This is a genomic window from Massiliimicrobium timonense (genome assembly GCF_002160865.1).
Lineage (GTDB): Bacteria > Bacillota_I > Bacilli_A > Erysipelotrichales > Coprobacillaceae > Allocoprobacillus.
The window spans coordinates 1-57,671 of the sequence record NZ_NFLJ01000015.1; the positions used below are offsets into that span (position 1 = coordinate 1).

65 protein-coding genes and 1 other RNA gene (1 of these 66 running past the window's edge) are annotated in these 57,671 nt (G+C 32.0%); 56 read left to right on the forward strand and 10 right to left on the reverse strand.

What is annotated here, in order from left to right; translation table 11 throughout:
* Positions 1-92 precede the first annotated feature (92 nt).
* Positions 93-374 carry a hypothetical protein gene (locus B5E75_RS06120; protein ID WP_087357891.1) on the reverse strand — a complete coding sequence of 94 codons (282 nt, stop codon included), beginning with the start codon at positions 372-374 and terminating at the stop codon, positions 93-95.
* A gap of 160 nt (positions 375-534) precedes the next feature.
* Between B5E75_RS06120 and B5E75_RS06125 the strand changes: the two genes are divergently transcribed.
* Genes B5E75_RS06125 through mnmM form a run of 3 tightly spaced genes read left to right on the forward strand, consistent with a single transcriptional unit; the run spans position 535 to position 3,997 of the window.
* On the forward strand, positions 535-1,806 hold the full coding sequence (locus tag B5E75_RS06125; protein WP_087357892.1) for a M15 family metallopeptidase: 1,272 nt from the start codon (positions 535-537) through the stop codon (positions 1,804-1,806).
* A 38-nt stretch (positions 1,807-1,844) separates the two neighbouring features.
* Positions 1,845-3,479, forward strand: coding sequence for a B12-binding domain-containing radical SAM protein (locus tag B5E75_RS06130; protein WP_087357893.1), 1,635 nt, complete (start codon positions 1,845-1,847; stop codon positions 3,477-3,479).
* Complete coding sequence (gene mnmM / locus B5E75_RS06135) at positions 3,476-3,997, forward strand: tRNA 5-(aminomethyl)-2-thiouridylate-methyltransferase MnmM (protein ID WP_087357894.1); 522 nt, start codon at positions 3,476-3,478, stop codon at positions 3,995-3,997. The genes B5E75_RS06130 and mnmM overlap by 4 nt, the downstream gene beginning before the upstream one ends.
* 11 nt (positions 3,998-4,008) lie before the next feature.
* On the opposite strand, the gene brxF is transcribed toward mnmM, so the two are convergent.
* Both brxF and B5E75_RS06145 read right to left on the reverse strand, forming a co-directional pair.
* Positions 4,009-4,437 (reverse strand): BREX-3 system P-loop-containing protein BrxF, encoded by a 429-nt coding sequence (gene brxF / locus B5E75_RS06140; protein ID WP_087357895.1) that lies wholly within the window; start codon positions 4,435-4,437, stop codon positions 4,009-4,011.
* 97 nt (positions 4,438-4,534) lie between these two features.
* Entirely contained in the window at positions 4,535-5,947 is a 1,413-nt protein-coding gene (locus B5E75_RS06145; RefSeq protein WP_087357896.1) for an ROK family protein, read from the reverse strand.
* A gap of 211 nt (positions 5,948-6,158) precedes the next feature.
* Between B5E75_RS06145 and B5E75_RS06150 the strand changes: the two genes are divergently transcribed.
* The 7 genes from B5E75_RS06150 (at position 6,159) to B5E75_RS06180 (ending at position 11,224) form a co-directional block, all read left to right on the forward strand.
* The gene (locus tag B5E75_RS06150; protein WP_164483537.1) at positions 6,159-6,632 is read left to right on the forward strand and encodes a hypothetical protein; all 474 of its coding nucleotides are present in this window, start codon (positions 6,159-6,161) and stop codon (positions 6,630-6,632) included.
* 23 nt (positions 6,633-6,655) lie between these two features.
* A complete protein-coding gene (locus B5E75_RS06155) occupies positions 6,656-7,333 on the forward strand; it encodes a DNA alkylation repair protein (protein WP_087357898.1) in 678 nt (225 codons plus the stop codon).
* Positions 7,334-7,401: 68 nt separating this feature from the next.
* Positions 7,402-7,962, forward strand: a complete 561-nt coding sequence (locus B5E75_RS06160) for a Sir2 family NAD-dependent protein deacetylase (RefSeq protein WP_087357899.1) — start codon at positions 7,402-7,404, stop codon at positions 7,960-7,962.
* On the forward strand, positions 7,962-9,209 hold the full coding sequence (locus B5E75_RS06165) for an AAA family ATPase (protein ID WP_087357900.1): 1,248 nt from the start codon (positions 7,962-7,964) through the stop codon (positions 9,207-9,209). Before B5E75_RS06160 ends, B5E75_RS06165 begins: the two co-directional genes overlap by 1 nt.
* A complete protein-coding gene (locus B5E75_RS14750) occupies positions 9,206-9,850 on the forward strand; it encodes an HNH endonuclease family protein (protein WP_206413966.1) in 645 nt (214 codons plus the stop codon). Before B5E75_RS06165 ends, B5E75_RS14750 begins: the two co-directional genes overlap by 4 nt.
* A 194-nt stretch (positions 9,851-10,044) precedes the next feature.
* Positions 10,045-10,569, forward strand: coding sequence for a GNAT family N-acetyltransferase (locus B5E75_RS06175; RefSeq protein ID WP_087357901.1), 525 nt, complete (start codon positions 10,045-10,047; stop codon positions 10,567-10,569).
* A 160-nt stretch (positions 10,570-10,729) separates the two neighbouring features.
* Positions 10,730-11,224: a Sir2 family NAD-dependent protein deacetylase gene (locus B5E75_RS06180; protein ID WP_087357902.1), complete on the forward strand. Its 495-nt coding sequence runs from the start codon at positions 10,730-10,732 to the stop codon at positions 11,222-11,224.
* A gap of 5 nt (positions 11,225-11,229) precedes the next feature.
* Here the strand turns inward: B5E75_RS06180 and B5E75_RS06185 are convergent, their stop codons facing one another.
* Positions 11,230-11,562 (reverse strand): winged helix-turn-helix transcriptional regulator, encoded by a 333-nt coding sequence (locus B5E75_RS06185; RefSeq protein ID WP_087357903.1) that lies wholly within the window; start codon positions 11,560-11,562, stop codon positions 11,230-11,232.
* Between the two features lie 125 nt (positions 11,563-11,687).
* Between B5E75_RS06185 and B5E75_RS06190 the strand changes: the two genes are divergently transcribed.
* Positions 11,688-12,257, forward strand: a complete 570-nt coding sequence (locus tag B5E75_RS06190; protein WP_087357904.1) for a flavin reductase family protein — start codon at positions 11,688-11,690, stop codon at positions 12,255-12,257.
* A gap of 45 nt (positions 12,258-12,302) precedes the next feature.
* Here B5E75_RS06190 and B5E75_RS06195 read toward each other — a convergent pair whose 3' ends face one another.
* Complete coding sequence (locus tag B5E75_RS06195; RefSeq protein WP_087357905.1) at positions 12,303-12,674, reverse strand: hypothetical protein; 372 nt, start codon at positions 12,672-12,674, stop codon at positions 12,303-12,305.
* A gap of 107 nt (positions 12,675-12,781) precedes the next feature.
* On the opposite strand from B5E75_RS06195, the gene B5E75_RS06200 reads away from it, so the two are divergent.
* The 6 genes from B5E75_RS06200 to B5E75_RS06225 all read left to right on the forward strand — a co-directional run bounded on the left by B5E75_RS06200 (position 12,782) and on the right by B5E75_RS06225 (position 16,528).
* Positions 12,782-13,312: a DUF5662 family protein gene (locus B5E75_RS06200; RefSeq protein WP_087357906.1), complete on the forward strand. Its 531-nt coding sequence runs from the start codon at positions 12,782-12,784 to the stop codon at positions 13,310-13,312.
* A 37-nt stretch (positions 13,313-13,349) separates the two neighbouring features.
* Positions 13,350-14,360, forward strand: coding sequence for a D-alanyl-D-alanine carboxypeptidase family protein (locus B5E75_RS06205; protein ID WP_087357907.1), 1,011 nt, complete (start codon positions 13,350-13,352; stop codon positions 14,358-14,360).
* Positions 14,353-14,922: a hypothetical protein gene (locus tag B5E75_RS06210; RefSeq protein WP_087357908.1), complete on the forward strand. Its 570-nt coding sequence runs from the start codon at positions 14,353-14,355 to the stop codon at positions 14,920-14,922. Before B5E75_RS06205 ends, B5E75_RS06210 begins: the two co-directional genes overlap by 8 nt.
* A complete protein-coding gene (locus tag B5E75_RS06215) occupies positions 14,915-15,424 on the forward strand; it encodes a spore maturation protein B (RefSeq protein WP_087357909.1) in 510 nt (169 codons plus the stop codon). The genes B5E75_RS06210 and B5E75_RS06215 overlap by 8 nt, the downstream gene beginning before the upstream one ends.
* Positions 15,425-15,468: 44 nt before the next feature.
* Positions 15,469-16,206, forward strand: a complete 738-nt coding sequence (locus B5E75_RS06220; RefSeq protein ID WP_087357910.1) for a pseudouridine synthase — start codon at positions 15,469-15,471, stop codon at positions 16,204-16,206.
* 109 nt (positions 16,207-16,315) lie between these two features.
* Positions 16,316-16,528, forward strand: a complete 213-nt coding sequence (locus B5E75_RS06225; protein WP_087357911.1) for a hypothetical protein — start codon at positions 16,316-16,318, stop codon at positions 16,526-16,528.
* Between the two features lie 30 nt (positions 16,529-16,558).
* Here the strand turns inward: B5E75_RS06225 and B5E75_RS06230 are convergent, their stop codons facing one another.
* Positions 16,559-16,741 (reverse strand): ferredoxin, encoded by a 183-nt coding sequence (locus B5E75_RS06230; RefSeq protein ID WP_087357912.1) that lies wholly within the window; start codon positions 16,739-16,741, stop codon positions 16,559-16,561.
* A 106-nt stretch (positions 16,742-16,847) separates the two neighbouring features.
* Here B5E75_RS06230 and B5E75_RS06235 point away from each other — a divergent pair, with 106 nt between their 5' ends.
* From B5E75_RS06235 to B5E75_RS06270, 8 genes are all read left to right on the forward strand, one after another.
* Positions 16,848-17,519 carry a hypothetical protein gene (locus tag B5E75_RS06235; protein WP_087357913.1) on the forward strand — a complete coding sequence of 224 codons (672 nt, stop codon included), beginning with the start codon at positions 16,848-16,850 and terminating at the stop codon, positions 17,517-17,519.
* Between the two features lie 23 nt (positions 17,520-17,542).
* Positions 17,543-18,205 carry a (d)CMP kinase gene (cmk, locus tag B5E75_RS06240; RefSeq protein ID WP_087357914.1) on the forward strand — a complete coding sequence of 221 codons (663 nt, stop codon included), beginning with the start codon at positions 17,543-17,545 and terminating at the stop codon, positions 18,203-18,205.
* A 13-nt stretch (positions 18,206-18,218) separates the two neighbouring features.
* Positions 18,219-19,526 carry a ribosome biogenesis GTPase Der gene (gene der / locus B5E75_RS06245; RefSeq protein WP_087357915.1) on the forward strand — a complete coding sequence of 436 codons (1,308 nt, stop codon included), beginning with the start codon at positions 18,219-18,221 and terminating at the stop codon, positions 19,524-19,526.
* 1 nt (position 19,527) lies between these two features.
* Positions 19,528-20,532: an NAD(P)H-dependent glycerol-3-phosphate dehydrogenase gene (locus tag B5E75_RS06250; RefSeq protein WP_087357916.1), complete on the forward strand. Its 1,005-nt coding sequence runs from the start codon at positions 19,528-19,530 to the stop codon at positions 20,530-20,532.
* Between the two features lie 27 nt (positions 20,533-20,559).
* Complete coding sequence (locus B5E75_RS06255; RefSeq protein WP_241146636.1) at positions 20,560-20,811, forward strand: stage VI sporulation protein F; 252 nt, start codon at positions 20,560-20,562, stop codon at positions 20,809-20,811.
* A 204-nt stretch (positions 20,812-21,015) separates the two neighbouring features.
* On the forward strand, positions 21,016-22,482 hold the full coding sequence (gene abc-f / locus B5E75_RS06260) for a ribosomal protection-like ABC-F family protein (protein WP_087357917.1): 1,467 nt from the start codon (positions 21,016-21,018) through the stop codon (positions 22,480-22,482).
* A gap of 56 nt (positions 22,483-22,538) precedes the next feature.
* Positions 22,539-23,045 carry a hypothetical protein gene (locus B5E75_RS06265; RefSeq protein ID WP_087357918.1) on the forward strand — a complete coding sequence of 169 codons (507 nt, stop codon included), beginning with the start codon at positions 22,539-22,541 and terminating at the stop codon, positions 23,043-23,045.
* On the forward strand, positions 23,038-23,619 hold the full coding sequence (locus B5E75_RS06270) for a hypothetical protein (protein WP_087357919.1): 582 nt from the start codon (positions 23,038-23,040) through the stop codon (positions 23,617-23,619). Before B5E75_RS06265 ends, B5E75_RS06270 begins: the two co-directional genes overlap by 8 nt.
* 19 nt (positions 23,620-23,638) lie before the next feature.
* On the opposite strand, the gene B5E75_RS06275 is transcribed toward B5E75_RS06270, so the two are convergent.
* A complete protein-coding gene (locus B5E75_RS06275) occupies positions 23,639-24,103 on the reverse strand; it encodes a VOC family protein (RefSeq protein ID WP_087357920.1) in 465 nt (154 codons plus the stop codon).
* 135 nt (positions 24,104-24,238) lie between these two features.
* Here B5E75_RS06275 and spoIVA point away from each other — a divergent pair, with 135 nt between their 5' ends.
* From spoIVA to nth, 6 genes are all read left to right on the forward strand, one after another.
* Entirely contained in the window at positions 24,239-25,717 is a 1,479-nt protein-coding gene (gene spoIVA, locus B5E75_RS06280; RefSeq protein WP_087357921.1) for a stage IV sporulation protein A, read from the forward strand.
* Positions 25,718-25,786: 69 nt separating this feature from the next.
* On the forward strand, positions 25,787-26,059 hold the full coding sequence (locus tag B5E75_RS06285) for an HU family DNA-binding protein (protein ID WP_087244188.1): 273 nt from the start codon (positions 25,787-25,789) through the stop codon (positions 26,057-26,059).
* Between the two features lie 67 nt (positions 26,060-26,126).
* A complete protein-coding gene (locus B5E75_RS06290; RefSeq protein ID WP_087357922.1) occupies positions 26,127-26,843 on the forward strand; it encodes a zinc metallopeptidase in 717 nt (238 codons plus the stop codon).
* A gap of 78 nt (positions 26,844-26,921) precedes the next feature.
* Positions 26,922-27,395 carry a hypothetical protein gene (locus B5E75_RS06295; RefSeq protein WP_087357923.1) on the forward strand — a complete coding sequence of 158 codons (474 nt, stop codon included), beginning with the start codon at positions 26,922-26,924 and terminating at the stop codon, positions 27,393-27,395.
* Positions 27,396-27,399: 4 nt separating this feature from the next.
* The gene (locus tag B5E75_RS06300) at positions 27,400-27,996 is read left to right on the forward strand and encodes a DnaD domain protein (RefSeq protein WP_087357924.1); all 597 of its coding nucleotides are present in this window, start codon (positions 27,400-27,402) and stop codon (positions 27,994-27,996) included.
* Positions 27,989-28,645: an endonuclease III gene (gene nth, locus B5E75_RS06305; protein ID WP_087357925.1), complete on the forward strand. Its 657-nt coding sequence runs from the start codon at positions 27,989-27,991 to the stop codon at positions 28,643-28,645. Before B5E75_RS06300 ends, nth begins: the two co-directional genes overlap by 8 nt.
* Before the next feature lie 30 nt (positions 28,646-28,675).
* Here nth and B5E75_RS06310 read toward each other — a convergent pair whose 3' ends face one another.
* Positions 28,676-31,465 carry a transglycosylase domain-containing protein gene (locus B5E75_RS06310; RefSeq protein WP_241146635.1) on the reverse strand — a complete coding sequence of 930 codons (2,790 nt, stop codon included), beginning with the start codon at positions 31,463-31,465 and terminating at the stop codon, positions 28,676-28,678.
* Positions 31,465-32,058: a Holliday junction resolvase RecU gene (gene recU, locus B5E75_RS06315; RefSeq protein ID WP_087357927.1), complete on the reverse strand. Its 594-nt coding sequence runs from the start codon at positions 32,056-32,058 to the stop codon at positions 31,465-31,467. Before recU ends, B5E75_RS06310 begins: the two co-directional genes overlap by 1 nt.
* A 148-nt stretch (positions 32,059-32,206) precedes the next feature.
* Between recU and B5E75_RS06320 the strand changes: the two genes are divergently transcribed.
* From B5E75_RS06320 to miaA, 18 genes are all read left to right on the forward strand, one after another.
* Positions 32,207-32,539, forward strand: a complete 333-nt coding sequence (locus B5E75_RS06320; protein WP_087357954.1) for a DivIVA domain-containing protein — start codon at positions 32,207-32,209, stop codon at positions 32,537-32,539.
* A 40-nt stretch (positions 32,540-32,579) separates the two neighbouring features.
* Positions 32,580-32,895: RNase P RNA component class B (gene rnpB, locus B5E75_RS06325), an RNA gene on the forward strand.
* 206 nt (positions 32,896-33,101) lie between these two features.
* Complete coding sequence (locus tag B5E75_RS06330) at positions 33,102-34,034, forward strand: helix-turn-helix domain-containing protein (RefSeq protein WP_087357928.1); 933 nt, start codon at positions 33,102-33,104, stop codon at positions 34,032-34,034.
* Position 34,035: 1 nt separating this feature from the next.
* Entirely contained in the window at positions 34,036-34,629 is a 594-nt protein-coding gene (gene pgsA / locus B5E75_RS06335) for a CDP-diacylglycerol--glycerol-3-phosphate 3-phosphatidyltransferase (protein WP_087357929.1), read from the forward strand.
* A gap of 1 nt (position 34,630) precedes the next feature.
* Positions 34,631-35,086, forward strand: coding sequence for a CinA family protein (locus tag B5E75_RS06340; protein WP_087357930.1), 456 nt, complete (start codon positions 34,631-34,633; stop codon positions 35,084-35,086).
* Between the two features lie 44 nt (positions 35,087-35,130).
* Positions 35,131-36,171: a recombinase RecA gene (recA, locus tag B5E75_RS06345; protein ID WP_087357931.1), complete on the forward strand. Its 1,041-nt coding sequence runs from the start codon at positions 35,131-35,133 to the stop codon at positions 36,169-36,171.
* A gap of 146 nt (positions 36,172-36,317) precedes the next feature.
* Entirely contained in the window at positions 36,318-37,871 is a 1,554-nt protein-coding gene (gene rny, locus B5E75_RS06350) for a ribonuclease Y (protein WP_087357932.1), read from the forward strand.
* A 42-nt stretch (positions 37,872-37,913) separates the two neighbouring features.
* Positions 37,914-38,696, forward strand: coding sequence for a TIGR00282 family metallophosphoesterase (locus tag B5E75_RS06355; protein ID WP_087357933.1), 783 nt, complete (start codon positions 37,914-37,916; stop codon positions 38,694-38,696).
* 47 nt (positions 38,697-38,743) lie between these two features.
* Positions 38,744-39,004: a stage V sporulation protein S gene (locus tag B5E75_RS06360; RefSeq protein ID WP_087357934.1), complete on the forward strand. Its 261-nt coding sequence runs from the start codon at positions 38,744-38,746 to the stop codon at positions 39,002-39,004.
* A 62-nt stretch (positions 39,005-39,066) separates the two neighbouring features.
* On the forward strand, positions 39,067-39,312 hold the full coding sequence (locus B5E75_RS06365) for a hypothetical protein (RefSeq protein WP_087357935.1): 246 nt from the start codon (positions 39,067-39,069) through the stop codon (positions 39,310-39,312).
* Between the two features lie 77 nt (positions 39,313-39,389).
* Complete coding sequence (miaB, locus tag B5E75_RS06370) at positions 39,390-40,832, forward strand: tRNA (N6-isopentenyl adenosine(37)-C2)-methylthiotransferase MiaB (RefSeq protein WP_087357936.1); 1,443 nt, start codon at positions 39,390-39,392, stop codon at positions 40,830-40,832.
* On the forward strand, positions 40,816-41,160 hold the full coding sequence (locus B5E75_RS06375) for a YlbF family regulator (protein WP_087357937.1): 345 nt from the start codon (positions 40,816-40,818) through the stop codon (positions 41,158-41,160). The genes miaB and B5E75_RS06375 overlap by 17 nt, the downstream gene beginning before the upstream one ends.
* Before the next feature lie 66 nt (positions 41,161-41,226).
* Positions 41,227-42,735: an IMP dehydrogenase gene (locus tag B5E75_RS06380; protein ID WP_087357938.1), complete on the forward strand. Its 1,509-nt coding sequence runs from the start codon at positions 41,227-41,229 to the stop codon at positions 42,733-42,735.
* 94 nt (positions 42,736-42,829) lie between these two features.
* Entirely contained in the window at positions 42,830-43,336 is a 507-nt protein-coding gene (cotE, locus tag B5E75_RS06385; RefSeq protein WP_087357939.1) for an outer spore coat protein CotE, read from the forward strand.
* A gap of 94 nt (positions 43,337-43,430) precedes the next feature.
* The gene (gene mutS / locus B5E75_RS06390; RefSeq protein ID WP_087357940.1) at positions 43,431-45,920 is read left to right on the forward strand and encodes a DNA mismatch repair protein MutS; all 2,490 of its coding nucleotides are present in this window, start codon (positions 43,431-43,433) and stop codon (positions 45,918-45,920) included.
* Positions 45,921-45,934: 14 nt separating this feature from the next.
* Positions 45,935-47,734, forward strand: a complete 1,800-nt coding sequence (mutL, locus tag B5E75_RS06395; protein ID WP_087357941.1) for a DNA mismatch repair endonuclease MutL — start codon at positions 45,935-45,937, stop codon at positions 47,732-47,734.
* Positions 47,734-48,093: a phage holin family protein gene (locus B5E75_RS06400; protein WP_087357942.1), complete on the forward strand. Its 360-nt coding sequence runs from the start codon at positions 47,734-47,736 to the stop codon at positions 48,091-48,093. The genes mutL and B5E75_RS06400 overlap by 1 nt, the downstream gene beginning before the upstream one ends.
* Complete coding sequence (gene miaA, locus B5E75_RS06405; protein ID WP_087357943.1) at positions 48,086-49,006, forward strand: tRNA (adenosine(37)-N6)-dimethylallyltransferase MiaA; 921 nt, start codon at positions 48,086-48,088, stop codon at positions 49,004-49,006. The genes B5E75_RS06400 and miaA overlap by 8 nt, the downstream gene beginning before the upstream one ends.
* Before the next feature lie 9 nt (positions 49,007-49,015).
* Here the strand turns inward: miaA and B5E75_RS06410 are convergent, their stop codons facing one another.
* A complete protein-coding gene (locus B5E75_RS06410; protein ID WP_087357944.1) occupies positions 49,016-49,894 on the reverse strand; it encodes a helix-turn-helix transcriptional regulator in 879 nt (292 codons plus the stop codon).
* A gap of 148 nt (positions 49,895-50,042) precedes the next feature.
* On the opposite strand from B5E75_RS06410, the gene B5E75_RS06415 reads away from it, so the two are divergent.
* The 7 genes in view from B5E75_RS06415 to B5E75_RS06440 are tightly spaced (at most 60 nt apart) and all read left to right on the forward strand, a layout consistent with a single transcriptional unit that may run on beyond the window.
* Positions 50,043-51,443, forward strand: a complete 1,401-nt coding sequence (locus tag B5E75_RS06415; protein WP_087357945.1) for a carbohydrate ABC transporter substrate-binding protein — start codon at positions 50,043-50,045, stop codon at positions 51,441-51,443.
* Between the two features lie 60 nt (positions 51,444-51,503).
* Positions 51,504-52,400 (forward strand): carbohydrate ABC transporter permease, encoded by an 897-nt coding sequence (locus tag B5E75_RS06420; RefSeq protein ID WP_087357946.1) that lies wholly within the window; start codon positions 51,504-51,506, stop codon positions 52,398-52,400.
* A 10-nt stretch (positions 52,401-52,410) separates the two neighbouring features.
* Positions 52,411-53,283 (forward strand): carbohydrate ABC transporter permease, encoded by an 873-nt coding sequence (locus tag B5E75_RS06425; protein ID WP_087357947.1) that lies wholly within the window; start codon positions 52,411-52,413, stop codon positions 53,281-53,283.
* A 12-nt stretch (positions 53,284-53,295) separates the two neighbouring features.
* A complete protein-coding gene (locus tag B5E75_RS14720; RefSeq protein WP_164483538.1) occupies positions 53,296-53,463 on the forward strand; it encodes a DUF6903 family protein in 168 nt (55 codons plus the stop codon).
* Between the two features lie 10 nt (positions 53,464-53,473).
* Complete coding sequence (locus B5E75_RS06430; RefSeq protein ID WP_087357948.1) at positions 53,474-54,604, forward strand: ABC transporter ATP-binding protein; 1,131 nt, start codon at positions 53,474-53,476, stop codon at positions 54,602-54,604.
* A complete protein-coding gene (gnpA, locus tag B5E75_RS06435; protein WP_087357949.1) occupies positions 54,601-56,754 on the forward strand; it encodes a 1,3-beta-galactosyl-N-acetylhexosamine phosphorylase in 2,154 nt (717 codons plus the stop codon). The genes B5E75_RS06430 and gnpA overlap by 4 nt, the downstream gene beginning before the upstream one ends.
* Before the next feature lie 10 nt (positions 56,755-56,764).
* Positions 56,765-57,671, forward strand: the 5' portion of a protein-coding gene (locus B5E75_RS06440) for a sugar phosphate nucleotidyltransferase (RefSeq protein ID WP_087357950.1). The gene runs 20 nt beyond the window's last position; the window shows 907 of its 927 coding nt (coding positions 1-907); it begins with the start codon at positions 56,765-56,767; its stop codon lies beyond the right edge, outside the window.

Consider the following 57,671-nt stretch of genomic DNA (forward strand, 5'->3'; position numbering starts at 1 on the left):
TATTATAGGCATTTTTATAAGAATATAAGTGAAATCTATGTTAAATTTATCTAAAGATTATAAAAACAATCTCTATAAAATAAAGATTGTTTTTAAGCTTTTTTCGCTTTTCTTTTTCGAAGAATAAACACAACAATGATGACAATAATAAGCATAATACCAGCACAAATACCTGCTGTAGGTAAAAGCTGAGGCTTTGTAAAAGCGTTTGTCCACATTGCAATTTTTCTAATCAATATAGCTATTGCATAACCAGCTGTTGCACTTCCAAGTAAAGCAAGGATAGCTTTAAACCATTTTGGAAAGACTTCTGTAAAAAGTACAGCTGTAATTAGACAGATACATGCAATAAACATACAAATTACAAAATGCATAGAGAAACCTCCTTTATATACAACAATTAAAATAACATAATTATAACAAGAATGCAACAAGATTATGAAATGTCATTTTTTAATCATGTGAATTTTGCTGAAAATGTAGAATTATGATGATGAATATGATAAACTATAAGGCAGAGAAAAGAGGTGGATTATGAGATTTAATAGAGGTAAAAGATATACATATTATAATTCGTATTCTTCATCAAGACGTTCAAGAATACGTTGGGATAGAATTGCGATTATTGGTGCAGTTGTTTTATTGGTTATTGGTGTAGTTGTCTGGTTTAATTTTAGTCGTATTCAATTGGCTTTTAAAGGATATTCTTTTGCACAGCAAAATGAAATTTTAGCTTTAGATGGCGATGGTGTTGAGGAAATTTTATCTCATGATAAACTGGAACATATCACACAATGGTTAAAACAAAGTGAAAAAGTTCAATATTATGATGAATATGAAAAATATTTATCTTTGCATAAAGACATGGAAGTTGCTGAAGTGATTTCTACAGTTGATAATATTTTTGAAAATTATGTTCCTAAATTAACAACATTAAATTATTCTAATGATCAGATTTGGGAAGTTTTAAAGACAGCAGGTGTTAATGAAGTTAAACATTTAGTCGATCAACAATATACTTATGCTCAAATTGAACCTTTTATGAAAGTCAAAGGATTTGTTTTTGCAGATATTGATCAATATATGAAAGTCTATAAAGAAAGTCAGAATTACAATTATGCTGTACTTATTACAACATATCCATTTATTATTTCTGAAAATAAAGTTGATCAGTCTTATACGATTCAAAATCCAGATGATATATTGACACTTGTCAAAAAAGGATTCTATTTACCAGCCGATTATGAACCATCTGATTTAGTGAACCCTGATCCTGATAAGGTGAAGGTGGCTTCAGATTGTGATGATGCCAGATTGCGTAAAGAAGCAGCAGATGCCTTAGTAGAAATGTTTGATGCAGCGAAAAAAGAAGGATATGACTTAGTTGTCAATAGTGCTTATCGTTCATATGCTCATCAAAAGGAAACATATGATGATTATTTTGATAAATATGATTCTGTCACAGCAGCCAGTCTTGTGGCTGAACCGGGAGCAAGTGAACATCAGACAGGATTAGGTGTTGATTTAACATGTCAAGCTGTGATTGATGATAAATTAAATGGTATTGAAAACAGTCGTTTTGGCTATAAACCAGATTATAAATGGTGTATTGCAAATTCTTATAAATATGGTTATATTTTAAGATTCGAAGAAGATAAAGCGAATATTACAGGAATTGCAAATGAGCCATGGCATTTTAGATATGTTGGTAAAGAAGCGGCTCAAGAAATCTTTAATAATGGCTGGACATTGGAAGAATATTGCTTAAATAAAGGGATTATCCCTGACATTCAAAAAGGACAATAATCTAGGGATATCCCTAGATTATTTTTTAGGAGAAATTTATGAAAACAATCATTACAACATTAAATTCTAAATATATTCATACATCATTAGCCTTACGCTTACTTTATGTGGCATCATATCATCGCTTTGATGTAGATTTTAAAGAATATACGATTAAGGATTCTCTTGAACATATTGTGGATGATCTTTTAAAAAGAAATTGTGATATTATTGCTTTTTCATGTTATATATGGAATATTGAGTATATTGAAAAAATATGTCAGATGATTCGTCAAAAAGCCCCTCATATGATTATGATTTTAGGTGGACCAGAAGTGACTTATGAACCCACGTATTTTTTAGAACTGTTTCCTGTTGATTATATTATAAGTGGAGAAGGGGAAGAAGTATTTCCACAATTATTAGAGGCCATAGAAAATCATAGAACAGTGAATATACCAGGAGTCAGCGATCGTCATCATATTTCTTCCATTGTTGCAGTCGCAGATTTGAAATATGTTGAATCTTTAGATTCCCCTTATCAATTATCTCAAGATCAAAAAGATCAAGGAAAACGTATTTTATATTTTGAAACAAGCAGGGGATGTCCTTTCCAATGCCAATACTGTCTTTCTTCATTAGAACAGGGATTAAGATTCTTTAGTGAAGATTATTTGAAAAAACAGTTGGATATCATCTGTCAAAGTCCCGTACAAACAATTAAATTTCTTGATCGTAGTTTTAATGCTGATGCTAAACATGCGATTATGATTTTAGATTATATTTTCCAGCATCATCGTCCAGGACAACAATTTCAATTTGAAATTAATGCTGATGTGTTAAATCAAAAAATCATTGATTTTATAAAGGACTATGCACCACAGGGATTACTTCGTTTTGAAATTGGCATTCAGTCAACTTATGAACCAACAAATAGAGCTGTCAAAAGAATGCAAAACTTTGAGCGTTTAAGTGAAGTGGTCAAAATGTTGATGGATGATGGAAAATGTGATTTGCATTTAGATTTGATTGCTGGATTACCTTATGAAACATATGAACGTTTTATTCAATCTTTTGATGAAGTCTTTGCTTTTCGTGCTAAAGAATTACAACTTGGTTTTTTAAAGCTGTTAAGAGGAACTTCATTGCGTAATCAGGCAGATGATTATGGATATGTCTATCAAAATGAACCACCTTATGAAATGATTGAAAATAAGTGGTTGAGTCATGGAGAAATGGAAAAAATTCATATGGCTGAAGATATGCTGGAAAAATATTGGAACAGTGGACGCTTTGTGCAGACAATGAATGCGGTGATGGATCATGTGGATTCTCCTTTTGCTTTCTTTTATGATTTGGCTTGTTTTTATAATCAAAATCATTATAAGAGAATTGGTTATCAACTTGATGAACTTTATCGTTATTTGGATAGTTATCTTCCAGAACAATATCATGATTTTTTAATTATAGATTATTTACAACAATTCAAAGTCAAACCTAAAAGATGGTATGCTTCAACATTATCACCACAACAAAGAAAAGAGGTCATCAGAGTGTTATCTAAACATTATCATTTAGATAAAGAACTTCTTTTTAGATATGCAGTGGTAGAAGAAGTACAAAATCAATATCTTGTGGTTATTTATAAAGATTATCAATGTCAGTGGAAAATGTATAAGAAGGTGAAAGAATGATAACAATGGTAGAATATGTACATCAAAGAATACTGACTTATAACTGTGCAACGGGTGTGGATTTTACAATGGGAAATGGTTTTGATACAGTTTTTCTTGCGAAGCATTGTCAACAAGTTTATGCTTTTGATATACAGCCACAGGCATTAGAAATGACACAAAAACGTGTAGGGCATATGTCACATGTCAAGCTCATTTTGGATAGTCATGAAAATATGGATCAATATTTTCAATCATTTGATGTTGGTATTTTTAACTTGGGATATTTACCTCATGCATCACATCATATAACAACAACACTTGATTCGACTCAAAAAGCAGTGATCAAAGCGATTGAATATATGCGACAGGCTCTTTTTCTGGTTGTTTATACAGGACATGAAGAAGGATATAAAGAAAGTGTCTGGCTTGAATCATTTGTTTCACAACTTGATCCCCATCAATTTCATGTATCTTGCTTTCGTATGCTCAATAAGCATCAGGCACCTTATGTGATAGAAATAGAAAAAAAGCAGTAATCACTGCTTTTTTAACATAAGATATATTTAAAATCATTGTTATCAGTTGAATAAATAAGGTCTTCTGATGAATCATTACGAAAATGGAACAGTTGTCCATCTTCAATTTTTCCATTCCATGTCGCAACGACTGGAATGTCTTTTGATAGTTCTTTAAGAAAAGCTAATAAATCAATTTGACTATTCTTTGCATAAAGAAGTTTTTTATTATCAAGTAATAAGACTTTTTGATGATAAGTCGTTAAAAAGTTTTTCATTTCTGGAAGTAGTTTTTCACTAGGAGTATGATAGAAAATCTTGTCTAAATCAAGAATAGGAATACCTGTTTCTTCACTATATTGGCGAATGATTTTAGATTTTCCACTACCTGGTTGTCCAACAATTAATAAAAGTTTGTACTCTGCTTGACTGATGTCTTCTATTTTTTTATTCAAATCCATTGCTATAATCTCCTTTTCTGTTTTTATTGTTAAAAATATTATAGCATTTTTTGTAAGCGTTTTCTATGCATATCGTAAAAAAAGCAATTTTTTATCTTTATTTATAATCCTGCAAACATAAAATCAACTGTCCCAGTAAAATATATTCTTGAATATTTTCGATTTTTATCATTTGTGGTAAATATTTTTCAGGAATGTATTGCGTTAACATCTTTTGAAGTTCATGAATATCAGGAATTAAAGTACATGAAAGAATAATTGCTTCAGGGCCAATCACGGATGACAGGGCTGTAATTGTTTTAGCAACCAGTTCTAACGCACCTTCTGGTGTTTTGGCTAAAGTATGTGGCGGTGCAGAATAATTTAAAGGGAGATATTGAACTTCACCAGCAATATGAGCATGTCCTTTGATGAGTTGTCCATTAACAATAATACCAGCCCCACCAAAATGATTATTTGGTTGAAAAAGAAAAATCAGTGAGGAAAATTGACTTTGCGATGCATAATAGCCAACAGCTGCAGTATTGACATCATTGTCAATAATGATTTGTCGATGATAGCGGTCTTTAAGCAGTTGATACATATTGAAATTATTTAAGCCTATGATACTTGTTGAAGCAACAAAACCATCATTAATAATACCCGGTGTTGAAATACCAATGATTTGAATAGGGGTATATTGTAATAAAACAGTATCAATAACATCATAAATATCTTCCATGCTTATCTTAGATTTAATAATTTCATTGCTGGCAATGACTTTATTTTGTTCATCATATAAGTGATAGGCAATATGTACACGCAAACTATTTCTAAATAATGACAAAACAAGAATTTTGGTATTTTGATGAGGAATCATCTTTAATGGTTTTAATGTTAATTCGGTTTTGACAGGTTGAGGTAATTTTTGATGTTCTAAAGCATGTCTTACCATTTGTAATGTTTTGGCAACATCATATTTTGCAAAGACTTGAGGAGGCATTTTTAAGACAATCTTATCTTTTAAGATTTCTTGTACTTTTGCGTGCATAAATGAAATCTGAGGAGCCAGTAATATCACATCATAATCATTACCAACATTAAATAAATCGGTATAACCAATAGCTTTCACTTCATAATGATAGTCTAAGAGCTGTGCCGCTTCATTGAGCTTGGAAGCAAAATAAGATGTTGTTAAACCACCACTACAGCTAAGTAGTATTTTGATCTTTGGTTTCTCTACTAACTGTAAAATATTATTCATCATTTCATTAAATAATTCAGTAGCATGTTTCATAGTTTTCATTTGAAAGTGCAAATAAAATTCAATATTTTGTGTAATGGTATTTGTCACACTTAATTCAATAATATTTAAAGGATTAAAGATAACTTGACTGAAACTATAATTTGTTTTGATATTAATAATATGCGAATTGTTTTCATCAAGTGAAATTTGACAATGACTTTGATCTTGTATAAGAATCCATTGTTTAAAGATTATTGTATGTATATCTCTTAAAAATTCGTCCATAAAAATCTCCCCTTTATCCTTATTATAATAGGATAATTGAAAAAGGTATGGATTTTGCTAAAGTAGAAAATATTTTTTAAACAAAATGTATATTTGATGACTTTTTTTGATAAAAAATTCGCAAAATCACAAGACTTTATTTATAAATTCTTAATAAAAATAAAAGAATAGAAAATATAAAACATGAGATAATGGGATGGGAGGTATAAAAATGGAGAAAATAACAATAAAACCACATCATTTTATGGATATTATTAAATTATATGGAACTGGTATTGAAAGATTTGTTCCTGATCAAAAAAGAGGCCATGATTTTTATAGAATAGCCAATCTCATTATTCAAAATCCAACATTATTATGTCAGTTAACAATAGAAGGAGATGATATTTGTAAGCCTTGTTTATATTATCGTCACTATCAATGTCAAGATTCTTTAGTACATACAAGTAAACAATACTATAACCAGCTTTTAGATAAAAGGATTATACAATTCTATCAATTATATGATATGTCATATTCTGCCTTGTCATTATGTGAGATTTTACTGGAACATCATGAAATGATTGAACAGGTATGGAAAGAAGAACCAGCAGAATTGACACAAAAACGTCATGATTTTTTTGTGAAAGGAGCCGAGCTTTATATTCATCAATATGGTATAATAAAGTCATCAGTTAATCCATAATAAAAACAAAGGAGTGTTTCATGATGAGTTCATATTTGATAATAAAAGAGATGTTTGAAGCACGGGCTAATCAAGATAAAGCTTTACAAATGGCTCAATATATGCGTAATCAATTTGTTTTTTATGGTTTGCCTACGCCTCAAAGAAAACAAGTTTATAAAGATTTTTTAAAACAAGAGAAGAAGAAAAAATCTATAGATTGGCAATTTCTTGATCAGTGTTATAAAGATGAACATAGAGAATTTCAATATCTTGTTGGAGATTATTTACATACTATGAAACAATATCTTGTATATGAAGATATTGAACATATTCAAAAATATATCCAAATCAAACAATGGTGGGATACTATTGATTTATTTGATAGAATTATCGGAGAAATTGGTTTGAAAGATTGTCGAGTAGATGATTTGATGTTGCAATGGTCACAAGATAAAGATTTTTGGGTAAGAAGAATTGCTATTGATCATCAGTTATGTAGAAAAGAAAAGACAAATACAGAATTGTTAGAAAAGATTATTGTCAATAATTTAGGGAGTGATGAATTTTTTATTAATAAGGCTATTGGCTGGGCATTGAGAGATTACTCAAAAACAAATCCCCAATGGGTCAAACACTTTATTGAAAAATATCATGATCAGATGCATCGCTTAAGTATCAAAGAGGGAAGTAAGTATATTAAAAATGATATGATTTTTTAAAAAGAATTTTATTTTATCGATTATTAGTTATGATGTATAATTATGTAAAACAAAAGGAGGGACACTTAATGAAAATTATAGCATTTACAGGAGCAGGAATATCAAAACAATCAAATATTCCTACATTTATGGAGCGCCCAGTCATTAGAGAAAAACTATTTCGAAGTTATGCGAACACGCATCATGAAGAGTATAATGAGGTGATAAAACAACTCAAAGCCAATATGAATGGAGCTAAACCAAATGATGCGCATTATGCTTTAGCAGAATATCAAATTCCTGTTATTACTATGAATATTGATGGTTTGCATAAACTTGCAGGAAGCGATGCTTTGGAACTTCATGGTGGTTTACCTGAAGATGATGAAATGGACAAGGCTTGGTCTTTATATAATAAACCTGTTTTATATGGTGACCCTGCACCGAATTATCAAAAAGCTTATGAAATGGTTTATGATTTAACACCAGATGATGTATTTATAGTGATTGGTTGTTCTTATCATACGGCTATTGCTTGTGATCTAAGGGAAGTCGCAAAATCAAAAGGAGCAAGAATTATTGAAATTCAAGAAGATGCTGCACACAATGTAAGAGAAGTATTAGAAGAATTAATAGGAGGATATGAATAGTGGAAAATATCTATATTAACAATATACACATCGATGAAGTTAGGCATTTAAAAAATATTGACATACCATCATCAGATGGTAAGAAAAATATAATTATTACAGGGAAAAATGGTAGTGGTAAAACAAGTTTATTAGATTCTCTAGCAAATTATCTTCAATCAATAGCTAGTGACAATGATTTTAATGACATTCCTGTAAAGATACATACATGGAAAAATTATTTACAAGAAGCTAAACAAAAAAATGATACTCAAGATATTAATCGATGCCTAGAAAATCTAAAATATTATGAAAATAAATTTATTAATACAAGAAATGGATTAGATATTACATTTAATGCTGACACATCAACTATTTATAAATGTTTTAATAATGGAGAATTTGTTTTAGCATACTATGATGCTAATAGAAATTTTCAAACTGAAGAAGTCAAAAATGTTGAGAAAATAGAATTAAATACCAAATATTCAATTAAAGAAAAACCAAGTTTAAAGTTTGTTAAGTATTTAGTAGATTTAAAAGTAACACAAGCCTTAGCTTTAACTAATGGAAAAAAAGAAAAAGCAGAACAAATTCAGAATTGGTTCCAATCTTTAGAAAACTATTTAAAGATGATTTTTGATGACCAATCACTTCAATTAGTATTTGATGAAGATAAGTTTAACTTTTATATTTCTGTAGAAGGCAGAAATGATTTTGATTTTAATACTTTATCAAGTGGTTATTCAGCAATACTTGATATTGTGGTAGATTTAATTATGAGAATGGAAAAAACATCAAATAGAAGATTTGAATATAATATGCCCGGTATTGTATTGATTGATGAAATAGAAACTCATTTACATTTAGAATTGCAAAAAAATATTATGAGTTTCTTAACAACTATTTTTCCTAATGTACAATTTATTGTGACAACACATTCACCTTTTATTCTAAATAGTTTAGGTAATATTGTTATTTATGATTTAGAAAGTCGTATTTTGATTGAAAACGGATTAACAGATGTTCCATATAAGGGAATAGTTGAAGGATACTTTAGAGTAGATACTCATTCAAAAGAGTTAAAAGAAAAATTTGAGAAATATAAGAACTTAATAAATAAAGATCATTTAGAAGATGAAGACTTCGCTGAAATTTCTAGACTTCAAGTTTACTTAGAAGAAATACCTGATTACTTAGCATTAGATATCTCAACTGAATATCAAATTCTTAAATCAGAATTTGAGGGGAGAAGTGATTTGCAGTGATAAAAATTGAAAGAACTTCAAAAATCCCTAAATCGCTTGAAGAAAAACGAACATATAACGATTATGATGTTGTTATGCAATTAAAACATGACTTTCATGATAAATGTTATATCTGTGGTATTAAACCAGTACAAGATCCTGAAATAGAACATCTTTTACCTCATAAAAATGGTAAATTTCCTGAAAGAATGTTTGATTGGAACAATTTGTTTTGGTCATGTAGACACTGCAATAGTATAAAGAATCAACAAAAATATGATGAAAACGTACTAGATTGTTGTCAAAGAGATCCTGAGATACTCATCGATTTCACGCTAAATGGTGATACTGTTTTTGTTCAAGCAAAAGATGAAACTGACATTGAAGCTGTTGTGACCGCTGAATTAGTTAATGAAGTCTTCAATAAAACAAATACAGGAATGAGAGTCCACAAATGCCAAGTAAGGGTTGATGAACTATTAAAGGAAATGAATGCTTTACTTGACACTTTAGAAAAGTATAAAACTAATGAACATTCAATTATTGTACAAAGGACTCTTAAAGGATTATTAGATAGGAAGTCTCCTTTTGCAGAATTCAAAAGAAATTATGTCAAATCACATCAAAATAGATATCCAGAATTAATAGACTATATTAATTAATAGAAACTTTTACCTTTTGTAAATAAACAAGTAATTTGAGTCTTGAAATTATTTTGAATTTTCACAAATACATATCAAGAAGTATATAACAAGATATTTGGACATTTCGAAGTCAACAAAAAATATATACAATCTTTTTTCATTATGTGAAATTGCTTATCTATCAATAAATTTAAAGTTAAAGAGGTATACAAATGAAACGAACTTATGAAAATTTATTAATACGTGAAGCAACTGTTGATGATGCTTTGCAACTATGTAAATGGTGGAATGACGGTAAGATAATGGATCATGCAGGATTTCCAGAAGGAATTCATACAACTTTAGAAAATGTAATAAATCAAATTGTTAGTCAAGATAATCTTGAATGTAGGCATATTATTCTTTACAATGATTCTCCTATAGGAGAAATGGTTTATCGTACTATTGATAAAGATAAGTGTGAAATTGGTATAAAAATTTGTGATTTTTCTATGCAAAATAAAGGATTTGGAAAAATAATTCTTAGTCTTTTTATAGATGGTTTGTTTTCTCAATACAATTTTAAAAAAGTAGTTTTGGATACAGATTTAAACAATAAACGTGCTCAACATGTGTATGAACAATTAGGATTTAAAAAAATATGTATTAATGAAAATTCTTGGAGAGATCAAAAAGGAAATTTACGATCAACTATTGATTATGAATTAATAAAAAATGAGTTTATATCACATTTATGAGATTGTAAATGAAATAACGGAATATATATCAATTTAACAAAAAATTTACGTAATTAATAAACTCAGAGTTGTGAAATAAAGTATGTAATCATTAAAAACTAGTTTATCATATAGTTACTATATAAATTGAAATAATTATCCTTAACATATATCCACATTTATGGAAAGACCAGATATTAGAGAAAAATTATTTAGAGATTATGCAAATACACATCATGAAGAATATAATGAAGTTGTTAAACAATTAAAAGCCAACATGAATGGAGCAAAACCTAATGATGCTCATATTGCTTTAGCCCAATATAAGATACCTGTTATAACCATGAATATTGATGGTTTACATAAACAGGCAGGAAGTGATGCTTTAGAATTGCATGGTGGTTTGCCAGAAGATGATGAAATGGATATAGCGTGGTCATTATACAATAAACCTGTATTATATGGTGATCCTGCACCAAATTATGCCAAAGCATATGAAATGGTATATGATTTAAAACCAGGTGATATTTTTTTAGTTATTGGTTGTTCATTTCATACAGCAATTGCAGTGGATTTAAGAGAAGTGGCTAGAAGCCGTGGAGCAAGAATTATTGAAATCCAAGAAGATGCTGCACATAATGTCAGAAAGATTCTGGAGAATATAAAAAAAGAATAGTAATACTATTCACGATGTTCTTCGCCCCAGACACACAGCTGATCTAAGACCTTCATTAAAGATTTTCCTTTTTCACTTAAACTATATTCTACTTTAGGTGGAATTTGAGGGTATTCTTTTCTGATTATAAGTCTATCATTTTCCAGCTCCTTTAAATTGCGGCTTAATGTTTTGTCAGTAATATTTTTTAAATAACGTTTTAGTTCATTAAAGCGAACAATTTCAAATTCCATTAAGCAATATAGAATGACCATTTTATGTTTACCAGATATTAACGATAATGTATAGCTAAATCCTGTTTCTTCAAAATGAGCATTTTCTATATAATTTTTAATCATATTGCACTCTCCTTTAAGATAGTACCTATTATAATTGACAGTACTTGTATTTTTTATAAGACTTGTTAAAATTATATTTAAGAGTTGAGATAATGTCAATTCAAATGTAGAAAGGGGTTATTAGTATGAGAAAAAAATTAAATTTGACAGAAGGTATTTTTCCAATGCCTGTTTTAATGATTGCAACTTATAATGAAGATGGTAGTGTGGATGTTATGAATGCTGCATGGGGAACAATGCAGGAAAGAGGGACAGTTGCTTTGAATTTAACAGAAACACATAAAACAGTCAAAAATATTAAAGCTAGAGGTGCTTTTACAGTCAGTATTGCTGATGAAGACCATATTGTCGAAGCAGATTATTTTGGAATTGTGTCTGGGAATAAAGAATCTCATAAATTTGAAAACAGTGGTTTAACGGCTTCACATGCTCAAATGGTTGATGCTCCAGTGATTCAAGAATTTCCTCTTTGTTTAGAGTGTGAATTTATTGAATATCAGACCAATGAATATGGTTGTGGAGTTATTGGTAAAGTTGTAAATATAACTGCTGACGAGAAAGTTATGAAAGATGATCATATAGATATGTCTTTGGTTAAAGCCATAGCCTTTGATCCTTATACACATGGCTATTATCGCGTAAGTGAACGTGTTGGAGAAGCTTTTAAAGATGGTTTAAAATTAAAGAAATCATAATGATTATTGCTTAAAGCAAATAATTTGTGTTTGAAAAATCAAGTCTTAGAACTTGATTTTTTCATATTGCAATAATTGTTCACGTGCTTTTTTATAATGTTTTAATTGAATAACAATTTCTTTACGTGTTTTTGTGACAATATATTCCGCAGTGCCAATGGCTAATATTAATGCGACTATCATAAAGATAGGAGTTGAATATAAGAAAAATGCACTGTGTGTTAATAAATATAAAATAATCAAAAATGCAACAACTGTCAGTGTTTTGATTAATATACGTGTACTTAGAAAACGGGCATACATATCATTTCTAATATTTTGATATGTGTCCTGTAATAATGTAATAATTTCAGAGCATTTTTCAAGTGTTAATTCATAGTCATTAATATTTGTGCGAACATCAACTTTAATTGCCATCTCTCAAACCTCCTCTTACACATCGCTTACATTATAGCACTGTTTGAAAAAAAATAAAGAGATTTACTTCAAATATAAAACATTGTATACTAGATACGGGTGATTCGATGAAAACTTTAGGACATTTTAAAACCATAACAAAACATAAATGGAAAGTCATGAAATTATGTTTTCGTATTGGTTTATATAAACAGGGTCTATTACATGATATGTCAAAATATGCATGGTGTGAATTTTCAACAGGGATGAAATATTATCAAGGAGATAAATCTCCTAATTCGGTAGAACGTCGTGAAAAAGGATATTCTTTGGCGTGGTTACACCATAAAGGAAGAAATAAACATCATTGGGAGTTTTGGGTTGACTTTACACGTACAGGACTACAACCAGCAAAAATGCCTACACGCTATGTTTTAGAAATGTTTTGTGATCGTATTGCAGCAAGTCAAACTTATCAAGGAAAGAAATACCGTGATACTTTCCCTTTGGCTTATTATGAAAATGGGAAGCATTCTTATATCATGCACCCACAAACACGTCAATTTTTAGAACATCTTTTACATTATCTTCATGATCATGGATTAGATGAAACAATTCAATATATCAATTCTCATCCAGAGTGGAAGAAAAAATCATAACACATTTTTTATTTCATATAGTATTATAGGTGATTATATGAAAAAAAGTGTGTTTTTTTTATGTTTCCTTTTATGTATGATATCTGTTCATGCTGTTGATTTTCAGGGAAAATCTTATATTGTGATGGAGAGTACGCATCAAAATGTATTAGAAGGAAAAGATATTTATGAAGTACAAAGTGTAGCATCTATTTCTAAAATTATGACAGCTATTGTTGCGATTGAAAATGGTCAATTGGATGATGAATACAAAATAGGTGAAGAAGTCAATGAAGCATGGGGAAGTGGCATCTATGTACATATAGGTGATCGAATGAATTTAAGAGATCTTCTACATGGACTCCTTTTAAGAAGTGGAAATGATGCAGCGAATGTCATTGCAAAAAATATTGGTGGAAATATTGAAAATTTTGTTGATATGATGAATCAAAAAGCACAGGAATTAAACATGACAAGAACTCATTTTTCTAATCCAACTGGTTTAGATGAAGAAGATGATGGAAATCAATCATGTGTCTATGATATGGCTTTGTTGATGTCATATTGTTCATTGAATCCTATTTTTAATGATATTGTGATGAAAGAAACTTATCAAAGAGAAGATGGTGGAGGAACATGGCATAATAAAAATAGACTATTAAATGAATATGAATATTGTGTAGGTGGAAAAACTGGATATACCAAAAAAGCCAAAAGAACTTTAGTCACAAGAGCTATTCAGGATGATGTGTCTTTAATTATTGTGACATTTAATTGTGGTAATGATTTTGAATTTCATCAACAAAAATATGAAGAATGTTTTAAAAAATATCAAAATGTTCTTGTTTTATCTAAAGGGATTTATCAATATCATGGTCATTCTTTTTTAATTGATCAAGATTTATATTATTGTGGTCAAGAAAGCCAAAATGTTTCTTTACAATCAACAGGTGATGTTTTACAAGTCTATATTGATCAAAAACCTATTTATCAAGTGACGCATCAAAACTTTTTGACAACTATTTTTAAATATACAAGAATCCTGCTTGGGGAGTGTTTCAATGGCTAGAATATGGAAATGGAGTGTTGTTGTTTTTTTGATAATTGGTTTGTGTTGCCATCAAGAAGAAGCTATGATGAATGCTTTGATGGATACACCTTATATGGTTTGGGATTTATTTTTCAATGTTATTTTATCTGCTTGTTTATGGGGTGGTTTTTTAAATGTTATTCAAAAAACGGGTTTTATGAATTATTTTTCTTTTTTATTGAAACCACTCTTTCATCTTATTTATGGATCCGTTATTAAAAATAAAGTCATCTATACTTATTTGTCTTCTAATATTCTTGCTAATCTATTCGGATTAGGAACTCTTGCCACAATAAGTGGTGTCAAGGCTTTTCAAAAACTTCAAGAGCTTAATCCTCACTCGAAACGCCCCAGTCGTCCTATGTTGACCTTAGTCATTATCAATACAGCCGGATTGTCTTTGTTTCCATCTACTCTTTTGATGATCAGACAACAAATGGGTTCACAAAATATTTATGCTTTTTATCCTTATATGCTTTTGATTGGTATTTCCATTATTATAATTGGTTTAATCATGCAAAGGGTGATTGATCATGAATAAGATTGTTTTTCTTTTTCTTCTATGTGTTTTTATTGATGGTTTGATGAAGCATCTTCCTTTATTTGATGATTTTATAGATGGTGTCAAAGATGCCCTGCAATTATGTCGAACATTATTTACAACATTTATGGCTTTAATGGTTTTTGTTCAATTATTACAAAGCAGTGGAACAATTGATTTGTTAAGTCATTTGTTTTCACCCTTATTAAGTCTTTTGCATATTCCTATAGATATCATTGTTTTGGGTCTATTACGCCCAGTCAGTGCCAATGCATCATTAACTTATTTATATTCTTTTTATGAAACTTTTGGTGTGGATCATCCTTTGAGTTTACTGGCCACATTGATTCAAAGTGGCAGTGATACAACATTTTATGTTGTCACAATTTATTTTTCATCTATTCATATGAAAAGAACCAGATATGCTTTACCCATTGGTTTAATAATGGATTGTTTATCGGTTATATTTGCGATTATGATTTATTTAAAAATGTTTGTATAATTGCATAAATTATGTATAATGGTATCTGGAAAGGACGGGATACTATGGAAAGACTACAAAAAGCAATTGCGGCGAGTGGCTATACGTCAAGAAGAAAAGCGGAAGATCTCATTCGTCAAGGGAGAGTCGAAGTCAATGGTGAAGTCGTAAGTGAATTAGGTTTTAAAGTGAAACAAGGAGATTTGATCATGGTTGATGGAAAGGCTCTCCAAGGTGAAAATAAAGTTTATTATGTTTTTTATAAACCTAAAGGATGTATCACTTCATTAAGTGATGAGTTAGGGAGAAAAACAGTGATTGATTATTTTGGTGATGTACAGGAACGTATTTATCCAGTAGGTAGATTGGATTATGATACATCTGGTTTATTGTTGATGACCAATGATGGGGAGTTTGCGAATCTGATGATGCATCCTTCTTCTCATCTTGAAAAGGTTTATGAAGTCAGCATTAAAGGATTAATCAGTGGATTGACAGTGCATCAATTAGAAAAAGGTATTTATTTAGATGGTGTAAAAACATTACCTTGTCGTATTAAAATTGTTGGTAAAGATGAAGAACATGGCACAACGATGTTGATGATTAAATTGATTGAAGGAAAAAATAGACAGGTGAAAAAGATGTTTGAAGCAGTGGGACATCCTGTAAAAAGACTACATCGTTTACGTGTGGGTATGATTGATTTAAAAGGCTTAAAACCGGGGCAATATCGTCGTTTAAAACCTCAAGAAGTCAAAGATTTAAAAGCTATGGCTTTAGCTAAAAAAAATAATCATAAATAATCAAAAAGGAATATTTTCAAGAATATTCCTTTTTTTGTCGATATTTGTATGATGAAGTTTATTGAAGAAGATGTTAAAGTGATTATAATAAAAGCAAGGAGGATGAAATATGCGTAGTGTTGTTTTAGAATCGAATATTAAAGATGTTTGTGGTATATGTGGGGCAAAAGAGCCTTTGATTGAATATAAAGAATTACAGGGAATTCATTTTATCTGGTGTCATAAATGCCATACGATTAGTTTTCTTGAACCACCACAAAATGAAACAAAGAAACATCTCATTGAAAATGAAATGAATAGTTATTGTGTTCATAAAGAATAAAAAGCCCTCTAATCAAGAGAGCTTCTTTTCTTATTCATTAACAATTGCATCAACTGGACAAGATTCTGCTGCTTCTTTTGCAGCTTCTTCTAATTCAGCAGGTACTTCTCCAATAATGTTTTCTGCAACACCATCAGCGTTTAAATCGAAAACTTCTGGACATACTGCTGTGCAAGAACCACAACCAATACAATTTTCATTCACTTTATACATTTTTTTACCTCCTATTCATATGCCTATTATATACTAAATGGAATTATTTTAAAAGTTTATTTTATAATTTTTTATAGTTATGTTATAATGGTGGCGGTGATGTAAAATGGAGAAACAAACAAGAATAAATAAATACAAAGAGTTAAGAGATGAAATGAAAGAAGAAGTGGCAATTGATCGTCAAGTAACATATGAACAAGATGATGAGGATGATGATTTTTTATCTTTTCTTCCACAAAACCATCAAAAAGATATTCAAGATACTTTGATGGAACCATTGTCTTATGAAACGTTAAAACCAGATAGCGAAGATATTAAATCTGCATTAAATGAGGCAAAAACAAATATGGGTAAGGAACAATATAATACTCGCTTAGATATTTTAAATAAGATTAAACAATCTGAAGAACATCAGCCTCAACATAGTGAAGCTTCTCAATCAGAAGTAAAAGCTGAACCACAAAAAAAGATGTCTTTACTAGAAAAACTGGCGGCTATGTCACCAGAAGAAGATGCTGAAGAATTGAAAAAGTATGAAGAAGGTTTGACAGTGGCTGATTTTATGAAAGAAGATAAGAAAAAATCAAAACGTGAAAAAGTAGAAAAGACAGAAAAAAGAGAAAAACATCAAGAACCTGTTGAAAATATAAAAGAAGATAGCGATGATGAAGACCAAGAAGATAGTAAACTTGTGACTATTTTAAATTATGTGATTATTGTTTTTATCGTTATATTTATTGTTTTAGCGTTCTTTATCGCAAAACAGCTATTTTTCTAAAAGGAAAGGGAAAGTGAAAAGATATGTCAAAAAAAATTTCTATAGCGATTGATGGACCGGCGGCTGCAGGAAAATCAACGATTGCGAAAATGGTCGCTAAAAGTTTAAATTATACATATATTGATACAGGAGCGATGTATCGTTGTGTGGCTTATTATGCTTTATTGAAGAATGTTGATGTGACTGATGAACAGGCGGTATCTATGCTTTTAAAAGATATTGATATCCGTATGTTTCCTGATGGAACCATCCAATTGAATCGTGAAGATGTGACATCTGCCATTCGTGAAAATGAAGTGTCAATGGGAGCCAGTGTCGTTTCTCAATATGGCGCTGTCAGAAGTTTTCTTGTTGAAAAACAGCGTGAGATGGCTCAAGGTGGGGGCGTTATTCTTGATGGTAGAGATATTGGTACAGTTGTCTTAAAAGATGCTGAATTAAAGATTTATCAAGTCGCAAGTATTGAATGTCGTGCATTACGTCGTCATAAAGAAAATTTACAAAGGGGTATTGACTCTGATTTAGCAGCGATTCAAGAAGAAATAGCAATGCGTGATCAACAAGATATGACACGTGCTATTTCGCCTTTAAAGAAAGCTGATGATGCTATTGAGATAGATACCTCTGATATGACATTGGAAGAAGTTGTAGCCAGAGTCATGCAGCTTGTAGAAGAAAGAATATAAGGAGTGATTCATAATGAAAAAAGGAGTCGTAGCGATTGTTGGCCGAGCGAATGTTGGGAAATCGACAATTTTTAATCGTATTGTTGGAAAACGTGTATCAATTGTTGAAGATACACCAGGAGTCACACGTGATCGTATCTATGGAGATGCATCATGGCTGACACGTGAATTTAGAATCATTGATACAGGTGGAATTGAACTGGAAAATGCTTCTTTTACAGAACAAATTAAAATGCAGGCTGAGATTGCAATTGAAGAAGCTGATATTATTTTATTTGTGGTCAATGGACGAGAAGGTATTACAAAAGAAGATACATTTGTTGCACGTTTACTACAAAAATCAAGAAAACCTGTTGTACTCGCTGTGAATAAAATTGACGATCAGATTTATAAAGATAATATTTATGATTTTTATAGTTTAGGAATTGGTGATCCTATTGCTGTATCAGGAAGTCATGGTATTGGAATTGGTGATGTTTTGGATGAAATTATTCATCAGTTGCCAGCAGTGGAGGAAACTCAAGAAGATGATGTGATTCGTTTTTCTATTATTGGAAGACCAAATGTTGGAAAATCTTCATTAACGAATGCTATTTTAGGAGAAGAACGTGTTATTGTTTCTGACATTGAAGGAACAACCCGTGATGCTATTGATACGGCTTTTGAAAAAGATGGACAAAAATATTGTGTTGTAGATACTGCTGGTATGCGTAAAAAAGGAAAAGTTTATGAAAATATTGAAAAATATTCTGTTTTACGTGCATTATCAGCCATTGAAAAAAGCAATGTTGTATTAATGGTGATTGATGGTCATCAAGGGATTGTTGAGCAAGACAAACATGTAGCTGGTTATGCGCATGAAGCAGGGAAAGCTGTTATTTTAGTAGTCAATAAATGGGATCTGATTGAAAAGGATTCTAAAACAATGAAGAAAATGGAAAATCAGATACGTGAACAATTGAAGTATCTGGATTATGCTCCTATTGTTTTCGTTTCAGCGAAAGATCATAAACGTGTTCATTTATTATTACCATTGATTCAAGAAGTCTATGCAAATAGTCAAAAACGTGTGGCGACAAGTGTCTTAAATGATGTCTTGATTGATGCGCAAACAATGAATCCAACCACAACATTTAATGGGGGACGTTTAAAGATTTATTATGCCAATCAAGTGAGTGTCTGTCCGCCAACATTTGTTTTATTTACAAATGATCCACAATATTTACATTTTAGTTATAAACGTTATTTAGAAAATCGTTTGCGAGATGCATTTGGTTTTGAAGGAACACCAATTCACATTCTTTGTAGAAAGAGGGACTAAGATGAAAATAGCAATTTTAGGAACAGGAAGCTGGGCTACAGCTCTCGCAAGGGTCTTTAATGATAATGGTCATACAGTTATGTTATATGGTATTGATCAAAGCGAAATTGATGATATTAATATAAGACATTGTAATTATAAGTATTTTAAAGATGTGAGATTAGAAGAAAGTATTGTTGCCAGTGCATCTTTAAATGATGTTATCAAAGATGCACAATATCTTTTAATTACTATTCCAACACAATATGTCAGAGGGGTATTAGAACAGGTCAAACCTTTATTGACGCAACCTGTCACTATTATTAATGCAGCAAAAGGATTTGATATGAATACCAATATGCGTATGTCTGATACGATTAGAAGTGTTTTAGACAATACTAAGATTCATCCTGTTGTTTCATTAATTGGTCCATCACATGCTGAAGAAGTTGTTGAGCGTATGCTAACTGTTGTTTGTGCTGTATCACTTGATGAAGATTATGCCAAAGATGTTCAAAAATTATGTTCTAATCATTATTTTAGAGTCTATACTTCAACAGATGAAATTGGTGCAGAATATGGGGCTGCCTATAAAAATGTCATTGCTGTGGCTTCTGGAATTATTGCGGGGCTGGGCTATGGTGATAATACACGTGCAGCTTTAATTACACGTGGACTTTATGAAATGAGTCTATATGGAACAGTCAAAGGTGCTAATCGTGAAACGTTTTTTGGCTTGACCGGTATTGGGGATCTCGTGGTGACATGTTCTTCTATTCATTCACGTAACTTTCAGGCGGGACTGGAAATTGGTCAAAGCAATCATGCATTGGATTTTATGGCACATAATACCAAAACCTGTGAAGGGATTCGTACGTGTAAAGTCATTCATGATGATGTAGCAACACATGATTATGGTATAGAAGTGCCGATTGTGGATGCGGTTTATCGTGTTCTATATGAAAATGCTACACCGCAGGAAACGATTCACTCCTTAATGTTAAGAGATTTAAAAGCTGAACAATAATGTTCAGTGATGCATATATTAACATGGGTGATCGAATTGGATAAACAAGATAAATTATTAGATAAAGTTTCACAAAAAACACATGTATCTAAAGAAGATATACTTTCATTAGCGAATGATTTGCAAACAAAAGATTTAAAAGATGAACAAAATATTAGAGATTTTGTTCAAAAAATTTCTCAATTAACACATAAACAAGTCAAACCAGAACAAATGGATAAAATCATTCAAATCATTCAAAATAATCAAGTCCCTTCTGATATTCAAAAATTTGTGTAAATCATTTTCTTGAAATATTATTATAAAAAGATTATAATAATAACTGATGAAGGGGTGTGAAAAGATGTATTTATTTTCTTGCCAAAATGGACAATTGTATTGATGATATTTGCAGGAAAATAGAACTCTTTTAATCACAAATGATGTATATAACGACAGGAACTATTTTCTTGTCGTTTTTATTTTGGAAAGGAGTGATACTTTATGTCTTTAATACAAGTTCAACATTTAACATTTGGGTATGATGGAAGTTATGAATTGATTTTTGACGATGTTTCATTTGTATTAGATACACATTTTAAAACAGCTTTGATTGGTAGAAATGCAAGAGGTAAGACGACACTTTTAAAACTGATGATGCATGAATATGAATATCAAGGACAAATCATGATACATGAAAAATGCTGTTATTTTCCTTATGAAGTAAAAAATCCTCAATTATTGACATTAGATGTCTGTTACGAAATTGAACCGTCACTTGAAAACTGGCGATTGGAAAAAGAACTTCGTTTATTAGGAATGGATGCAATGGATGTGTTTTATCGTCCTTTTGAAACACTTTCTCATGGCGAACAGACAAAAGTTTTATTAGCTATTCTTTTTTTGAAGGAACACTCTTTTTTATTGATTGATGAACCAACAAGTCATCTTGATCAAGATTCTCGTTTGAAAATTGGAGAATATTTAAAACGTCAAAAAGGTTTTTTGCTTGTCAGTCATGATCGTTATTTTATTGATAGCTGTTGTGATCATGTGATGGCTATAAATCCTCAAAGTATTGATGTGGTCAATGGTAATTTTTCTAGCTGGTATGAAGATAAAACCAAAAAAGATGAAAGAGAAATGATGTTAAATAAGAAACTGAAAAAAGATATTGTGAAAATGGAAAGTTCTAAGCGTCAAAAACAAAATTGGGGTTATCAGATTGAAGAATCTAAAAAAGGAGCCGCAGATAAAGGATATGTTGGGCATATGGCTGCGAAAATGATGAAGCGTTCTCGTGCTATTGAAAAGCGACAACAACAGGCTATTGAAAAGAAAAAGACTCTGTTAAAGGATATTGAAGAATATGATGATTTAAAAATTCATTGTTTAAAATACTTTCAAAATCAAATCCTTCAATTCCAGCATTTTTCATTATCTTATGATCATCATCAGATATTTGAAGATCTTTCATTGACTATCCATCAACATGATCGTATTTTATTAAAAGGACCTAATGGTTGTGGTAAATCAAGCTTAATACGTTTTATTCTAGGTGAAAAGATTGAATATGATGGACAATATATATGTGGAAGTCAGTTAAAGATTTCCTATGTTCCACAGGATTGTACTTTTTTAAGTGGTCAACTGGATGATTGGATAGAACAGTGTCATAGCGATTTAACCTTAGTTAAAACTTTATTAAGGAAATTAGGATTTTCTCGTGAACATTTTGATATTCCTCTAGAAAAACTCAGTCAAGGTCAAAAAAAGAAAGTCATGCTGGCTATTTCATTAGCCTCACCAGCCCATCTCTATATATGGGATGAGCCACTTAATTATATTGATATTTTTTCACGTATACAGATTGAACAAGCTATTTTGACTTATCAGCCGACTTTATTATTTGTTGAACATGACCAGTATTTTCAACAGAAGATTGCGACTGAAGTGATTGATTTTTCGTAACATGTTTGACAAAAGGGGTTCATCCATAATAAAATAAGAGGCAAAGGAGAAAACACATGAAGAATTTAGTAGTAACAGATAGAGATATTTCAACCGATTATTTTCAAAATTCCGTCATTGTCAATTTAAATAATATTCATTATTCATCATGTACGGGTGGTTTGACTTGTTTAAAATGTGAAGGGGCCTGTTATTTTAAGGATGATATGAGTATTATTTCTAAATGGACGAATGATTGTCAGTTAATTATTTATATTACAAGAGTGAAATATGGTTGTTTTGATATACCTTTTAAAAAGATGTTAGAAAGACTTGTTGTGAATCAAGAACCTTTTTATACGATGGTTGATGGTGAAACTTGTCATTTGGGTTTGAGTCAATTAAGAAAAAAACTGCTTGTGATTGGTTATGGAGAAGCAACAGATGAAGAAAAGAAACTCTTTAAAGATATTTTAGATGATTCGACATTGGGTTATTCTTATTCTTCTGTTGATGCTTATTTTTGTGAGGAAAGTGAATTAGACGAAGTGCTTCGTACGTTTGGAGGTGTTGATCTTGGCTAAGATTCTTTTACTGAATTCAGGATTAAAACATACCCAAACATTTATGAAACCTTTCTTATCCAGACTTGAAGGCTATCTTAATGAGCATTGTGATTATTTGGATATCCGTTATGCTTCTCAATTTGATGAACGTACCTTTTTCCAATATGATCAAGTTGTCTTTTTATTTCCTGTTGCATTAAATTCCATTCCATCTTCTACTTTAGAAATCTTTGAGCGTTTAGAAAAACAACCCAAAGGCCATGTGGAAGTCTATGCATTGATTGGATGTGATGAATATGAACCGGAAAAGTGTGATCTTTCTGAAAAGATTATACAGAACTGGTGTCAACGAGAACATCTTAAATATAAGGGAAGTTTAAAAATTGGTTCTATATTTTTTATCATGAATACGATGTCACGTTTTGTTGTTTGTAATGAAATAAAAAAACTGGCACAGGCCATTATTCATCATCAAGAGTTTTATAGTCAAACAACGATGCTGACAGATCGCATTTTTATGAAAAAAGCCAATCAGTATTGGAATAAAGAAATTAAAAAAATGAATAAACACAAAAAAAAGCAAAAGCATTAACACTTTTGCTTTTTTGATATCATTCCATAATCTGTTTAATATAGTCAAGAGGAACACGTAAGCGATGAGCTAGTTCTTCATAAGAGAAGCCTTGACTGAGAAGTCTTTTGATGATTTTACGCATACTTTCTCCCACTTCTATGACATGTCCATCCAAATCATAGAAACGGACAACTCTTTGCCCCCAAGCGCCTTCTTTTAAAGGATGTAATAGTGTGACATGATATTGATCTAAAACATACATGAAGGCATCAATATCTTCTGTTTCAAAAGATAATTCAACAGCGTGATTCAACATGATAATCTCTTGATCTGTTTTATGAATGAGCTCTTTCCATATTTCTTTTGATTGAAGGACAATCCCCGATGTTAGAGTAACTGAACCGTGAAAATCCAATATTGTTTTAAGACCTAAAATATGTTTATAAAACTTCTTTGATTGTTCTAAATCATTCACAATTAAAACTGTATTTTTTAGTTTCATAATATCCTTCCTTTTTTTGATATGTTTTATTGTATCATTTTTTTATCACCAAATGATGAACTTTTTGACTTTTTATAAAAATGTTCTAAACAAAAAAGAGAAATCATATATTGATGTGTGAGAAGGAGGAAGTCTATGCAGACAATAGATATATTAAAAGATATTGGTAAAAGATGTGATGGTGACATTTATTTAGGGGTTGTTGGACCGGTCAGGGTGGGTAAATCATCGTTTATTAAACGTTTTATGGAAAAGGCTGTGATTCCCTATATTGATAATCCGGAAGCAAAAATTCGTGCTACAGATGAATTACCACAATCTGGTGAAGGGAAAATGATCATGACTGTAGAACCTAAGTTTGTTCCTAATCAGGCTGCACATATTCAAGTAGGGGATAATCTTGGTGTTAATATTCGTTTGGTCGATTGTGTTGGATATGTGATTGATGGTGCGAAAGGCTATCAGGATGAACAAGGCATTCGTTATGTCAAAACCCCATGGTATTTAGAAGCGATTCCTTTTGATGAAGCAGCCAAGATTGGTACCCAAAAAGTGATTCAAGATCATTCAACCATTGGTATCGTGATGACATGTGATGGTTCAATTTGTGAAATTCCGGGTGCAGATTATATTCAGGCAACGGATGATGTTATTCATGAATTAAAAGATATTGGAAAACCATTTGTGATTGTTGTGAATTCTAAAGAACCACAAAGTCTTCAATGTACACAACTCGTGACATCTTTAAAAGATAAACATGATGTTCCAGTCATTCCATTAAAAGTCACAGAAATGAATGAAGAAGATATCACCCATCTTTTAAAAGAAGCACTCTATGAGTTTCCAATTCATGAAGTGAAGATTGAAGTCCCTCGTTGGATTGCCTTAATGGATACTTCTCATTGGTTAAAACAGACTTTAGATGAATCATTAGAACAATCATTACTAGAGATTCACCGTTTCAGAGATGTTGAAAAAATCGCAACGCATATGTGTGAATTTGATTTTATTCATAAAGCGTATCTTTCATCCATTGATACATCTTCTTCATCAGCTTCATTACGTATTCAAGAAAGAAAAGGTTTATATCAGGAAATATTAAATGAAATTTTAGGACAGGAAAAATTTGATGCTGCTTTATTTTTAAGGCAGGTTCAAGAACTGAAGCAGATGAGTCAAGAATATCAGGCTTATCAAAGTGCGATACAAATGGTTAAACAGACGGGTTATGGCTATGCCTTACCACTTTTGAATGATATTGAATTGAGTGAACCGGAAGTCATTAAACAGGGACCACGTTATGGAATGAAACTTGTTTCAACAGCTTCTACTATTCATATGATTAAGGTTGATATTGAATCCACTTTTGAACCTATCATTGGTTCTAAGGAACAGGCGGAAGCATTTATTCAATATTTGCAAAGTCATGGTAAAAATAATAAAGAAGCCATCTTTGATTGTGATGTTTTTGGACGTAAATTAGGTGATCTGATTAATGAAGGAATGCGTGTGAAATTGGCTTCTATGAATGAAACTGCTTGTATCAGAGTACATGATATATTGAGTAAAATCGTCAATAAAGGGAAGTCTAATGTGATTGCGATAGTTTTATAAATTTGTTATTGCACTTAGTTTTTTGAAATGTTATACTACTACTTAGATTTAAGTAGGAGGCAATACAAAATGAATAAAAAAGAGCTTATTGATATCGTTTCACTAAAAAAAGATTTAACAAAAAAAGATGCTGAAGCGTTAGTAGATACAGTTTTTGATACAATGATTGAAAGTATCTTGAATGGGGATAAAGTTTTAATTTCTGGATTTGGAACTTTTAAAGTGAATAATCGTAAAGAACGTAAAGGTGTTAGTCCAAAAACAAAAGAAGCTATGATTATCCCAGCTAGTAAAACTGTTTCATTTAAGCCAAGCAATAGATTGAAAGATGCAATGAATTAAAATTGCATCTTTTTTGACATATAGAGTTAATATAAAGGGTATATTATAATGACTGAGGTGATAGAAAATGTTTTTTCCTTTTTATGGATTCTATTATAATAGCTATTATATGATTGGAACAATTTTTGTGATATTGGCTGCGATATTGGCGTTGTGGGCACAAATGAAAGTGACATCTACATATAATCGTTATCGTAAAGTTGCCAATGCAAGAGGGATTACAGGAGCGCAGGTTGCTAGAGAAATATTAGATAGTGAAGGATTATATGATATTATGATTTATGAAGTGAAAGGGCAATTAAGTGATCATTATAATCCGGGCAAAAAGACAATTAACCTTTCCAGTGATGTTTATCATGGAACGTCTATTGCATCTTTGGCTGTGGCTGCGCATGAATGTGGACATGCTATTCAGTATAAAGAAAAATATGTACCTATTTCTTTAAGAAATGCGATTTTACCGATTGCGAATGTGGGGCAATATTTAGGATGGATTGCAATATTTATAGGTTTGATTTTAGGTCAAACAAATATTGCATGGATCGGATTTATTGCGATGTGTGGAATCTTGGCTTTCCAGCTTATAACATTGCCAGTGGAATTTGATGCATCCAGTCGTGCTTTAGCTATTTTAAAAACACGTTATTTGACATCTGAAGAATATCCCGGAGCCAGAAAGATGTTATCAGCAGCAGCGATGACATATGTGGCTGCAATGATTTCTACATTGATGAGTATGTTAAGAATTTTTCTGATTATTTTAGGAAATTCTCGAGATGATTAAAAGACCTGAGGGTCTTTTTAATTTTGTTTTGCATTTTAATGGTTTTGTTATATAATAAAAACACTGGAGGTGAACAGATTGAAAAAACAGACGTTTATTATATCAGTTATTGTTTTGGTTATTATTTTAGCGGTTGTTTCGTTTTATATGTTGTTTGTTCATATTCCATATTATCAATATCATCATGGTTTAGATGAAATAAGAAATGAAATCTGTGAAACCAATCAATATGAATATGATGATTATTTTAGTGAATATCGTGGTAAGGAAACATATTATATTGCAAGAGTTAAAATCAGTGGGGTTACATCCTATGTAGCTTATAATAAAGATTTGGCACTTGTTGATACTTATCAGGGAAGTGTGGCTGATTCCAAAGATGTTCAACAGGCGATTGAACAAAAGTATCAAATAGTCATTGATGATTTAGAAGTGGGTTATGAAAATGAAAGATTTGTTTATTATGGACGTTATCAAGAGGATGAATCGTTATTATATGTTTATTATGATCTCATGTCTGGAGAGTTTATAAAGGCAGTAAGGTTAGGGTAGTTGTATGGATGAATTGATAGATTATCGTTGTGTGGATTTTCAAAAGTTATTGATATTAAAAGCAAAGTCATTGCATCTTTCAGATCAGCAATGTTATGTCTTGCTATTAATTATGACTCTAGATGAAATTGGTGTAAAACCTATTACACCATTACAAATTTCTAAGATTTGTTCTTTATCTGTTCAAAAATTAGATGATATTTTGATGTCTTTGGTAGATAAACATTGGATATCAAGGCAGAATGGTTCTTTGAATCTTAAGCCATTACAAAGATTATTGTTGGATCAAAATGAACAGTCAACAGATCAGGATATTGATCTGGTTGGTATTTTTGAAGATGCTTTTGGACGTAGTTTAAGTCAAAGAGAAGTTCAATTAATTAATTCTTTAAAGTGTCAAGGATATGATGATGAAATGATTGTAGATGCTTTAAATGAATCGGTTAAATCTGGTGTCATCACTTTTCGATATATTGAAAAGATTCTGGACAATTGGGCACGTTATGGGGTAACAAAGCGTTATGCGCCAACCAATGTATCGACACATCAGGAAGTAGAACAAAGTATAAAGGATTATAAATGGTGGGAAAATCATGAATAAAGAGAAAGTACAGCGTATATTAGATGTTTTTGATCAGATGTATCCTGATGCCAAGTGTGAGCTTGTGCATCAAAATGAATTAGAACTTTTGATTGCAGTGATGTTGTCGGCTCAAACAACAGATGCCAGTGTTAATAAATTAACAGCTCATCTTTTTCAAAAGTATCGTTGTGTTGAGGATTATGCGAATGCTCCTCTATCACAGTTAGAAGAAGATTTACGTACAATTGGTCTTTATCGCAATAAAGCGAAAAATGTCAAAGCAATGGCACAAAAATTAATGAGTGATTTTAATGGACAAGTTCCCTGCAATCATGAGGCTTTACAGACTTTGCCCGGTGTTGGTCGTAAAACAGCTAATGTTGTCATTTCAGAAGGTTTTAAAGTTCCAGCTATTGCAGTGGATACACATGTAGAACGTATCTCTAAAAGGCTGGGATTGGCTTTGAAAAAGGATTCTGTTTTAACGGTAGAAAAGAAACTTCAAAAAGCAGTGCCAAAAGAAAGATGGATTAAAACCCATCATCAAATGATTTTCTTTGGTCGCTATCACTGTAAAGCCATGAATCCTCAGTGCCAAGATTGTCCTCTTATTGATATGTGTAAAGAACCAAAACGTAAAAAATATTTAGAGAAAACAAAAGACTGAAATCTACGAAAGATTCAGTCTTTTATTTTCCTATTGCACTGGTGTGGTTGGCACTGTAGGATCAACTTGAGGTGTTGAAGGAGCAGATGTTGTAAAAGTATCTGTTCCTAATGTTACAGTTTGACCATTTGCAAGAGTTTGTGTGAATGTCACATTATAACTTGTATTGGCAGTCAATTCACTAAATGTGATTGTTCCATTTGCTTGTAAAGATTGTGTTGCTCCATTAAGTGAAGCGGTGATGCTTGTTCCTTGAGGAACAGTAATTTGATAAGTTGCTGAGTTTTCAGTAACTGATAAACGTGTATAACTGGCTGGTGTTGTATCTTCTACAGTGACAGTCTGTGAAATCTTATTTGATGTTCCATTGCCACTTTCAAAAGCATAATATCCTGTGACTGTATACGTTCCAGCAGCGAGTGTATAATCAATAGTTCCTGAAGCACTGCTGAGTGTCTGACTATGAACAACTTTTCCACTGGCATCAGTAATATCGACTTTATAAACAACTTTGCCATAAATTTGATTGATATTTCCTAAATAAGGAAGTGTATAACTATCTCCACCTACTTTATATGTTTTAGTAGGTGTGGCATCTTCCGTCATACTTTTTGGTTCATATTCACTAAAATTCACTTGCAGCTTACTATCCGTCATTTGTGCTGTAAATGAAGCAAGATTGCTTAGACTGGCACCACTGGCACTACCACTTGGTGTATTCCCTTTTTTAAATAATCCTGATACCACACGATCACTAGGGACACCGTCACCAGCACTGACATATGGATAAATGCCTGATACACAACTTGCTTTGACTAATCCAGATGGCATAGAAGAATAAGAGTTTTTCACACCATCTTGATGTAAGAATTTAGCTATCATAGCAGAAATATTGTTTGTATCACGGTTACTCTTGATATAATAACCATCTTTTTGATCTTCACCACTATATCCTGTCCAGACACTCCATGTATAATCTGGTGAATAAGCAGATAACCATGCATCTTTACTATGACCAGCTAATTTTGGATTAGCAACTTGTGATTTGTCGCCAGAATGATTAGAAGTTCCTGTTTTGGCACCAATTTGATAACCTAAATTCAATAAACGATAAGTTCCTGTTCCAGATTTAACATAGTTTGTCATAATATCACGAATCATATAAGCAGATTCTTCAGAAAGAGCCTGTGTTTTGTCTTCTTGATATTGTTGATCAATTTCAATGACTTCACCAGTTGATAATAATTCAATTTTTTGAACAGTATGAGGTTCAATATATGTTCCCCCATTAGCAATCACAGCATAAGCTCCTGCTTCTGATTCTGGAGTGACGCCTTTTCGCCATGCTCCAATGGCATAACCAATATCAACAGCTTCATCTTCCATATCAAAACCTAAGCTTTCTAAATATTCTGTTGCTCCATCAATGCCAATGCCATCACCCACATCATTGCCATTACAATCTTTTCCTGTAATGACTTCACTAAATGTCTGTAAAGCGGCAGCATTCCATGAATTACTTAAGGCATTAGAAATAGAAATATCACCGTTATATTTTCTTCCATTCCAGTTACTAGGGACAAAACCATTAGAATATTCATAAGGAACATCATGAACATAATGAGCTGTTGAATAATCTAAAAATTCAAAGGCAGCTGCATAAGCAATCAATGGTTTTAATGAAGAACCGGGCTGATTTTTTTGACCATAACGTGCCCCTGTTTTAGAAGCATAAGCATAAGTTGTTCCTAATGGCGTATAATCACGGCCACTTAAAACACCTACAATACGTCCGGTTGTTGATTCTTGAATGACTGCACCTACTTGAATTCTGGAATCTTGAAAATCATAAGATTCACCATTAGCGATACTATCAAGTTCTTTTTGAACATCTGTATCAATATATGTATAGATACGCATAGGTGTTTCATAAGGATCGTATCCTGTTGTTTCCTGAACTTCACGAATGACTTTATCAGCATACGCCTGATATTGACCACTTGTTGATACAGGATTTGATTTTAATGTATTTTCAACCGGAATCGCTTTGGTTGCTTCACATTCTTCTTTAGAAATATAACCATGCATTTCCATTAAATCTAGGATTTTATCACGACGTTCTTGGGCTAAATCCAGATTTCTAAATGGATCATATCGATTTGGTGAATTTAGTGTTCCGGCTAAAAGAGCTGCTTCTGGTAAAGTCAGATTTTGTACTGATTTATCAAAATAATATTTTGAAGCAGCATATAAACCAATTGTCTGAGGTCCATAACCAAAATAAATCTTATTGAGATAAAGTTCTAAAACTTCTTCTTTAGTTGTTTGAGAAGTGGCTTCAATCGAAAGAATAATTTCACCAATTTTTCTTTCAATGGTTTGTTCTTCATCTGGATAATAAGATTTTTTAATCAGCTGCTGGGTAATTGTTGAGCCTCCAGAGGTAATGCCTCCTGCAGCAATATTACCTAACAATGCTTTAACAATACGAGGAACATCGAAACCGTTATGTTCAAAGAAACGTGAATCTTCTGCAGCAACAACAGCGTCAATCATGACTTGTGGAATATCGTTGTAGCTGACATTTTTTTGAACACCTCCACGTGCCACAGAGAACCATTCTTCTCCATCAGTTGTACATAGAACAGAGGATTCATCTGAAACAAGTCTTTCTTTAGAAAAGCCCTCAACCTGTTTAAAGATACCAAATCCCAGATACATTCCTCCCGAAGTAATCAAAACAGCCAGTATCAGACAAATTACTTTAATGATACGTCTTTTTTGTTTTTTGTTTGATTTCTTTTGAGTTATTTTTTTCATCATTCGTCCTCCTTAAAATACCAATCATCAACAACTTTTAAATAATCTAATCGAGGTTGATAACCTTGTGGAATCAGATGTCCCAAATCTTTGATTTTTTGATAAGTTATTGATTTTCGTTGGGAATGATAATAATCATTGATCATATGACTTGCGTCAATTAAGTATACCTCATTTAATGAGGTAAATGCAATAATAACAAAAGCAATCCCACCATGATTGATAATTTTTTGTAAATGATCAATCTGATGTTTGGAAATATTCGCAAATGGAAAGGTTTTGACTTTTGTTTCCTTCGCTTCAAAATCAATATATCTGCCTCGATAAATGCCATTATAATCGGTTGTGGATGGTGTTTTATAATAAGCCTCTACAATTTTAGCTGATTCACGTCGAGGATAATCCACTTTTACAATTTGAATGGGTGTGGGTTTTTTATAAATAACTGCAATGTCATGAGAAAGATAATATTGATTAGATAAGGAAATATCTTCTTCTAGTGACATCCCACGATGGGCTGTATAATGTTTTTTATCGCTTGTCATCATGGCTCGAGATTGCCATGAGCGTTTCATATTTGGATAATTAACCATAATCATGTCCTTTCATTCATTTACCATCACATTATAACATATATTTTTCCCATCTTGTCTAATTTGTGTGGAAAAACATCTTTTTTTAAAAATATCTTGCATTTATAATTATTTTTTGTGAAAATATGGTGGAGGAAAGGTGATGTATATGGCAAATAAAATACAATTAAGTCCAAAGAAAATTTTAAATAAACATTTTCAAATAGATTTTAAAGGTTATAGTGCTACAGAAGTGGATTATTTTTTAGACACAGTTGTAGAAGATTATGAAACATTTGCAAAAATGTTGAATGAATCTTATGAGCAGATTGAAAATCTTCAAAAAGAAAATGAAGCTTTAAAAATGAAAATGGCAAATATGGAAAGAGAACATATGATTCAACAGGATAATTTACGTTCAATGGAAGAAAATCTTTCTTCAAATGTGGATTTATTGAAAAGAATATCAAATTTGGAAAAAGAAGTTTATAAAAATAAATAATGATTGCTTTTTGATATGTTTTTGAGTAAAATAGTTATGCTCATGAGAACCGATTGCTAGAAATAGAGGAAAGTCCGGGCATCCACAATCTGTGATGATTGTAGTGTTTGTACTGCATCTAATAAATGCAGGTAGCTTGGCTAACGACAGACCTAAGACCTAAACCGTCAGGCATGGTTGATAAGTCATAAAGTGCCACAGAAACAATGTCTTTTGAAAAAAAGAGTGAAAAGAGGTAAACTCTGCAAGGATGAAACCCAAATTTTGGTAGGGGAGCTTCATGAAAGGAAACGAACGGACATGAAGATGCAATGCATAGATAAATAATCGGTTGAAAAACAGAACTCGGCTTATCAGAATGAGCATTTTTTGGTCGATAGAAATGTCGACTTTTTTTCTATTTGAAAGAAAAAAATCATGAAATGTATAGTGATTTGTGAAAAATTCATAACTTGTTCATAAATTCATAAAATAATAGTGTTGGTATTGTAAAACGTGATATTTTATGGTTTAATATGATTATTATTGAAGGGACATTTTCTGGAAATAAGGAGGTATTTTTTTGGATAATTTAGGTGAAAAGATTCGTCAAACAAGAGAAAGCAAGAAAATGACGATTGAAGATTTATCAGCAAAGACAAAAATTTCAGTAGCTGTTTTAAGAGATATAGAAAAGGGAAAGTTTGATCGCTATAAAGGGGATGAAGCTTATGTGAAAATGTATTTAAAGAAAATTTCACAGGCTTTAGATATGGATAGTGAACAATTGACAGAACAGTATATAGAATTAACAAGAGAAATTGAACTGGAAGATTTAAAAGAGAAGGAAATGCTTGAAGAACATAATGAAGAAATTGTGAAAAAAGGAAAAAAATTTTCTTTTAAAGCACCTCAATTAACTAGAAAACCTTCTGTTTATGAAGATAAGTCACATGTGACAATTATTCGTGCCGCTATTATTCTTGTTTTGGTATGTCTAGTCATTGTTGTAATCTGGTTTGGTTTTTATGCAACACGTTCAAAGACAGAAGAACCAGCGAAGCCAGAAAATCAGTTAACAGTAGAAGGAGAGGTTGACCCAGTACCAGATACATCTTCTCCAGATACATCTGGTGATAATCAGAACACAACAGAAGAAACTGTTCAGTTTACAAGAAATGACTTTTTGGATTATAGTTTTGTGTTACCTGCAGATGCGACAACTTTCACATTAAAGATTGAATATAATGCACCATGCTGGGCACAGATGAGAGTCAATGATGAAATTTATGATCAGTTTGTCTCAAAAATTTATCATGAAAATGAAGATGGTGACACAGAAGTTGTTGAATTGACTTTTGATGTGAATGATTTTGAAAGTTTAGATTTACGTAATGGTAATAATCGAGGACATCGTTACTATATTAATAATCAGGAAGTTCCATTGACTGATGAAGATAAAAATACAAATCAGGATCGTCCTGTTGATGTAATTTTGACATTAGAGAAGGAATAACATGAATTTACCCAATAAATTAACAACAATTCGTTTAGTGAGTGTCCCATTATTTATTATTGTTTATTTAATACCTTATCAATCTTTAGGAATTCAAATACCTGTTTTTCATATATTATCCTCATCATTATCATTATTGGATATAGTCTTATTTTTCATTTTTGCTTTATCAGCATTGACAGATTATTTTGATGGTTATATTGCACGTAAATATCATCTGATTACAACTTTTGGAAAGTTTATTGATCCAATTGCTGATAAACTGATTGTCAATACAGCATTATTATTATTAGCGTCATCTCAGGATATCCATATCATTATTCCTATTATTATGATTTCCAGAGATACGATTGTTGATGCTATTCGTCTGGTTGCCAGTCAGAAAAATATTGTTTTAGCTGCCAGTTATTTAGGTAAAGCGAAAACAATGACTCAGATGATTGCGATTTGTTTATTATTGTTGAATAATATTGTTTTTGCGGGGTTGCATATTCCAATGGATCAGATTATGATCTGGTTAGCAACGCTGATTTCATTTGTGAGTGGTGTGGATTATTTTATGAAGAATCGTCAATATATTTTGGAGAGTATGTAGAATGGAAGAATTAGCACAGTTATTAATGCAAAGACAGATTTCTATTAGTAGTGTGGAAAGTTTTACTGTTGGTGGTTTTGCAAAAGCGATTGGAAGTATCAGTGGTATTTCTGCAGTTTATCGAGGAACTTTAGTGAGTTATCAGACACGTATTAAAAGAGATGTTTTGCATATTGATGAAAAAGTTATCAATCAATTTGGAGTTGTTTCTCAAGAAGTGGCAGGTTTAATGGCCATTCAAGGACAAAAGCTTTTTGATTGTGATTTATGTATTTCGTTTACTGGAAATGCTGGACCATCTGCAATGGAGGGAAAACCAGTCGGTTTAATTTATATTGGAATTGCTTATCAGGAGCATATTCATACATTTTGTTATCATCTTTCTGGAAGTCGTGATGATATTCAAAAACAGGCTATTTTGTTAGGAATTGAAAAAATTTTAGAAATTTTGAAGTAATTTCTCAAAAATGTGTTGTATATAAATAGTAGGAGGAATATTTTATGGCAGAAAAGAAAGTGAAAAAAACGGAATCAGTTGATGAAAAAAAGGATAAAGCATTGACTGATGCTATTCATTTGATTGAAAAACAATTTGGTAAAGGGTCTATTATGAAACTTGGTGATCGTGTGGCTGTAGATATTGATGTGATTCCAACAGGATCACTGACCTTGGATGCAGCACTGGGGATAGGAGGTTATCCTAAAGGACGTATTATTGAAATCTATGGACCAGAATCAAGTGGGAAAACAACATTAACATTACATGCGATTGCAGAAGTTCAAAAACAGGGTGGACGTGCAGCTTTTATTGATGCTGAACATGCTATTGATCCAGTTTATGCGAAAAATCTCGGTGTAGATGTTGATGAGCTGATTTTATCACAGCCAGATAGTGGTGAACAGGGATTGGCCATTGCTGAAACATTGGTGAAAAGTAATGCTATTGATCTGGTTGTTGTCGATTCAGTAGCTGCATTGGTTCCACAGGTTGAACTTGATGGTGAGATGGGTGACAATTCAGTGGGGTTACAGGCACGTATGATGTCTAAGGCTATGCGTCGTTTATCTGGATTGATGAATAAAACATCTTGTACGATTATTTTTATTAATCAGTTAAGAGAAAAAATTGGTGTGATGTATGGAAATCCAGAAACGACAACAGGAGGTCGTGCTTTAAAATTTTATGCTTCTGTACGTATTGAAATCAGACGTAGTGAAGCTATTAAAAATGGTAGTGAAATTGTCGGAAATAAGGTCAATATTAAAGTTGTTAAAAATAAGGTATCACCACCTTTTAAAACGACATCAGTTGATATTATTTATGGTAAAGGAATTGCCAGAGATGGGGAAATCATTGATTTGGCAGTGGCTCATAATATTATTGATAAATCTGGAGCGTGGTATGCTTATCAAGGTGAAAAGATTGGTCAAGGAAGGGAAAATGTGAAAATTTTCTTAGCTGAGCATCCAGATATTATGTCTGAAATTGAAGAAAAAATTAAAACACAGATATTTGCATCTCAAGAAGATGAGTCAATATAGTTTCTATATTGGCTTTTTTTGTTGTCTAATGGGTGAACATGCAATCTTTTGATATTTTATTGTCAATTTCACAAAAATACGATATAATATTATATGTGCGTTATGCACAAATAGAAATTTGTCATAGGAAATAGGAGGAAAAGATTATGGATGAAAACCTTCTTACTATTGTTACCTATGTTCTTTGTGTCGCTTTGGGATTTGGTTTATATTTTCTTTTAACAAAATTAGGTATTTCAAAAGCTCATGGAGATGCCACAAAAATTGTTGAAGAAGCGAATTCTAAAGCAGATAATATTGTCAAAGAAGCTATTCTTGATGCAAAAACACAGGCTTATGAATATAAGCTGGAAGCAGAAAAAGAAATCAAGGAACAGCGCTTAGAAGTTACTAAATTTGAAAACAAGCTATTGCAGCGAGAACAAAATATTGATCGTAGAGATATTGCTTTACAGGGTAGAGAAGATGTTTTGGAAGAAAAAGCAGAGCAATTAGAAAAGAAAAGTGAAGAACTAGGGAAATTAGAAGCTCAATTGAAGAATCAGATCGATGAAAAGATTTCAGAATTAGAGAAGATTGCAGCAATGAGCGCTAATGAAGCAAAGGAAGAATTATTTAAACAAGTTGAACAAAAAATGTCTAAAGAAGTCACAGCTTATATTAAGGAGCAGGAAGATGAAGCCAAGTCTAAAGCTTCGCTTTATGCTAAAGATATTATTGCAGCGGCTATTAATCGTTATTCACAAGAAGAAACGATTGAAAGAACGGTTAATGTTGTGGCTTTGCCAAGCGAAGAAATGAAAGGACGTATTATTGGACGAGAAGGAAGAAATATCAAGGCTATTGAAAATGCAACAGGGGTTGAATTGATTATTGATGATACACCGGAAGCTATTACTATTTCATGTTTTGATCCAATTCGTCGTGAAATTGCACGTCTATCATTAGAAACTTTGATTCGTGATGGAAGAATTCAACCTGGACGTATTGAAGAAGTTGTTCAAAAAACAAAAAATGAATTGCGTGAAGTGATTCAAAAAACAGGTGAAGATGCTATTTTTGAATTGGGATTATCGCGTGTTCATAAAGAAATTGTGATGTTGATTGGAAAGCTGAAATATCGTACAAGCTATGGGCAAAATGCTTTACAGCATTCTTTAGAAGTTGCACATTTTGCCGGTATGATGGCAGCAGAACTGGGCTTAAATCAACAACTGGCAAGACGTGCTGGTTTATTACATGATATCGGGAAAGCCATTGATCATGAAATGGAAGGGAGTCATGTAGAATTAGGTGTCAAATTTGCTAAAAAATATGGTGAAAATGCGACTGTTGTTAATGCGATTGAATCACATCATGGTGATGTAGAACCAACGAGCGTGATTTCGATTTTAGTGGCTGCTGCTGATACATTATCTGCTGCCAGACCGGGAAGTCGCAGTGAAACGATTGAAAATTATATTCAACGTCTTGAAAAACTGGAAGAAATTTCAAAAGGTTTTGATGGTGTTGATAAGGTCTTTGCGATACAGGCAGGACGTGAAATTCGTGTTATTGTCAAGCCAGATCAGGTTGATGATTTGATGAGCCATCAGCTGGCAAGAGATATTAAAGATAAAATTGAAAATGAATTAACATATCCTGGTCATATCAAAGTGACTGTTATTCGTGAAGTCCGTGCAAATGAAATTGCCAAATAGAAGATAGGGGAACCTATCTTTTTTTAGAAAGTAGGAGAGAACATGAACATTCTTTTTATTGGTGATGTTTTTTCTTCAATTGGTCGAGAGATGATTGAGCGTTATTTACCAATATTGAAGGAAAAATATCATATTGATATTGTTATAGCAAATGTAGAAAACGCAACACATGGAAAAGGTTTAATTAAAAAGCATTATCATGATTTTTTGTTTCAAGGTATTTCTTTGATGACAATGGGAAATCATACTTTTGCGAAAAAAGAGTTGTTTGATTATATTGATGAAGCAGATCGTTTGATTGTGCCTTATAATCAGCCAAAGGCTTTACCCGGTGTCGGCAGCCGATTTATCCTTTGTAAAAATCGTCAGATCAGAGTGACAAATTTACTGGGGATTACTTTTATGGATGGGAAATCACAAAATCCTTTTGAAGCCATTGATGAAGTTTTAGACAATGATCAAAGTGATATACATATTGTTGATTTTCATGCAGAAGCAACAAGTGAAAAGGTTGCTTTAGGATATTATCTGGATGGAAAGGTATCAGCTGTTCTAGGAACACATACGCATGTTACAACAGCAGATGAAAAGATTTTGCCAAAAGGAACAGCTTTTCAATGCGATGTTGGGATGACGGGACCTTATCATAGTGCTATTGGCTGTGATGTCGAGAGTATTATTAAACGTATGAAAATGGGAATTATGACTCCATTTCAGATTGCTGAAAGTGAAGGACAGTTATGTGCAACTCTGTTAAAATTTAACGAAAAAAATCAATGTACTCATATTCAAAGAATTTGTATTGATCCAAATCATTCCATATAAGTATATTTTTCCTCCTTGTTCATATATTAAAGCAGGGAGGAATTTTTATGGAAATGATGAGAGTATCGTCAACTTCTCAACCAAGCAAGGTTGCAGGAGCATTAACGAGTTTATTAAGAGAGCATCAAAGGGTTCAAATTCAGGTGATTGGAGCAGCTGCTTTGAATCAGGCAATGAAGGCTATTGCGATTTCAAGAGGGTATATTGCTCCAAGTGGTTATGAACTTTATTGTATCCCCTCATTCTATGATTTGATGATTGATGAGCAGGTGATTACATCACTCAGATTAAATGTGGAAATGAAATGAAAAGGCTTTATTTTTTTTATGAAAGTGTTATAATAGAAATGTGAAAACAAGGAGGAAATATTATGGCAAAATGTAAATTATTAATGTCTACTGCTCAAGTTCAAAAATTAATTGATTTTTTTGATGGGTATGAAGATGATAAAGTGAAATGTAAATTTATTAAGAAAACAGGAATTAAAGCTGAAGTTGAATGTGAAACAGAATTAAGCCCTGATGAAGCTGCTTCTTATTGTAAAGGATTATTTAAGAAAACACCTGAAGGTGGAGTTTTATACTTCTCAATTCAACCAGATGGATTCTTTGGATAAAAATAAGGACATTGTCCTTATTTTTTTCTTTTCTATTTTGATTTATTTGATATAATAGAGCAGAAAGTGGTGAGAAAATGAAAGATTATAGTCAATATTTTAAAGGTCCATCTTTAAAAGATGCCAAACATAGAGGAAAAGATGAAATTCATCATATTAAAGATGCTTATGAAATTCCTGCAGATATGGTAGGAATTGGAAAAGGACAAAAATATTTTATTCAGACATATGGATGTCAAGCTAATGAAAGAGATAGTGAAACATTGGCTGGAATTTTAGAAAGTTTAGGATATAGTCCAACAGATGAAATCAAAGATGCTCAAGTTGTTTTATTAAATACTTGTGCGATTAGAGAAAATGCAGAAGAAAAAGTTTTTGGAAAAATTGGATATTTAAAAAAAGTCAAAAGAACAAATCCTAATATTATCTTTGGTATATGTGGATGTATGGCACAGGAAGAAGTTGTTGTACAAAAGATTTTAGAGAAACATCCACAGGTTGATTTGATTTTTGGAACACACAATATTCATCGTTTGCCAGTTCTTTTAAAACAGGCTATGTTAGATAAGGAAATGGTTTTAGAAGTCTGGTCAAAAGAAGGCGATGTGATTGAAAATTTACCAAGTCATCGTGCCCATCCTTATAAGGCATGGGTCAATATTATGTATGGCTGCAATAAGTTTTGTACATACTGTATTGTTCCTTATACACGTGGCAAAGAAAGATCCCGTCTAAAAGAAGAAATATTAGATGAAGTCAAAGAATTGAAAGACAATGGATATCAGGAAATCACTTTGCTGGGTCAAAATGTCAATTCTTATGGTAAGGATTTTCATAACGATTATGATTTTGCTTCTTTACTAGAAGATGTAGCCAAAACTGGGATTCCACGTATTCGTTTTACGACGAGCCATCCATGGGATTTTAGCGACGCTATGATTGATGTCATTGCCCGTTATGATAATATCATGCCGGCTATTCATTTACCTGTTCAATCTGGAAATAGTGAAGTTTTAAAGCGTATGGGAAGAAGATATACAAGAGAAGATTATTTGACTTTGTTTGATAAAATCAAAACAAAGATTCCTGATTGCACAATTACAACAGATATTATTGTTGGTTTTCCGGGTGAAACGGATGCTCAGTTTGAAGATACACTGTCATTATATGAGTATTGTGAATATGACTTGGCTTATACATTTATCTACTCTCCTCGTGCAGGAACACCAGCTGCAAAAATGGAAGATGATATTGATATTCATACCAAAGAACAGCGTTTATATCGTTTAAATGATCTGGTCAATGAAAAAGCTTTAAAACAAAATCAAAAATATCTAAATGAGGTTGTGGAAGTTCTGGTGGAAGGAACTTCTAAAAGAGATGATCAAATGTTGACAGGATATACAAAGCATCAAAAGTTAATTAATTTTAAAGGAAATCCTCAACATATTGGTCAAATTGTTCCCGTACGTGTTACGGAAGTGAAAACGTGGGCTTTAAAAGGTGAAGAAATTGAATAAAGATGTTTATGAAAAAGCAATGGCTTTGCATCAATGGATTATGGAACAGGAAGTTGTGCAGGAATATCAAAAATATGAACAACAGATGAGCAGTCATCAAGAATTGAAGGACTTGGAAGAAACATTGAAACAACTACAACAAAAAATTGTTCAAGCCAAGCATACACAGCTTGATTGTCGTGAGCTGATTCAAGATTATGAAGTGAAGAAGAAAGCTTTTGATCAACATCCTCTTGTTTATAATTATTTGATTTTAAAAGAAGAAGTGAATACATTATTACATCAGATTCAAGATGATATTAATTTAGAATTGAAGAAAAAGAGTTGACGAAAGCATGAAAACTCTATATAATTTTTTCAATAAATGACAATATAAGGGAAAAGGAGAAAGATTATGGCATATTTTTTTGAAGAACCATCACATACATTTAATGAATATTTATTAGTACCTGGATACTCAAGTGCTCAGTGTCAACCTAAAAATGTAAGTTTAAAAACACCGTTAGTAAAATTTAAAAAAGGTGAAGAACCAGCATTATCATTGAATATTCCACTTGTATCAGCAATCATGCAATCTGTATCAAATGATACAATGGCGATTGCTTTAGCCAGAGAAGGTGGCGTTTCATTTATCTATGGTTCACAAACTGTAGAGGCGCAAGCTGAAATGGTAAGAAAAGTTAAAAATTATAAAGCAGGATTTGTTCCAAGCGATTCTAACATTGCTCCTGATCAGACATTACAGGATGTTATTGCTTTAAAAGAAAAAACTGGACATTCTACAATGGCTGTGACAGAAGATGGAACACCTAATGGAAAATTAGTAGGAATTGTAACTGGTAGAGATTATCGTATTTCTCGTATGTCTTTAGATACAAAAGTTTCTGAATTTATGACACCTTTTGAAAAACTTATCACTGCCAAAAGTGGTGTTTCATTGAAAGAAGCCAATGATATTATTTGGGATAACAAATTAAATGCTTTACCTATTATTGATGATCAACAAAAATTAGAGTACTTTGTCTTTAGAAAAGATTATGAATCAAGAAAATCTAATCCTAATGAATTATTAGATGATTCAAAAAGATATGTTGTAGGAGCTGGAATTAATACAAGAGATTATGCAACACGTGTTCCAGCATTGGTAGAAGCTGGTGCTGATGTTTTATGTATTGATTCAAGTGAAGGATTTAGTGAATGGCAAAAATTAACAATTGAATGGATTCGTGAACACTATGGTGATAGTGTAAAAGTTGGGGCTGGAAACGTTGTAGATGCAGAAGGATTTAGATTCTTAGCTGAATGTGGTGCTGACTTTGTCAAAATTGGTATTGGTGGTGGTTCTATTTGTATCACCAGAGAACAAAAAGGAATTGGTCGAGGACAAGCGACAGCTACGATTGAAGTTGCAAAAGCCAGAGATGAATACTTTAAAGAAACTGGTATTTATGTTCCAATCTGTAGCGATGGAGGAATTGTTCATGATTATCATATGACTTTAGCGTTGGCTATGGGTTCTGATTTTATCATGTTAGGAAGATATTTCTCACGTTTTGATGAATCGCCAACAAATAAAGTCAATATTAATGGACAATATATGAAAGAATACTGGGGTGAAGGAAGTGCCCGTGCTAGAAACTGGCAACGTTATGATTTAGGAGGAGATGCTAAACTTTCATTTGAAGAAGGTGTCGATTCTTATGTTCCATATGCTGGGCCTTTAAAAGATAATGTTGGTTTAACTCTTGCTAAAATTAAATCAACAATGTGTAACTGTGGTGCTTTAACAATTCCAGAATTGCAACAAAAAGCTAAAATTACACTTGTTTCTTCAACAAGTATTGTTGAAGGTGGTGCACATGATGTTGTGTTAAAAGACTCAACACCATCACATAATCAATAAGATACTTCTTAGGAGGTATCTTTTTTATATTTATGACAAAGAAAAAAGAGTGGTAATTTAGGAAATTTATCATATAGTATAGAGAGGTGGATTTATGAGTCATAATATTAGAGAAATCTATACGAAGGCGATTGTCGCTAAAGGGAAAAAGCTATCAAGGATTACGTATAATTTTACATTGAATCACTTTCCTGATGATATACTGGGGTGCTGGATTACCAACCATCATTATGAGGCAGTTATTAAAAATAAAATTCCAAAAATGATAGGAACTTTTGATGTTCATATCTGGTATAGTTATCATGATGAAATGGATTCGATAGTTGAAAAACATCAAGTGACTTATATTGATGATATGCAAGTGACAAAAAAAGAAGATCGTGAATTTGAAAACAGTGATCAGGTGAAAGGAAGATGCTTGAATAAACCAAAATGTTTATCAGCATCACATAATGGAAAAGATGTAACTATGGAGATTGAAAAAGAAATGCAAATTGAAATTAGTGGAGAAACATGTATTAAAGTGGAAGTCAAAGATGAAGAAGAAATATGGGATGATCTGGAGGATATTGAAATTAACCCACATTTCATTAAAAGCTGATGGAAGATGCTTTTTGCATCTTTTTTTAATGGTGAAATCTTTTCATTATTTTACAAAATATGCTATAATGTTAAAGTTATAAAGGAGGGCTATCATGAAGCAAAAGTATTCACCGATGATGATGCAATATTTAGAAATTAAAGAACAGAACCAAGATGCGATTGTAATGTTTCGTTTAGGTGATTTTTATGAAATGTTTTTTGATGATGCCATTGTTGTTTCTAAAGCCTTAGATTTAGCTTTGACAGGTAAAAATGCTGGGGTGAAAGAACGTGTGCCTATGTGTGGTGTGCCATTTCATTCGGTAAGTGGTTATATTCAAAAATTAATTGATTTAGGGCATAAAGTGGCGATTGTAGAACAATTATCTGAACCGGGGAAAAAAGGAATTGTCAAACGTGGAGTTGTACAAATTATTACACCGGGAACAATCATGGATACATCACTCAATGAAAAGCGTAATCATTATATTGGGGCTTTAGGAATCTTTGATTTTAATTATACATTAGCTTATTGTGATATTTCGACAGGTGAATTTTATGTTGTGAATATAGATAAAAAAGAACATATTCTTAAAAATTATATTGATTCATTAGGTTTAAAGGAAATTGTTGTTTCTGAGGATTGGTCAATGGATGGTTTGTTTATATCTCATTTTGAAGATGACCATTTTAATGATCAATATAAAAAAATTTTTGAATCTTTAAGTGATTTAAAACAAATCAAAATGTGTTCGTTGCTTTTAAATTATATGTTAGATACGCAAAAAAGAGAGTTAGAACACCTTCAAAAGATTCAAGAAGTGAAAACTGAAGATTATATCTATATGGATTCTTATACAAAGAAATCTTTGGAATTGATTAAAAACTTAAATAATGAAAGTTATGGAACTTTACAATGGTTATTAGATGATACGAAATCAGCTATGGGTGGTCGATTATTAAGACAGTGGATTGAAAGACCTCTGGTCAATCAAGAAAAGATTGAAAAACGTATGGATATTATTGAAGTCTTTATTGATAATTTTATTGAAAGAGAAACCATTAAAGATATTATTAATGATATTTATGATTTAGAAAAACTGGCTGGACGTATTGCTTTTGGTAATGTCAATGCCAGAGATTTGAAATGGATTGCTTCTTCATTGAATGTTGTTCCAGAATTAAAACATCAGTTATTATCATTAAATACATCTTATACTGATGAATTGGCTCATCAGCTTGTTGATTTATCCCATTTAACAAAAGCGATTGATGATGCAATTGTGGATAATCCCCCATTGACTGTTAAAGAAGGTGGGTTGATTAAAAGTGGATACAATCAGGAATTGGATGAATTAAGATATATTCGTGAAAACGGAAAACAATGGCTGAGTGAATTTGAAGCAAAAGAAAGAGAAAGAACAGGGATTAAAGGGTTAAAAATTGGTTATAATCGTGTTTTTGGATATTATATTGAAGTCACAAAAAGTTATTTACCAATGATTAAAGATGAATTTGAGTATACAAGAAAACAAAGTATTTCTAATGCTGAACGTTTTGTAACACCAGAATTAAAAGAAATGGAAGCGAAGATTTTAAGTGCTAATGATAAAATTGTTGCTTTAGAATATGAAATCTTTGTTCAGTTGCGTGAATATATGAAAAAAGATGTTCATCTGATTCAGGATGTTGCAGGAGTGATTGCACAAATTGATGTCTATCAGTCACTGGCTTCAAAGGCTAGTCAAAATAGTTATGTCAGACCTGTTTTCAATCTGGAACATCGTTTACATATTGTTAATGGGCGTCATTCCGTCATTGAACAAGTGATTTCACGTCAAAATTATGTTCCTAATGATATTGATATGTCACAAGAGCAGTCTATTTTGTTGATTACTGGTCCTAATATGGGTGGGAAATCAACTTATATGCGTCAAATAGCTTTGAGTGTGATTATGGCTCAAATTGGTTCTTTTGTTCCAGCAGATGAAGCTCATATGCCTATTTTTGATCAAATTTTTACAAGAATTGGTGCCAGTGATGATTTGATATCTGGACAATCAACATTCATGGTTGAAATGCTGGAAGCAAATAATGCTTTACGTTATGCCACAAAAGATTCATTGATTATATTTGATGAGATTGGACGTGGAACGGCAACGTTTGATGGGATGGCTATTGCACAATCTATTATTGAATATATTGCTTCTTCGATTCAATGTATTACGTTGTTTTCTACCCATTATCATGAATTAACAATGATGGATGATTCTTTCCATATTCAAAATGTACATGCCAGTGCCTCTATTGAAGATGATCATATTGTTTTCTTATATAAGATTAAACCCGGGAGAAGTCATCGTTCCTATGGAATTAATGTAGCTCAATTAGCCAAACTTCCAGATGAAGTCATTCAGCGTTCACAAGTGATTTTAGAATCATTAGAAAACAATAATATTGAAAAAGTGATTAGTGAAAAACAAGAACCTCAAACAATAGTTAAAGAGAGTGTCGTGGAAAAAGCTTTATCACGTATTGATCCAATGACACTTTCTCCAATTGAAGCTTTGAGTACATTAATTGAATTAAAGAAATTATTATAAAGGTGGTGAATTTATTGGGAAAAATCAGACAATTAGATGATATTCTTTCTAATAAGATTGCAGCTGGTGAAGTTGTCGAAAGACCTGCCAGTGTTGTTAAGGAACTTGTTGAAAACAGTATTGATGCTTCTGCCACAAAAATAGATATATTTATTGAAGATGGTGGTATGCAAAAAATTAAAGTTTGTGATAATGGAGAAGGAATGGAAGAAGCCGATGCCCGTTTGTGTTTTTCAAGACATGCGACCAGCAAGATTAAAGATGATCAGGATTTATTTCAAATTATGACCTTAGGCTTTCGTGGTGAAGCGATTCCTTCTATTGCTTCAGTGAGTCATTTTGATTTAAGAACATCTACAGGCTCTCAAGGGACATCCATTATCTATGAATTTGGAAAATATCAAAATGAAAGTATCTGTGATTTACCTCGAGGAACACAAATTACAGTTACAAAACTGTTTCAAAACGTTCCCGCCCGTTTAAAATATTTAAAATCTGTTAATAGTGAGTTTGCTGCAATACATCAATATGTAGAACGTATGGCTTTGGCTTTTCCTCAAATTGCCTTTCATCTTTATCATAATGATAAAATGATTTTTCAAACGAATGGAAAAGGTCAATTATTAGAAGTTATTGCCAATATGTATGGAATTGCGACTGCTAAAAATATGTTGCCTATTCATTTAGCAACGGATGAATGGATAATTGATGGATATATCAGTAAAATTGATACATCACGTGCTTCTAAAGCAAATATTATTACACTTGTGAATCATCGTTATGTCAAAAATGTAATGAGTATTGATGCAATTAATAGTGCTTATCGTGCTTATTTAGCAGATAATCGTTTCCCAATCGCAGTGATTAATATTGAAGTCGATCCTTATCTCGTTGATGTCAATGTGCATCCTTCTAAGTTGGAAGTCCGTTTTTCTAAAGAATATGAACTAAGAGATTTGATATATCAAGGAGTCAGTGAAACCTTACAACAAGCCAATTTAACGTATCAGCCTAAAAATAAAACAACGGAAAGAGAAATATTTAAACCACAGCTTGATCAAATGACATTAGAAATGGAAGAACCAGTCATATCTGTTGTTGAAGAAAAGAAGATTATCGAAAAAAGACAATCTGTCCATGAACCTGTCTTGACTTATACGTATCAAGATCAACCAGAAGATAAAAAAGAAGATCAAATTTATTCGCAAAACAATGTAGAAACAATCAAACCAATGAAAGAGAAAATCTATGCAAAAGTACAAATACATGGAACGTATCTGATTGGAGAAAATGAAAAGGGAATGTATCTGGTTGATCAACATGCAGCACAGGAACGTATTAATTATGAATACTATAAAGACAAGTTTGCACATCTAGATTTAACGATGCAGCCTTTACTTGTTCCCTTACAATTTGAATATCCTATGAGTGAGTTTTTGATTTTGGAAGAAAGAAAAAATCTTTTAGAGAAGGTTGGTATTCATTTAGAAGTTTTTGGTGAGCATGGTTATATTGTTAGAAGTTTACCATTATGGATGAAAAAGATTGATGAGAATGTATTTGTTGATACGATGATTCAAGAAGTCTTGCATAAGAATCATTTAGATGTTGTTGCTTTGCAGGAACATGCAATCGCAACACTTAGCTGTAAGGCATCTTTAAAGGCCAATACTTATTTATCACAGGATGATATGCAGACTATCTTTGATCGTTTGATGCGTTGCGATAATCCTTATGTCTGTCCACATGGTAGACCAACTATTATTTTTTATAGTTGTTATGAATTGGAAAAATTATTTAAGAGGGTGGTATAATGCGTAAAAGTTTTTTTCGTCTGATTTTAGAGTTTATTTTAGGTGGTGCAGTAATTATGCTGACAACATATATTTTTGATGATGTCTATGTAAAGGACTTTGGTGTTGCCTGTTTAATAGCTATCGTTTTAGCATTATTAAATACTTTTGTGAAACCTGTTTTAAGTTTTATTGCTTTTCCAATAACGTTATTATCATTAGGTTTATTTCAACTCGTCATTAATGGTTTTGTATTAGAAATAGCTCAAATGATTTTAGCTCCTGATTTTTATATTCCTTCTTTTGGTTTAACGATTTTGATGTCGGTTGTTATTTCGATTTTATATAGTCTGCTTGGCATAGGGAAAATCAATGACTAAAGTCATTGTGGTTGTAGGACCGACAGGGGTTGGGAAAACCAGAATGGGAGTCGCATTAGCTAAACAATTCAATGGTGAAGTCATTAGTGGCGATTCGATGCAGATTTATAAAGGTATGGATATTGGAACAGCAAAAGTGACGCAGACAGAAATGCAAGGGATTGTCCATCATTGTATTGATTTATTAGAGCCTTATGAAACTTATAGTGTGAAAGATTTTCAAACACAGGTCAGACAAACGATTGATGATATTGAAAAACGTGGAAAGCTGCCTATTATTGTTGGAGGAACTGGGTTATATATCAAAGCGGCTTTATATGATTATACTTTCAATGAAACGGAAGATAATCACGAAGCTTTTCGTCAAAAATATCAACATTTATCCCATGATGAACTCTATCAGTATTTAAAATCTATTGATGAAAAGAGTGCTCAAGAATTGCATCCCCATAATCGTCAACGTGTTTTAAGGGCTATTGAAATTTATGAACAGACGGGGAAAAGAAAAAGTGAGATTGTTGCTGCACAAGAACATATTTGTCTATATGATGCCTGTTTTATTGGATTGACAATGGATCGTGAGTTATTATATAAACGTATCAATCAACGTGTAGATATGATGCAAGATGATGGACTGGAACAGGAAGTTGTCACTTTATATCAAAAAGGGTTAACACGATCTCATCAAAGTATGAAAGCGATTGGATATAAAGAATGGTTTGATTATTTTGATGGGTTGATTAGCCGTGATGAAGTTTATGAAAATATTAAAAAACATTCTCGTCAATATGCCAAAAGGCAATATACATGGTTTAGAAATCAATTTCCTGTTGTCTGGTTTGAAGTCAATATGCATGACTTTCATCAGACAATTAGAAATGTCGTGACTTATATAAAAAAATGGATTGATTAATCCATTTTTTTATTTCACTTTTTCAATGATGAATTTTTCTTCAATATGTAAAGGACTATCCTCATGAGTGCTATTTTGACGATATTGTAAAGGCGTCATACCTATAGTTTTTTTGAATATCTGTGAAAAATAGGACTGCGAAGAAAAACCAACAGCTTCTGATATTTCAGCAATAGAAAGGCTTGAGGTTTTAAGTAAAGATTGACATTCTTCAATACGTCTATCAATTAAATATTGAATAGGCGAAACATTCATATATTTCTTAAATTCATGAGCCATATAATATTTGTTCATCTTCATAGAGTGTGCCAGTGATTCTAAGGTTATATCATTGGCAAAATTTTGATCAATATAGTGACAAATCATTTGAATTTCTCGACGAATTGAAGATGTTTTTTGTTTGGATTGAAGTTGAATATTGATTTTGCGAATAATTTTCAAAATGACTAATTCCAGTAATTTTTGACATACGGTATCATAACCAATATCTTTATTTTTACTTTCAAAAAGAAGCTGAGAAAAATAATAAACAATGTCCTGATTATCTTTGTCAAAATTTTGATAAAGATAATCAAGAGGATGATCTATTTGAAAAAGTAAATCATTAACGCCTAAGACAACATATTCTAATGGTTCATCATCCTGTGAATTTTCATGGTGATAGACATTGGGGAAAACAACAATTAAATCATTCTTTTTGATTGGAAAAGATTCATTTTCAATTGTCAATTTTCCTTTGCCATTAAGAACAAAAAAGATTTCTGTAAATGGATGAAGATGTTTTAAGGATTTCCAGTCTTTTCCATATTTGGAATAAGAAACATACATTAATTGTGATTTATGATCGAAAAATTGATCATCTATAATATTAATACGCTGACTACTCATGGATAACCTCCCGTCATTTCTATTTTTATTATACATCTTTTTTATAAAATAACAAGATATCTAAAAAAATTAACAAGTTCACTATAGATAAAACGCTTACATTTAGATATATTGTTATTAGAAGATATCATGGAGGAGGAAATAGCATATGAAAATGAAAAAAATGTTATCTTTAGGGCTTTCATTATTAATGTGTGCAACATTAATGACGGGTTGCAGCGGCAATGATAATAGCGCATCTGAAAGTGGAAGCAAAACTTTAAAGATCGCCGGATTAGATGGTGGTTATGGAACAAAAGGTTGGGAAGAAGTTATTAAAAAATTTGAGGAAAAAACAGGAGCAAAAGTAGAATATACTTTTGATAAGAAAATCAGTGATGTTTTAAGACCAAAAATGACTTCTGGAAAAGATGTTCCTGATGTTATTTATTTGACAGTAGGTGCTGTTGGTGGATTAACTGATACACTTATTAAAGAAAAACAAATTGCTGATATTTCAGCTTTATTGGATGAAACAATTCCAGGTGAAGATGTAAAAGTGAAAGATAAAGTTTTAACATCTTTCTTTGAAGGAGCAACTGCTGATCCTTATGGAGATGGAACTTTACGTTTAGCACCTTTAAATAATGCCCCTTGTGGTTTATTCTACAATGCTGGATTGTTTAAAGAAAAAGGTTGGGAAGTACCAACAGACTGGGATGGAATGTTTGAATTAGGAGAAAAAGCGAAAAAAGAAGGAATTTATTTATTTACTTATCCAACTGCTGGATACTTTGATGCTTTCTTTACTTCATTATTAAATGCAACTGCTGGACCAGAAGTTTATGCAAAATTAATTGCTTATGATACAGAAGCATGGAAACTTCCAGAAGTCAAAGAAGCATTTGAAATTGTTGGTAAATTAAAAGATTATACATTACCTACAACAGTAGCTAATGCTAATGGTGATAACTTTACAAAGAATCAACAAGCTGTTATTGATGGAGATGCATTATTTATTCCTAATGGAACTTGGTTACCAGGTGAAATGGCTGCAACAACACCTGAAGGTTTTGAATGGGGAATGATGGGTATTCCTGCTGCTAAAGCTGGTGGAGATTCTTATTCTACAAACTTTGTTGAACAAATGTATGTTCCTGAAAAAGCTGAAAACAAAGAATTGGCTTTACAGTTCTTAGCTTATTGTTATAGTGATGAAGCAGCTGATTTATTCTATAAATATGGTGCTTTAAATACTGAAGAAACAGAAAAAACAGGAAAAGATGTTTATAATGCAGGATATTTAATTCCTATTAAAGGTTCTGAAGATAAAGTAGCTGAAGCTGATCGTTTTATGTATACATTATCTGAAAAAGGTGTGAAAACAAACAGTGCTACTTTCATGGCTGCTGAAGCTGTCGAAGGTGTGACTTTAACAGGTGAAACAGGTATCTTATTTGGATCAGTAAATTCTGTTATGAATGGTGATAAAACAGTAGATCAATGGTATAATGAATCAGTTGATGCTGTTAGTAAAATTGCTGAAGCTAATGCTAAAGCAGATAAATAAATAACAAAGAAACATGAGGTAGGCGGTGGGAACACCGCCTCTTTTTATAGGAGGGATTGGATGAATAAGACAAAAGAGAAAAGACGTTTTGTGATTTTATGTCTTGCTCCAGCACTTATTTTATTTAGTGTTTTTATGATTTATCCTACTATTAATGTCTTCTTGATGTCGACTTTAAGGTGGGGAGGATTTTCTGATTTTAAGGAATTTGTAGGAATTCAAAATTTCTTGATTTTATTTGAAGATATGAATTTTATTCGTGCTTTTCAAAATACGATTTTTGTGATTGTGATTGTGACTGTCTTTACATTGGCATTAGCTATTTTATTTGCAGCGATATTAGTGCGTGAAAAAATTAAGGGACAAAATTTCTTTAGGGTTATTTTCTATATTCCTAATATATTATCAATAGTCGTTATTGGAGCTATTTTTAGTGCTATCTATGATCCATCAACAAATGGTTTATTAAATAGTTTTTTAAGCTTGTTTCATGAGGATGGATGGATAGGTGTTCAATTTTTAGGGAATCAGTCCATTGTCATGTATTCTATTGCTTTTGCATTGATATGGCAGGCTATTGGCTATTATATGGTTATGTATATGGCAAGTATGTCATCTATTCCTGCTCATTATTATGAAGCAGCTGAATTAGATGGATGTGGAAAAATCAAACAATTCTTTTCCATTACATTGCCATTAATTTGGACAAATATTCGTACAACATTAACGTTTTTTGTTATTAGTACAATTAATTTAAGCTTTTTGCTTGTTCAAGTCATGACAACTGGTGGACCTGATGGCGCAAGTCGTGTACTTTTATTCTACCTATACGATCAGGCTTATAATAATGCCAGTTATGGATATGGAATGGCAATTGGGGCTATCACATTTTTATTCTCATTTTTATTAAGTGCAGTGATTAATAAGATTACAGAGCGTGATGATTTAGAGTTCTAGGGAGGTTTATATGAAAAAAATAAGTGTTGAAAAATTATATAAGATTTTTGTTTATGTTGCTTTGATTTCCTTAGCTATTTCTATTATCATTCCTGTTGCCTGGGTTTTTGTATCATCTTTAAAAACAAATGCAGAATTTCAGGGAAGTCCATGGACGTTACCAATGAGTTTTTATTTTCAAAACTTTATTGATGCTTTTGAAAAAGCTAAAATGGCTGAATATTTATTAAATTCAGTAATAGTAACAGCATTAGCTTTGATTTTGCTTGTTGTAATTGCTTTACCTGCTTCTTATGTTCTGGCAAGATTTGATTTTAAGGGAAAGAAATTGATTAATACAATGTTTATGGCAGGGTTATTTATTAATGTGAATTATATTGTCGTTCCTATTTTCTTGATGTTGTTAGATTGGGATGATGTGTTTTATAGTTTGTTTGGACAAAGTTTCTTCTTGGATAATATTGTTGTTTTAGCTATTGTCTATGCTTCGACAGCTTTACCATTTACGATTTATCTTTTGAGTGGTTATTTTAAAACATTGCCTAAGGCTTATGAAGAAGCGGCTTATATTGATGGCTGTGGCTATTTTAAAACATTGCTTAAAGTCATGGCTCCAATGGCAAAACCAAGTATTATTACAGTGATATTATTTAATTTCCTTGCTTTCTGGAATGAGTATATCATCGCTTTAACATTGATGCCTGGAGCTTCAAAAACTTTACCTGTTGGATTGGTAACATTATCTAAAGGACAGATGGCAGCTGCTAATTATGGACAATTATATGCGGGGTTAGTTATTGTTATGTTACCTACACTCATTTTATATATACTTGTTCAAAAGAAGCTGACACAAGGTATGACACTTGGTGGTTTGAAAGATTAGGAGTGTGAAGGTATGAATCAAGTCACAAAAAATATCATTGCGATTATTGTGTTTATCGCTTCATTTGGTTTGGTCTGTTTTGGTCAAAGTCAAATTGGTTATGCCGGTTTAGCAATGGAACTGGTGGGATTGGCAGGATTATTGATTCTGTTATATCTCTATAATAGAAAATATAAGTAGGAGGAATTGTATGGCAACGTTATCTTTAAAACATATAGATAAAATATATGATAATCAGGTACAAGCTGTTTTTGATTTTAATTTGGATATTGCTGATAAAGAATTTATTGTATTTGTAGGACCTTCAGGTTGTGGGAAGTCTACAACTTTAAGAATGATTGCAGGATTGGAAGATATCTCTGCAGGAGAATTGTATATTGATGGGCAGCTGATGAATGATGTTGCTCCTAAAAATCGTGATATTGCTATGGTTTTTCAATCATATGCACTATATCCCCATATGAGTGTCTATGATAATATTGCTTTTGGTTTGAAAATTGCTAAAGTACCTAAAGATGAAATTGATCGTCGTGTGCGTGCTGTTGCTAAAGCTATTGATATTGAAGATTATCTGGAACGTAAACCCAAAGCATTGTCTGGAGGACAAAGACAACGTGTTGCTTTAGGGAGAGCGATTGTCCGTGAGCCAAAGGTCTTTTTAATGGATGAACCTTTGAGTAATTTGGATGCTAAACTAAGAGTGCAGATGCGTGTCGAAATTTTAAAAATTTATCAACAGTTAGGAACAACTTTCATTTATGTTACCCATGATCAAACGGAAGCTATGACAATGGGAACAAGAATTGTCGTGATGAAAGATGGACGTATTCAACAGGTGGCTCCACCAACTTATCTTTATGAGCATCCTATTAATAAATTTGTGGCTGGTTTTATTGGAAGTCCACAAATGAACTTTAGAAATGGACAATTGGTTGAAGAAGATGGTAAGGTTGTTTTACAGCTTTCAGATATGACTTTACCAATTCCAGATGATAAAGCTCAAATTCTTAAGGATAAAAATTATCTTGGAAAAACAATCACGATGGGTATTCGTCCTGAAGATATTTCAACTCATCCGCATTACTTTATGTCCCATCCAGAATCTTCCTTCCAAAGTCAAGTGGATGTTGTAGAATTAATGGGAGCAGAAAGTTTTGTACACATGACAAAAGATGGACAACCATTTGTTGTCAAGGTACCAGGAAGTACACCTTTACGTTCTGGTGATCAGGGATCATTTACTTATTTAATGAATAAAGCTCATTTCTTTGATGTAGATAATGAACAAAATATATTAGAAATTGGAGAAAATAAAGTATGAAAAATTATGGAAGATTAACGCTTCCGACAGATTTAGATGTTATTGATGAAACAATAGCGTTAAAAGAAAGTTTGGGAGCAGATGCAATTAGAGATTGTGATGGAACACAAATGCCTCAAGAATTATTGGATTTGGATGCGAAAGTATATGCAACTTATTATACAACACGAAAAGATAATGATTGGGCATTGGCTCATCCAGAAGAAATTCAACAGGAATATTTAATGACAGATCGTTATACAGCTAGAAATTCAACATTGACTATCACATTGATGAAAGGTTTTCATACTGAACAATTAAAGCCTAATTTTATTGATGATCCAAAACAGTGGTGGGAAGTTATTGATCGTACAACGGGTGAAATTGTTCCAGTAGATCAATGGGAATATGATGAAGATAAGGGGACAGTAACGATTCAAACGATCCCTTATCATGTTTATACAGTGAGCTTTTTGGCGTTTTTAATCTGGGACCCTGTTCACATGTATAATTTTATTACAAACGATTGGAAAGATGCTCCTCACCAACTCACATATGATGTTCGTCAACCTCAAACTCAAGCTTATGTGAAGGAAAAATTAAAAAAATTCTGTGAAGCAAATCCACATGTCGATGTTATTCGTTTTACAACATTTTTCCATCAGTTTACATTAACTTTTGATGATCAAAAAAGAGAAAAATATGTGGAATGGTTTGGTTATAGTGCCAGTGTTTCTCCTTATATTTTAAGAAAATTTGAAAAATGGGCAGGATATAAATTTAGACCAGAATTTATTGTTGATCAAGGTTATCATAATTCTTTGTTTAGAGTTCCTTCAAAAGAATTCAAAGATTTTATTGAATTTCAACAACAGGAAGTTTGTCATTTAGCTAAGGAACTTGTAGATATTGTTCATAGTTATGGAAAGGAAGCTATGATGTTTTTAGGGGATCACTGGATTGGTACAGAACCTTATGGACCATATTTTGAAACGATTGGTTTAGATGCTGTTGTCGGGTCAGTAGGTGATGGTGTGACAATGCGTATGATTTCAGATATTAAAGGCGTGAAATATACTGAAGGACGCTTACTTCCTTATTTCTTTCCTGATGTCTTTTGTAAAGGAGGAGATCCAATTGGTGAAGCCCATACAAACTGGTTAAAAGCACGTAGAGCTATTTTAAGAAGTCCACTTGATCGTATTGGATATGGTGGTTATTTGAAACTGGCTTTACAGTGGCCTGGTTTTATTGACACGATTCGTCATGTCATTGATGAATTTAGAAGTATTCATGATACAATTCAAGGAACAAAAGCCTATGTTTCACCGTTTAAAGTTGCTATTTTAAATTGCTGGGGTCAAAGTCGTCGATGGATGAATAATCAAGTTCATCATGCTATCTGGTATCGTGAAATTTATTCATATGTAGGTATCATTGAATGTTTGAGTGGTATGCCTATAGATGTCGATTTTATTAATTTTGAAGATGTTAAAAATGGTATTTTAGATCAATATAAAGTCATCATAAATGCAGGAGCACAGTATACTTCGTGGTCAGGAGCTGAAAATTGGATTGATGAAGATGTTGTGACAAAAGTCAGACAATGGGTTGATCAAGGTGGTGGCTTTATTGGTGTTGGAGATCCAACAGCTTATCAATATCAAGGACAATTTTTCCAATTAAGTGATGTTCTTGGGGTTGACAAAGAAATAGGGTTTACTTTAAGTCATGATAAATATAATGAAGTGAATCCTGAGCATTTCTTATTAGAAGATATTGAAGATGAAATAGATTTTGGTGAAGGTATGAATGGAATCTATGCACATGGTGACAATTACCAGATTTTAAGTCAACATCATGGTTATGCACAACTTGTGACGAATACTTATGGAAAAGGACGAAGTGTTTATCTGGCTGGATTACCTTATTCACCACAGAATTGCCGTTTGCTTTTAAGAACAATTTATTGGGCAGCCGGTAAAGAAAGTGAAATGAAAAAGTTTTATGTCAGCAATGTGAATACAGAAGTTGCTGCATTTGAAGAAGTCGGTAAAATTGCTGTTATAAATAATACAACAGAATCATTATCAACAGATTTATATATGCATGGGCAAAAAGTTCAAACACTCAATTTAAAACCAATGGAATTGCGCTGGGTTGAAATGTAGGAGGAAAAATATGGAAAAGCCAATACTTATCATTATGGCAGCTGGGATGGGAAGTCGCTATGGTGGTTTAAAACAAATTGATCCAATAGATCAAGAAGGACATATTATTATGGATTTCTCGCTTTTCGATGCTAGACGTGCAGGTTTTGAAACAGTTGTTTTTGTTATTAAAAAAGAGAACGAAGAAATCTTTAAAGAAGTGATTGGAAAACGTTTAGAAAATATCATGAATGTCCATTATGCATTTCAAGAACTCAATTGTCTGCCTGATGGTTACCATGTTCCTCAAGGACGTGTTAAACCTTGGGGAACGGCTCATGCGATTTATTGTTGTCAACAATGGATTCATGGTCCGTTTGCTGTTATTAATGCTGATGATTATTATGGACCAGAGTCATTCCAAATGATTTATCATTATTTATCTACTCATCAAGATGATGATCTTTATCGTATGGCTATGGTAGGCTATCTCATTGAAAACACATTAACTGATAATGGCACTGTTGCTAGAGGTGTTTGTGAGATTGATGCACAGGGATATTTAAAAGATATTACTGAACGTACAAAAATTCAAGCAACACCGGAAGGTATTGTTTATCAAGACAATAATCAATGGTATCCTCTTGCTAAAGGAACTACAGTTTCTATGAATCTATGGGGATTTAGTCAGGGTGTAATGGATGAATTTATCAAAGGATTTCCTCGCTTTTTAGATGAACATTTAAAATCAAATCCATTGAAATGTGAATATTTTATTCCAAGTGTTGTGAGTTCATTATTGCATCAAAAAAAGGCGACTGTAAAAGTTCTTAAAACATCTTCTCAATGGTATGGAGTTACATATAAAGAAGATAAACCATTAGTTGAAAAGGCTATTCAACAAATGAAAGAACAAGGTATTTATACAACACATTTAT

Bases quoted from the DNA above. Each gene is read 5' to 3' on its own strand.
- B5E75_RS06195 (WP_087357905.1), bottom strand. From the start codon at position 12,674: ATGGCAATTAAAGTTGATGTTCGCACAAATATTAATGACTATGAATTA.
- B5E75_RS06420 (WP_087357946.1), top strand. From the start codon at position 51,504: ATGAATAAGACAAAAGAGAAAAGACGTTTTGTGATTTTATGTCTTGCT.
- B5E75_RS06160 (WP_087357899.1), top strand. From the start codon at position 7,402: ATGAAAATTATAGCATTTACAGGAGCAGGAATATCAAAACAATCAAAT.
- der (WP_087357915.1), top strand. From the start codon at position 18,219: ATGAAAAAAGGAGTCGTAGCGATTGTTGGCCGAGCGAATGTTGGGAAA.
- B5E75_RS06300 (WP_087357924.1), top strand. From the start codon at position 27,400: ATGGATGAATTGATAGATTATCGTTGTGTGGATTTTCAAAAGTTATTG.
- rny (WP_087357932.1), top strand. From the start codon at position 36,318: ATGGATGAAAACCTTCTTACTATTGTTACCTATGTTCTTTGTGTCGCT.
- B5E75_RS06205 (WP_087357907.1), top strand. From the start codon at position 13,350: ATGAAAAAAAGTGTGTTTTTTTTATGTTTCCTTTTATGTATGATATCT.
- B5E75_RS06220 (WP_087357910.1), top strand. From the start codon at position 15,469: ATGGAAAGACTACAAAAAGCAATTGCGGCGAGTGGCTATACGTCAAGA.
- abc-f (WP_087357917.1), top strand. From the start codon at position 21,016: ATGTCTTTAATACAAGTTCAACATTTAACATTTGGGTATGATGGAAGT.
- cmk (WP_087357914.1), top strand. From the start codon at position 17,543: ATGTCAAAAAAAATTTCTATAGCGATTGATGGACCGGCGGCTGCAGGA.
- brxF (WP_087357895.1), bottom strand. From the start codon at position 4,437: ATGGATTTGAATAAAAAAATAGAAGACATCAGTCAAGCAGAGTACAAA.
- B5E75_RS06310 (WP_241146635.1), bottom strand. From the start codon at position 31,465: ATGAAAAAAATAACTCAAAAGAAATCAAACAAAAAACAAAAAAGACGT.
- cotE (WP_087357939.1), top strand. From the start codon at position 42,830: ATGAGTCATAATATTAGAGAAATCTATACGAAGGCGATTGTCGCTAAA.
- miaB (WP_087357936.1), top strand. From the start codon at position 39,390: ATGAAAGATTATAGTCAATATTTTAAAGGTCCATCTTTAAAAGATGCC.
- B5E75_RS06230 (WP_087357912.1), bottom strand. From the start codon at position 16,741: ATGTATAAAGTGAATGAAAATTGTATTGGTTGTGGTTCTTGCACAGCA.
- B5E75_RS06320 (WP_087357954.1), top strand. From the start codon at position 32,207: ATGGCAAATAAAATACAATTAAGTCCAAAGAAAATTTTAAATAAACAT.
- B5E75_RS06180 (WP_087357902.1), top strand. From the start codon at position 10,730: ATGGAAAGACCAGATATTAGAGAAAAATTATTTAGAGATTATGCAAAT.
- B5E75_RS06235 (WP_087357913.1), top strand. From the start codon at position 16,848: ATGGAGAAACAAACAAGAATAAATAAATACAAAGAGTTAAGAGATGAA.
- mutS (WP_087357940.1), top strand. From the start codon at position 43,431: ATGAAGCAAAAGTATTCACCGATGATGATGCAATATTTAGAAATTAAA.
- B5E75_RS06145 (WP_087357896.1), bottom strand. From the start codon at position 5,947: ATGGACGAATTTTTAAGAGATATACATACAATAATCTTTAAACAATGG.
- B5E75_RS06290 (WP_087357922.1), top strand. From the start codon at position 26,127: ATGTTTTTTCCTTTTTATGGATTCTATTATAATAGCTATTATATGATT.
- B5E75_RS06155 (WP_087357898.1), top strand. From the start codon at position 6,656: ATGAGTTCATATTTGATAATAAAAGAGATGTTTGAAGCACGGGCTAAT.
- B5E75_RS06120 (WP_087357891.1), bottom strand. From the start codon at position 374: ATGCATTTTGTAATTTGTATGTTTATTGCATGTATCTGTCTAATTACA.
- B5E75_RS06275 (WP_087357920.1), bottom strand. From the start codon at position 24,103: ATGAAACTAAAAAATACAGTTTTAATTGTGAATGATTTAGAACAATCA.
- B5E75_RS06285 (WP_087244188.1), top strand. From the start codon at position 25,787: ATGAATAAAAAAGAGCTTATTGATATCGTTTCACTAAAAAAAGATTTA.
- B5E75_RS06185 (WP_087357903.1), bottom strand. From the start codon at position 11,562: ATGATTAAAAATTATATAGAAAATGCTCATTTTGAAGAAACAGGATTT.
- B5E75_RS14720 (WP_164483538.1), top strand. From the start codon at position 53,296: ATGAATCAAGTCACAAAAAATATCATTGCGATTATTGTGTTTATCGCT.
- B5E75_RS06190 (WP_087357904.1), top strand. From the start codon at position 11,688: ATGAGAAAAAAATTAAATTTGACAGAAGGTATTTTTCCAATGCCTGTT.
- B5E75_RS06130 (WP_087357893.1), top strand. From the start codon at position 1,845: ATGAAAACAATCATTACAACATTAAATTCTAAATATATTCATACATCA.
- B5E75_RS06125 (WP_087357892.1), top strand. From the start codon at position 535: ATGAGATTTAATAGAGGTAAAAGATATACATATTATAATTCGTATTCT.
- B5E75_RS06150 (WP_164483537.1), top strand. From the start codon at position 6,159: ATGGAGAAAATAACAATAAAACCACATCATTTTATGGATATTATTAAA.
- nth (WP_087357925.1), top strand. From the start codon at position 27,989: ATGAATAAAGAGAAAGTACAGCGTATATTAGATGTTTTTGATCAGATG.
- B5E75_RS06225 (WP_087357911.1), top strand. From the start codon at position 16,316: ATGCGTAGTGTTGTTTTAGAATCGAATATTAAAGATGTTTGTGGTATA.
- B5E75_RS06355 (WP_087357933.1), top strand. From the start codon at position 37,914: ATGAACATTCTTTTTATTGGTGATGTTTTTTCTTCAATTGGTCGAGAG.
- B5E75_RS06210 (WP_087357908.1), top strand. From the start codon at position 14,353: ATGGCTAGAATATGGAAATGGAGTGTTGTTGTTTTTTTGATAATTGGT.
- B5E75_RS06250 (WP_087357916.1), top strand. From the start codon at position 19,528: ATGAAAATAGCAATTTTAGGAACAGGAAGCTGGGCTACAGCTCTCGCA.
- B5E75_RS06400 (WP_087357942.1), top strand. From the start codon at position 47,734: ATGCGTAAAAGTTTTTTTCGTCTGATTTTAGAGTTTATTTTAGGTGGT.
- spoIVA (WP_087357921.1), top strand. From the start codon at position 24,239: ATGCAGACAATAGATATATTAAAAGATATTGGTAAAAGATGTGATGGT.
- B5E75_RS06415 (WP_087357945.1), top strand. From the start codon at position 50,043: ATGAAAATGAAAAAAATGTTATCTTTAGGGCTTTCATTATTAATGTGT.
- B5E75_RS06365 (WP_087357935.1), top strand. From the start codon at position 39,067: ATGGCAAAATGTAAATTATTAATGTCTACTGCTCAAGTTCAAAAATTA.
- B5E75_RS06175 (WP_087357901.1), top strand. From the start codon at position 10,045: ATGAAACGAACTTATGAAAATTTATTAATACGTGAAGCAACTGTTGAT.
- recU (WP_087357927.1), bottom strand. From the start codon at position 32,058: ATGGTTAATTATCCAAATATGAAACGCTCATGGCAATCTCGAGCCATG.
- miaA (WP_087357943.1), top strand. From the start codon at position 48,086: ATGACTAAAGTCATTGTGGTTGTAGGACCGACAGGGGTTGGGAAAACC.
- pgsA (WP_087357929.1), top strand. From the start codon at position 34,036: ATGAATTTACCCAATAAATTAACAACAATTCGTTTAGTGAGTGTCCCA.
- mnmM (WP_087357894.1), top strand. From the start codon at position 3,476: ATGATAACAATGGTAGAATATGTACATCAAAGAATACTGACTTATAAC.
- B5E75_RS06430 (WP_087357948.1), top strand. From the start codon at position 53,474: ATGGCAACGTTATCTTTAAAACATATAGATAAAATATATGATAATCAG.
- B5E75_RS06360 (WP_087357934.1), top strand. From the start codon at position 38,744: ATGGAAATGATGAGAGTATCGTCAACTTCTCAACCAAGCAAGGTTGCA.
- B5E75_RS06340 (WP_087357930.1), top strand. From the start codon at position 34,631: ATGGAAGAATTAGCACAGTTATTAATGCAAAGACAGATTTCTATTAGT.
- B5E75_RS06425 (WP_087357947.1), top strand. From the start codon at position 52,411: ATGAAAAAAATAAGTGTTGAAAAATTATATAAGATTTTTGTTTATGTT.
- B5E75_RS06265 (WP_087357918.1), top strand. From the start codon at position 22,539: ATGAAGAATTTAGTAGTAACAGATAGAGATATTTCAACCGATTATTTT.
- gnpA (WP_087357949.1), top strand. From the start codon at position 54,601: ATGAAAAATTATGGAAGATTAACGCTTCCGACAGATTTAGATGTTATT.
- B5E75_RS06410 (WP_087357944.1), bottom strand. From the start codon at position 49,894: ATGAGTAGTCAGCGTATTAATATTATAGATGATCAATTTTTCGATCAT.
- recA (WP_087357931.1), top strand. From the start codon at position 35,131: ATGGCAGAAAAGAAAGTGAAAAAAACGGAATCAGTTGATGAAAAAAAG.
- B5E75_RS06380 (WP_087357938.1), top strand. From the start codon at position 41,227: ATGGCATATTTTTTTGAAGAACCATCACATACATTTAATGAATATTTA.
- B5E75_RS06215 (WP_087357909.1), top strand. From the start codon at position 14,915: ATGAATAAGATTGTTTTTCTTTTTCTTCTATGTGTTTTTATTGATGGT.
- B5E75_RS06200 (WP_087357906.1), top strand. From the start codon at position 12,782: ATGAAAACTTTAGGACATTTTAAAACCATAACAAAACATAAATGGAAA.